This is a genomic window from Streptomyces sp. LUP30 (assembly GCF_001746365.1).
Lineage (GTDB): Bacteria > Actinomycetota > Actinomycetes > Streptomycetales > Streptomycetaceae > Streptomyces.
Map to the genome: position 1 here is coordinate 1 of NZ_MJAJ01000007.1, position 56,763 is coordinate 56,763.

Below are 56,763 nucleotides of genomic sequence, written 5' to 3' on the forward strand. Positions count from 1 at the left end.
CATCTCCAGCGCCTCGACGCCGCGCGACACCAGCACCACGGCCATCGGCCAACGCATCGCCCCGTACGACATCGTGCACGTGGAAGAGGACTTCAACTACCACTCCTACCTCTACGCCGGCGACACCGCACACCCCTACCGCACCCCCACCAGCGGCGGCGCGGGCATCGGCAGCGGCCTCAACACCCTCTCCAAACTCCCCTACGACGCCGACGACTTCGAGCGCGTGCACTGGAACTCCTGCCAGCTCGACTCCGGCGACTGCCTCACCCCCAAGGGCTTCACCTTCCTGCGCGAACGCCTCGCCGAAGGCGTCTACGTCGACTTCTACAACCTGCACACCAACGCCGGCACCAACCCCGGCGACCTCGCCTCCCGCGCCGACAACCTCAACCAGCTCACCGCGTTCATCAAGACCCACTCCGCCGGCAACGCCGTCGTCGTCATGGGCGACACCAACACCCGCTACACCCGCAGCGGCGACACCATCGCCGAGTTCGCCGCCGCCAACGACCTCACCGACGCCTGGGTCGAACTCGTCCGCGGCGGCACCCCGCCCGCCAAGGGCACCGACGCCCTCGTCTGCGACCAGAGCGGCCCCACCGTCCCCAACACCTGCGAAGTCGTCGACAAGGTCCTCTACCGCAGCAGCAGACTCGTCTCACTCGCCGCCACGGCCTACAACAACGAGCACGCCAAGTTCCTCACCGACGGCGGCCTCATGCTCTCCGACCACGACCCGATCACCGTCGGCTTCTCCTGGACCCGCAACCCGGACTACCAGCTCAGCGACCAGTTCGGCGGCCCCCACGGCGACTACTACAACGACATCGACGCCGTACCGGCGGGCGCGCGCCCTCGTCTGCGACCAGAGCGGCCCCACCGTCCCCAACACCTGCGAAGTCGTCGACAAGGTCCTCTACCGCAGCAGCAGACTCGTCTCACTCGCCGCCACGGCCTACAACAACGAGCACGCCAAGTTCCTCACCGACGGCGGCCTCATGCTCTCCGACCACGACCCGATCACCGTCGGCTTCTCCTGGACCCGCAACCCGGACTACCAGCTCAGCGACCAGTTCGGCGGCCCCCACGGCGACTACTTCACCGATGTGGACAGCGTCCCGGCCGCGGCCCGCGCCACCGTCGTCGGCCTGCGCTCCGGCTCGCGGGTCGACCAGATGAGCCTCACCCTCAGCAACGGCGTCACGCTCGCCCACGGCGGCTCCGGCGGCACCGCGTCCTCCCTCACCCTGGCTGCCGACGAACATGTGACGTCCGCTCAGCTCTGCCAGGGCGCGAAGGACGGCCGTACCCGGATCTTCTACGCCAAGTTCACCACCGACCGGGGGCGCACCCTGGCCGGCGGGACCGTCACCTCCGACTGCGTGACACGCACCGCGCCCGCGGGATGGCAGCTCGCCGGCTTCCACGGCCGCACCGGCGACGAGGTGGACAAGATCGGCTTCGTCTACACCCGGAGCTGAGCAGCCGGGGGCCCGGGGGCGGTGCGGGACCGCTCCCGCCCCGCCCCGGGCGCCACGGCCGTCAGCCGCTCGCCGAGTCCAGCGCCGACTGGAGCGACCGGCGGTAGCCGTCGCTGGTGTACGTGGCTCCGGAGACCGTGTCGATGGCGGCGCTCTGGGCGGTGAGCGCCTCTCGGGTCAACTCCGGGACGGCGTAGGAGTTGATCTGCTGGTCCCTCGGGTTCTCCTGGGGGTATTCGACCGCGGTGACGTCCGTGATCTTCCCGTCCGCCAGGGTGACGCGGACCTGGACCGGGCCGTACCGGGTCTGCACCGAGTCACCCGTGAGAGTCCGGGTCCCCGAGGTGGAGCCACTGGACCCGCCCGACCCGGTCGCTCCGCCCGACGTGCCCGCCGTGGCCGGCGCACTCGAACTGCTGAAGGGCGCGGGAGAGGGCGTCAGGCCCGCGACGGCCGGTGTGGTGTGCGGCTTCAGCGACAGCAGCAGCACCATCCCCGAGACGGTGGCGGCGCTCGCCAGCACGATGCGGCGCAGTGGCCGGTTCTTCCTCAGCGTGTGCAAGACGGCCTCACAGCTCGAACGACTCGTGGTGGATGCGGCGGTCCGCGACCCCGGCGGCGCGCAGCGCCTCGTACACGTCCCGGGCGAACCCGTGCGGGCCGCACAGGTACACGTCATGGGCGTCCAGATCGGGGACGGCGGCCCGCAGGGCGGCGGCCGTCAGGTCCGGGCGGCGCCCGTGCGGACCGTTCAGCGCGTAGAGCACCTTCGCCCCGCGCCATCGGGCGATCGCCTCCAGCTCCGCGCCCAGGGCGAGATCCTCGGCGGTCCGGGCACGGTAGAGGAGGGTGACGTCGCCGGGGAGCGTCTCGAACAGGGCCCGCAGCGGGGTGACGCCGACGCCGCCCGCGATCAGCAGGGACTTGTGCGCGGTCCGCCGGTCGGCAGTCAGCGCACCGTAGGGACCTTCCGCCCACACCCGGGTGCCGGGCCGCAGGAGGGCGACGGCGGCACTGTGGTCACCGAGGGCCTTGACGGTGATGCGCAGCAGGTCCGGGCGCGGCGGCGCGGACAGCGAGTACGGGGTCGAGGTCGCGCGCATGCCCTCGGTGAGGAACCGCCAGCGCAGGAACTGCCCCGGCCGCGCGCCCATCTCGTCCAGTCGCCGGCCCCGGACGACGACGGAGTACACGCCCGGGGCCTCCCGGTGCACGGAGTCCACCCGCAGCCGGTGGCGCAGGTTCAGCCGCACCGGGGCCAGGATGCGGAACCACACCACCAGGGCCGCGGCGCCCAGGTACAGCGTGTACCAGGCCGCCTGGGCGGGACTGCTCCCGACGAAGTCCGACCCCAGGGCGACCTGGTGGCCGAAGGAGAGGAAGACCGCCGCGTACGTGAGCAGGTGCACGTAGTACCAGAACTCGTGGCTGACCCGGCGGCGCACCGCGCCTGCCGAGATCAGCCCGACCGCGAACAGCACGATCGTGCCGGCGGTGGCCTTGAGCATCTCGGGGTAGTCCAGGACCACGGTGACCGCCTCGTGCACGAGGGAGGAGCGGTCCTGGGCCGCGTACCCGGAGAGGACGAGCAGGATGTGCGCCACCAGCAGACAGACCGTGTAGCGGCCCGCCCTCGCGTGCCAGCGCGCCACCCGGTCCGAACCGACGCGCTGCTCCAGGAGCGGGACGCGCGCCATCAGGGCGACCAGGACGGCGCAGGCGTACCCGCACAGCAGCCCCGCGATCCGCCCGGCGCCGGTCAGCCAGCCCGCCGTGCCCACGACCGACCCCGTGTCGTGCCACCACAGGGCGACGACGGCGGCGGCACCGCCCCACAGGACGCCGAGGACCGGGCCGGCGGGGGAGCGCCCCGGCGCAGGAGGCGCGGGCGCGACCCTTCGTCGCTCGTACACCGTCGTCATCCGCATGTCCCTTCGGCTGTCCGTACGTCCTCTCGGCCGTCCCGGACGCCACTGTGCCCGCGCAACCTCTGAGCCCGCTCTCAGCGCGAGGCGGTCCGGCCCGGCTGCGCCGCAGGTGGGAAGGGGTGAGCGGCCGTCCGGAGCGGCTCGGCGGCAGGGCGCACTCACAGCGAACTCAGAGGTCGCGGACGAGGTCCCCGGGGCGGCGGGACCGCATGCTGGTACCTGAGATGAACACTTCCCGCCCGCGCGGCTCCGGCCGCCCCGCCCTGACCCGGACCGACGGCACGCCGATCCGGGTCCTCGTCGTGGACGACGATCCCGACCTCGCCGAAGTCCTCTCCGGGGCCCTGCGCTACGAGGGCTGGGAGGTGCGCACGGCGGGCGACGGCGTCTCCGCCGTCGCGGAGGCGCGCGCCCTCCTGCCCGACGCCGTCGTTCTCGACGTCATGCTCCCGGACACCGACGGCTTCACCGTGCTGCGCTCGCTGCACGGCGTGCGGTCCGACGTGTGCGTGCTCTTCCTGACCGCGCGGGACGCGGTCGAGGACCGCATCGCGGGCATCACGGCGGGCGGCGACGACTACGTGACCAAGCCGTTCAGCCTGGAGGAGGTCGTGGCCCGGCTGCGCGGACTGCTGCGCCGGGCGGGCATGGCCCGGCAGACGGAGGACGGGCCGCGGCTGGCCGTCGGCGACCTGACCATGGACGAAGAGGCCCGCGAGGTCACCCGCGGCGGTGAGCTCGTCGAGCTGTCCCCCACGGAGTTCGAGCTGCTGCGCCTGCTCATGCGCAACCCGCGGCGCGTGCTCTCCAAGGCGCAGATCCTGGACCGGGTGTGGTCCTACGACTTCGGCGGCCAGGCCCATGTCGTCGAGCTGTACATCTCCTACCTGCGCAAGAAGGTGGACGCGGGCCGCCCGCCCATGATCCACACGGTGCGGGGCGCGGGATACGTGCTCAAGCCGGCGACGGCGGCCCCGTGAGGGGCCTCGTGCGCCGGGCGCGGCGCCGGCTCTCCCGCGTGTCCCTGCCGCACACGCTGCGCGCGCGCCTCACCGCCGGCCTGGTCGTGCTGCTCGCGGTCAGTTGCGCGGCCGTCGGGGTGGCGGCGGTGGTGGAGCTGGACGGCTTCCTCACCGGCCGCCTCGACCAGCAGCTGCGCGCCGCGGGCGTGCGGTTCCCGGCCAGCCTGGAGCACGGCGGCACGCTGCCGTCCGACCACGACGGCGACGAGGACGGCGACACCCGCCGACAGGCCCCCGGGACCTTCGGCGCGCGGCTCGTCGCCGGCGCCGTCACCAACGCCGCTGTGGTGGCGACCGGACACGGGGCGGGGACGGTGACCGTCTCGCTGAGCGAGCGGGACGCCAGAAGGCTCGCCGCGCTGCCGACCGACGGCGAGGGCAGGACGACCGAGCTGTCCTCGCTCGGCGACTACCGCATGATGGCGATCCGGGGCAGGGACGGCGACGTGCTGGTCACCGGGCTGCCCACGGAGTCCGTGGAGGCCGCCGTCCACCGGCTGGAACTGGTCGCCGCGATCGTCTTCGGCGCGGCGCTCGCCGTCGCCGGAGTCGCCGGGGCGCTGTGGGTGCGCTGGTCGCTGCGACCGCTCAGCCGGGTGGCCGCGACCGCCACCCGGGTCAGTGAACTGTCCCTCTCCAGCGGCGAGGTGGCGCTTCCGCCCCGGGTGCGCGAGAGCGACCCGCGCAGCGAGGTGGGCCGCGTCGCCGGCGCCTTCGACGCGATGCTCGGCCACGTCGAGGACGCCCTGACCAAGCGGCACGCGAGCGAGGAACGGCTGCGCAGTTTCGCCGCCGACGCCAGTCACGAACTGCGCACGCCCGTGGCGTCGATCCGCGGGCACGCGGAACTGGCGCTGCTGCACCCCGACCCGGTGCCGCGCAAGGTGGTGCGGGCCCTGGAGCGCATCGAGGCCGAAGCGGCCCGTATGGGCGAGGTGGTCGACGATCTGCTGCTCCTCGCCCGCCTCGACGCGGGCCGCCCCCTGGAGCGCCGTCCCGTCGACCTGACGCGTCTGGTCCTGGACGCGGTGACGGACGCGCAGGCCGCGGGCCCGGGACACCGGTGGGCGCTGGAGCTGTCCGAGGAGCCGGTGACGGTGCCGGGCGACGCGCACCGGCTCCACCAGGTGCTGGCCAACCTGTTGGCCAACGCGCGTCTGCACACCCCTGCGGGCAGCACGGTGACCATCTCGCTGAAGACCGACGCCCCGGCCGGGGACGAAGCCGGGACCGGCACGGTGGGCGGGACGGTGAGTGGGAGGGTGAGTGGGACGGTGGTGCTGGAGGTCCACGACGACGGACCCGGCGTGCCCGCCGACATCCGCCCCAAGGTCTTCGAACGCTTCACCCGAGCGGACCGCCGCCGCACCGAGGACGTGGGCGGCGGAGCCGGCGCCGGCCTCGGGCTGTCGATCGTGGCGGCGGTGGCGGAGGCCCACGGCGGCAGCGTCACCCTCGTCAGCCACCCCGGCTCGACCACGTTCACCGTCCGCCTGCCCGCCGACGGCGGATATTCCCCGGACTAGGTGATCGTCGAACCCGTCCGTCCGGAGCCTGCGCCCGATTCTGCCCCCAGGTCGATGACCTGGGGGTTTCTTCTATGCTGTGCATTTCGGCGAAAGCCGTGCAGTGCTCCGATAACATGTTCGATCTCGCGACGAACTTCCCCTGCCCGCCCTTCACGGACAAACCCCGCCCTTCGGCGGGACGAACGACCCAGCCGCCGAAACTCACAAACTGGTCAGAGAATTGATACCGATGCCACCGCGGACGTCCGCGCGAATAAAGAGCAGCAGTGCGCCTCCCGAGTGGCGTCGCCCGCGGGTGATGGTGACGGTCGCGGCGGGTGTGGTGGTCCTCGGATTCCTTCTTTCGCTGGAGCTCGTCGCACGCCACCTGGGTCTGCCGGGTCCGCTCACCTCGCAGGTGCGAGAGGTCGTGTTCCCGCCCAAGTCGGGTGGCCTGCTGTACGCCAGCATGGCGTTGATGCTGGTGGTCCTGCCCTGGCGGCAGCGGTTCGTCGCGCTCGGCGCCGCGCTCGGCATCGACCTCGTCTTCTTCGTCGCCCGATGGGCGGCCGACATCAAGGTGACCGAGGGCCATCCCTTCGGCAACGGGGCCCTGCTGGTGACTCTGGGCTGCGCGGTGGTCGCCGTCACGCGCCGCACCGGTCGTGAGCGTGTCCTGCTGCTGAAGGGCGTCGGCCTGGCCCTGCTGCTGATGGCCGGCCGCAAGACCGGGGACACCTGGCTGCTCATCACCTCGAAGACCCGGCCGATGGTGCTCGACCAGTACGTGGCGACCGCCGACCACGCCCTGGGCAACCCGTCGTGGCTGGTGGGCCGGATCGTCACGGCCACCGGCCCGATCGGCTTCAACTTCCTCGACTTCGTCTACGGTCAGCTCCCGGTCGCCGCGGTGGTCGTCGCGCTCTACCAACTGCGCAACGTGGCGGTCGAGCGCCGCTTCCCGACGCACTATCTGGTACGCACCTTCCTGGCGATCGGCGTCATCGGGCCGGTCTTCTACATGATCTTCCCGGTGGTGGGCCCGATCTTCGCCTACGGCAACGGCACCGAGCACTGGGTGGACGTCAGCCTGTGGACGCAGTCGCATCCCAGCGTGCAGTGGGCGGTGGCCGACCTGTGGCCGAAGACGCCGTCGCCGATCGGCGCCCCGCACTCCATGCCGTTCGACGGCGTCACCCCGCGCAACTGCATGCCCAGCCTGCACACGGCGTGGGCCGTCGCGATCTTCATCCACTCCCGGAAGGGCCCGAGGGTGCTGCGCTTCGCGGGGGCGTTCTGGCTGGTCGCAACCCTCGCGGCGACGCTGGGGTTCGGCTATCACTACGGCGCGGACCTGATCGCCGGCGTCGTCTTCACGCTCACGATCGAGGGCGGGCTGCGCGCCTACGACCGCGGCTGGGACCGTTCGGGCGTCCGGCTGGTCGCCCACGGCGCGACCGTCTTCACCGCGCTCCTGCTGTCGTATCGCTTCCTGCCGCTGCAGATGGCCCGGCTTCCGTGGTTGTACGGCCCTCTCCTCGTCCTGGCGATGGCCTCCGTCGTGTACGCCTACGTCCGGACCACGGCGGCCTGGGAGCCGAGCGCCGCTGTTCCCCGGCAACGGGAGCCGCTGCCCGAACCGGTCTGACCCCACCGCGCCCACGACACACTGCGCGTCACCGTTCCCGACGGTGACGCGCAGTTTTTCATGCCGTTCCAGCCATTCGTGGGCTTGGTTGCGTCACCGTCTTGACCGGTGACGCAGCTCGTGTGAAGGTCAATCACAGCACCGGTCGGTGCGCGGTGACACACGGAGGGCTTCACATGATCGACAGGCGTGTCCTCGGCAAGGCCCTGGGGCTGGGCACGGGTGCGGCCGCCGTCTCGGCGACCGGCCTGCGGGGGTTGTGGGCCGCCGGGCCGGCGTCCGCCTCCACCGGCGCCGGAAGCGGCGCCTCTTCGGCGACTTCGACCACTTCGACGACTTCGGCGACTGTGCAGACCTCGCCGACCGTGTCCGCGGGCGGCCCCGGCGCGCCCGCCGCCTTCCCGCCGCTGAAGCAGATCAGGGCCGGACTGCTGGACGTCGGTTACGCCGAACTGGGCCCCGCCCACGGTCCCGCGGTCATCTGTCTGCACGGCTGGCCGTACGACATCCACAGTTATGTCGACGTCGCCCCGCTGCTGGCCGGTGAGGGCTACCGGGTGATCGTGCCCTACCTGCGCGGACACGGCACGACGCGCTTCCTCTCCGCGAGGACGACGCGGAACGCGCAGCAGTCCGTCATCGCCCTGGACGTCATCGCCCTGATGGACGCCCTGAAGATCGAGAAGGCGGTCCTGGCCGGGTTCGACTGGGGCTCGCGCACCGCCGACATCGTGGCCGCGCTCTGGCCCGAGCGCTGCAAGGCCCTCGTGTCGGTGGGCGGGTACCTCGTCACCGACCGCGAGGCCAACCTGAAGCCGCTCCCGCCCGGGGCGGAACACGCCTGGTGGTACCAGTACTACTTCGCCACCGAGCGAGGGCGGCTGGCCATGGAGGACAAGATCCTGCGTCACGACCTGACCAGCCTCGTCTGGGACACCGTCTCGCCGACCTGGGCCTTCGACGACGCCACCTTCGAGCGCACCGCGGCAGCCTTCGACAACCCCGACCATGCGGCCGTCGTCATCCACAACTACCGCTGGCGGCTGAGCCTGGCCGACGGGGAGCGCCGCTACGACGCGCTGGAGAAGCGGCTCGCCGCACGGCCGGTCATCGGGGTGCCCGCCCTCACCCTCGACCCCGAGCGGGACCCCTTCACCGCGCCCGGCGGCGGCGCCGCGTACCGCGACCGGTTCACGGGCCCGTACGAGCACCGCACCCTGCCCGGCGTCGGCCACAACCTGCCCCAGGAAGCGCCGGTCGCCTTCGCCCGAGCGGTCGTGGACGTGGACCGGTTCTGACCGGACAGGCCATCCATCACCATTTCGTCAGGTGACGTCCGTCATGCGATGCACAAAGCATGACGCGCGACGCACAGTGCATCAACAGAACGGAGTCGGATCATGAAGAACGAGAACGTCACGGGCGGTGCGCCGGGCGGTGCGACGGACGCCGCGGCGGCGATCCGCCGGACCCGCTTCGGCAGGCTGCCCGAACGCATCCGCTACGACGAGATGGTGGAGGAACAGCCGGTCGCGCCGAACGACCCGACGCGCTACGCCTACGATCCCGAGAGGTCGTGGACGTCCTTCTCCTGCCTCGCCGCGGACCTGGGCCTGTGAGGGCTCGGGGAGGCCGGGCCGGGGAAGCGGGCCGGGGCGGGGGAGGGGTGGCGATCCTTGCCCGGCGAACTGGTCACCTGTCAGGATGGTGACGTGAATCTCGACCATGTCTTCGTCTGCGGACACCCGGCGCTCGACTTCGCCGCCACCCTCCGAGCCCGTCGCACGGTGCGCTTCGAGATGTTCGCGACGCCGGACAGGCTGGACGCATGGTACGTGGAGTCCGGGCTCGTCGACGCGGTCGCACCGGCTCAGGAGGCCGACGTCGAGCAGGCGACGACCGTGCGGGAGGCCATGTACCGCTTGATCACCGCCCGTCGGCTGGGGGAGGGCTACGACGGGGCGGCGCTGACCGTGCTCAACAACGCGGCCCGTAGGCCGCCCGCGGTGCCGCAGCTCACTCCTGCGGGCCGATGGACGCAGGCGACGCCGGAGGAGGCCCTCTCCATGGTCGCGCGCGAGGCCGTCGAGCTGCTGAGCGGTCCGGACGTGCCGCTGCTCAAGGAGTGCGGCAACCCGGAGTGCACCCGCACCTACGTCGACCGTTCGCGGGGCGTGCGCCGGCAGTGGTGCGGGATGGAGTCCTGCGGCAACAAGATCAAGGCGGCCGCGTACCGGGCCCGCAAGAAGAGCGCCCTGAGCTGAGCCCGCCCCTCACAGGGCTCGCGAGTGCGCTTTCCGGGCCTGGCGGAAGTCGAGGTACGCCAGCGCGACGACCAGCACCGGTACGAGGCTCCACAGCAGGGCGACGCGGAGCCGCCCGTCCGTCAGCCCGGCGACCAGGACCACGACGACGGCGCTGCCGACGAAGCCGAAGAACTGACGGTAGCTCCGGAACCCGCCCGTCACCGCCGGGCGGGGATCGTCCTCCTCGGCGAACGCGGCCCGCACGGGGTGCTCGTCCCCCTCGTGCCGGGCCTGCCGCCAGGCGAAGAACCAACGCGCGGCGGCGTAGACGGCGAAGGTCCCCAGGAAGATCCACCACCCGGTGGCGTCGTTCGGCAGAGCCCGTGCAAGTGTCATGAGCACCTCGTGCCCGCGCCTCGCCGGAGCAGGCGATTCCACATCCCGCCCCGGCGCGGACGCCCCCGCCCCCACGCCCCCGGGGCGGCTACCAGGAGAGCGCGTCGGCCGCGTTGTCCTGCCAGTAGGTGACGGTGGCGGCGCTGTTGAAGAAGACACCGCCGTTCGGCAGGTTCAGGGTCTTCTCCCCGGCCAGCGCGTCGCCCTTCCGGTCGGTCAGGAAGACGCCCAGGGTCTTCTCCGTGCTGCCGCCCTCACCGTCGGGCGAGTACGTCAGGATGCCTGCGTAGGCGGAGTGGCCGGGCTCGAGCGTCACCACGGCCTGCGGAGTGGTCTCGTCGGCCCACGGCATCACGGCCTGGGCGTCGGCGCCGGCCCTCAGGTAGGGGGCGCTGTAGGCGTAGCAGGGCTTGGTGCCCGTGTTGGTGGCCTTGAGCAGCAGGTGGTTGATCGGCCGGGACACCTCGGTGACGGTCAGTTTGGTGTTCGCCGTGGTGCAGGTGACGACCGAGGAGGCCTCCTTCGTCGCGGCGCCGGCGGTCTGCCCGGCGGCCTGGACGCCGACGAGCGCGAGGGCGGCGGCGACGACCATGGACGAGGCGGACACGCGGGAGACGGGACGAGTGGAGATACGCATGATGGGACTGCTTTCTGTGATGCGTGGCGCGCCGGTGGGCGCGCCGGAAGTACGGGCAGGTAGAAGGGAGTTGGACGGGGCCGATCACCGTGTCCGGCGAGGCGCCGTGCTTGGATGACCCAAGCCTGCGCCATGCGGCGTCCCGTCCGCCGTTCCACGGGGAAGTTCGGGACGCCGGGATGGGCGAACGGCTGTGACCTGGAGAAACGTGACCCTCCTGGGATGCCGAACGGAATGGAGGACCGGTGGTGGCGGCGGACGAGATCGCTGATTTCGCGGCGCTGATGCGCGAGTTGAAGCAGCGATCCGGGCTGAGTTACGAAGCCCTCGCGAAACGGGCGCACATGAGCACCTCGACGCTGCACCGGTACTGCAAGGGGGAAGGGGTGCCGGGCGACAACGCGGCCGTCTCCCGGTTCGCCCGGGTGTGCAGGGCGACTCCCGAGGAGCTGGCCGAGTTGCACCGCAGCTGGGTCCTGGCGGACGCGGCACGCGAACGAGCCCGGCGCGCCGCAGCGGACGCGCCACCGGTGGGTGCGCGCACGAACGACGCGCGACCGGAGGGCACGGCGCCCCCGGCCGCGTCCGTGACCGCTCCCTCCGTCGTGGGCGAGCGCGGTGGCCCGCCCGGGTCCGCCGGTGGACCGTCCCCGGCGGGGGCCGACCCGGCCCGCCCCACGCCCGCGCCGGTCCGGACCGCCCGCAGACGGTGGGCCCTGATCGCTGCGGGCACCGCCGTCGCCGTGACCACCGCGCTCACCCTCGGCATGAAGGGCGGGAGCACGGGCCTGGCGGGCGACGGCCGCCGGACCGACACCGTGACCTCCTCGGGGCAGCGGGCCTCCGCCTCCCCCACGACCCGTCCCTCGGCGTCCCCCTCGGCGCATCCGGGCCCCTCCTCGACGCCGTCCCCGGCCGCGTCCCCGTCCCCCGGAGCGACCGACGCCACGCCCGCGGCGCGGGGCGCCGGCACGGGCCGCGCCCACGAGGGTGCTGCGGTTCCGCTGACGGTGAGCACCCGCACGTACGCCTGGGAAGACCCGCAGTGCGAGGGGAGGTACCTGATCGACCGGCCTCCCGGCGAGGTCTCGCCGCCGGTGATGGGACAGGACGTGCCGGGCTGGGTGAAGGCGCAGGGCGCCATCGCCGCCGACGGGCAGCGGGTGGCGCTGACCGTGCAGGGCGCCGGCGAGGAAACCGTCGTCATCGAGTCCCTGCACGTCCGCGTGGTCGACTCGGTCGCACCCCCGGCCTGGAACGCGTACGAGGGGTCGTCGGGCTGCGGCGGAGGCGTGGAGACGAGGTCGTTCGCCACGGACCTCGACGCCCCCCACCCCACGATCGTGCCGAAGGCCGGGCAGCGCGGTGTCCCCTACAAGGTCAGCCGGTCCGATCCCGAGGTGCTGTACATCACCGCGCACGCCCGCGCCCACGACGTGAAGTGGTACGTGGAGCTGCAGTGGTCCAGCGGCGGCCGCCAGGGGACCGTCCGGATCGACGACCACGGAAAACCCTTCCGCACCAGCGGCAGCCGGGGCCGCCCCCTCCACGAGTACCTGCTCGGCGGCACCGAGTGGATCCGCGTGGAGAACGAGGACGGCTGAGGACGACGCCCGACCGGCCCTGCGGACGCGGCCGGCGTCTAGGGCCGTTCGGCGGTCCAGGTGATGTGCGGGGGCTCGACCCGTGCGCACAGGGGCCCGCCCTGCGCGTCGGTCAGCCCCAGGCGTCCGACCAGCAGGCCGTCGCGTGCCGCGGCGGCGAGCACGTCGGCGGGGATGACGTCGAGCATGAGCTTGGCGCGGCGGAACATCGTGAAGACGCCCGACGCGTCGACCGTGCCCCACGACAGGTAGACGAACCGTCGCCCCAGACGGTCCTGCACGTAGGGCCCCTTGATCTCGGTGCCGTTCGGCGAGGTGTGCGCGGTGCACTCCAGGGTCCAGGTGGCGGACGGCGCGTCACCGCGCTGCGGTTCGAGGAGTTCGGCCGGACGGTCGCGGCGCTGCACGGCGACGTGGAGGTCGCCCAGGGCGGGCACCTGCCCGTCGGCGGAGCCGGGGCGGGTGAGACCGGGCAGGTCGACGGCGTCGATGCGGATACGCATGACGACCATCATCCCCGCACCGACCGCGGGGAGTCCTCACTACGATGAGTGTTCCGACGGACGGGGGATTCGTGGAGGACGCGCGCCTGAGTGAGCTGGCCGCCCGGGTAAGGGAGTTCGGCGACGGCGGAGAGCCGCAACGCGTGCTCGAAGACGATGCCCTGGCGCTCGCGGGTGACCTCTTCGCCTCGGTCGGCGGCCGGCTCGACGAGGCCGACCCCGACCTCCTCCACACCCTTGCCGCGTTCTACCGGGCCCGCTCGCTGGCGCACGGCCCGGCCCCCGGGCCGCCGCGGACCTCGAGACGGCCATCGGCGTGTTCGGCCTGCTCTACCTGGTCGACCACCGGCGGGTGCCGCGTGAGTTGTGGCCCCGGCTCGCCCAGGAGACCGGACACCACCCGTGGAGCGACCCGCTGGAGCATGCGGCAGATCTGATCGCCGACGCCGGGAAGACGGGGGACGTCGCCGCTCTCGACAGGGCCGTCGCTCTGCTCGGGAACGTCGCGGACAGTGGGGACGACGCGTACCGCGACACCCTCCACGGCCTTGCGCTACGGGAGCGCGCCGCTCTTGCGGGCCGTCCTCGGACGGAACGGGGCGCCGACGCGGATGCCGCGGTGCGGTTGCTGGCCCGGGTCGCGGCTCTCCCGGAGCCGTCGGCCCTGCGGCGGGTGAGCCGCCGGACGTCCCTCGCCGACGCCCTCGTACGACGCTTCGAGACCACAGGGGACGTCGGGGATCTCGTGCAGGCCGAGAGCGTCTGGCGGGACGCTCTCGCGGACGCCGCCGGAGACGCCCCCGCGTATGCGCGTGCGGCCGCCGGGCTCGGCGCGGCTCTCGGCCGGCGCGCGGAAGCGCGGCAGGCGGCAGCGGGCGACGAGGACGACGTCGTGGCCCTGTTGCGTGAGGCGACGAAGTGGCTGCGGCAGGCGGTCGACCTGACGAGCGGCCCCCCTCGTGAGGCGCACCTGTCCGACCTGAGCAGAGCCATGAGACTTCTTCTCGAGTGGACCTCCCGCGCCCGCAGGGCCGCGGGGGCCGACAGCGCCGCTGGGACCGGCGGGGGTGCGCAGGTCGACGACCACGCTGGCGGGGGCGGGGGCGGGGGCGAGGGCGGGGGCGGAGGCGGGGAGCGGGACGGCCGGGCGTCACGGGCGGACGATCCCGAGGTCCGGCGGCAGGCGTCGGCCCTGCTCACTCTCGCCGGGCAGCTCTCGGCGCGCGTGGTGACCGAGAGCGAGGCCGTGCGCCGGGTGCGGGACCCGTCCTTCGCGCTCTCGAAAGCCGCCGTAATGTCCGTGGTGGTGGGGGCCATGCGTCTCGTGGCGGCCGGCGAGCCGCGTGAAGCGGTGCCGGCGCTGACCCTCGCGCTGGAGGCCGCGCGCCCCCGCTGGACCGCCGGACAGGGAACGCCCTGGTGGTGGGCGGCCGACGCCTACGTCGAAGCAGGGCGGCTCGCGCTGGTCGAGGAGGCCGACGGACTGCTCTTCCGCCGCGTCCGTGCCGTGGCGGACGAACAGATCGCCGTGCTGCGGCACAGCGGTCGAGCCGAGGACGTCGCCGAACTCGCGGAGACGCTGTTCGCCGCGGGGCTGCTGCGGGTGAGCCCGTACATGGGGCACATGTCGGGGCTGACCTTCGAGTCGGCCCACGATCTGTGGCGCGAACGCCAGGCTCGGCGCCGCTCGATCCACCCCGACGACTCCGTCGCCCCGGAGACAGCGGAGATGCCCGCGCCGCTGGTCGCCGCCGAGGAGGCGGTCCGGTATCTGCGGGAGGCCGCCGGCCTGTCGCACGGGCACAAGCGGGGGCGGGCCCTGAAAGCGCTGGCAGAGGCCCTGTCCATGGTGGCCGGTCTCCGGCAGGAGTCGCACGACGAGGAGATGCGCGCGGTGGCCCGCGAAGCGCTCGACGTGCTGGATCCGGTCGAGGACCCCCTCACCCATCTGTATCTGCTGAGAGTCCTGTGCCTACTGGGTGAGCTCTCCCTGCCCGGCGACGTCCGGGACGTGCTGCCCGTGCCACTGGCCGCGATCCGGGACCAGCGGGGCCTGCGGGAGGCCGCGAGCGTCTTCGCCGAGGCGCTCACCCTCGCCGAGGAGGCCCGCCGGCCCGACCTGGAGTTCCAGCTGATCGAGGCCGCCGACCGCGAACTGCCGGAACTGCCCGGCGACTCCTACCGCCGGCGCCGCTGGGCCAGCGAGGTGCACTGTCTGGCCGGCAACCGTCTGCGCTGCCCCTCGGGTCCGATCCCGGTGGAGGAGACCGCGGGACGACTGCGTACCGTCGCGGACCGGGACGGCTGGCCCGCCGAGGAGCGTGCGGCGACCTTCATCCACCTCGCGGCGCACGCCCACGGGAACGGCGAGGCGCACATCGGCCGCACCCTCACGGCGGAGGCGCGGGCGCTGGCTCCGCAGCTGTGCGGCCCGCGCCGCGCGGCACTCGACCACCTCGACGGCACGCTCTCGTACGACATGGGGCTGCACACGTCGGTGACGGGACAGGAGGCCGTCGCCGCAGGCCACTTCGCCGACGCGCTCGCCGCCTACGCCGCATGCGGCCAGACCGACATGGCGCTGAACAGCCTCGACGCCGGGCTGCGCGGTGCACTGGCGGCCGACGGCAGCGACGCCGACGCGGCCGTGGCGGCACTGATCCCCGCCGCCGTGTGGTTGCGGGGCGGCGTCGACGAGATCGTCGGCTGGAAACTCCGGGACCTGTACCAGCGGCTGATCGTCAAACTGAGCGGCCCCACCGTCCCGTACGGCCTGATGGCGGCGATCCACCAGGCCGCCAAGGGCCTCGACTTCACGGTCGTCGCCGGGCGGCCCGGCCCGTTCGCGCCCTCCCCGCGTCTCTCGCGGCTGCTCGCCCGCGTCAAGACCGACGGCGCGCGGCTGTCCGGCCCGCTGAGCGAGCCCGAACTCCCCGGCCCCGACGAGGCGATGCTCTTCTACGTGGGCACCGGCGAGTCCGAGCCCGGAGGCGACGCCGAGACGGAGCACCGCAACATGCAGCGTGCCGCGGACCGTTGGATCAACCAGGAACTCCTCGCCTCCGGCCGCATGGACCGTATGCCGATGATGTTCCCCGACGAGCTGCGGTCGCTCCTGCCCGAGGACACGGTGCTGCTCTCGCTGTACCTCGGCCACACCCGCCGGGACGGCGCCGAAGCGCCGGTGACGTCGCTGTCCGGCCTCGCGGTGACCCGTGAGGGCATGGAGCACCACACCGCGCTCCTGGCGGACTTCGAAGCCGGGCTCATCCGCCTCACGCGCGCCGGACACACGCTCTCCGCCCACCCGGTGGCCTTTCACATCGCCGCCCTGCGACAGGCCGTCGTCGCGGACCCGCTGCACCGGCCGGTCAGCCGAGACGCCCAAGCGCAGCTCAGGGACGGCAGCGTCCCCTATCTGGCGGCGTTCGCCGCTTCGCTGGACGGCTGGCGGGCCCAGGGGAAGCGGCACCTGTGCATCTGGCCCAACGGCCCCCTGCACTACCTCCCTTACCACCTCCTGGAGGTCGACGGCCGTCCGCTCGCGGAGGACTGGACCGTCACACAGGTGCCGAGTCTGGGCTTCCTCCGCTCGCAGGCGCCCGGCCTCCACCGTCCGTCAGGGCGGGGGCTCGTGGCTTTCGCGTCCGCGGCCGGGGGCGCCCGGCACGGGCTCCCCGCGCAGGACGCCCTGGAGACGCACGCCGCCCGGGTCGCCGCGGCGATGGGCGGTCACGCCGTGCTGGGAGCAGCGGCGACACCGCGGCGGCTGCTCGGCGAACTCGCGGACGCCCGGTACGTGCACGTCGCCGCGCACGGTGCGCACAACGAGTGGGCGTCGTGGTACCAGTGCCTGTTCCTGTCGCCGGACGCGGACGACGACGGCCGTGTCTTCGCCCATGACATCCTCCGGGCCGACCTGCGGGGCGTCGAACTGGTGACGATGAGTTCCTGCGAATCCGCACTGGGCCGGTTCGACGTCAACGACAATCTTCGCGGCCTGCCCGCCGCGTTCCTGTCCGCCGGAGCCTCGGCCGTCATCGGATGCCTGTGGCCGGTCCACCCACAGGTGGCCACGGAGTTCTTCGGGAGCCTCTACGAGCGCCTCGCGCGGACACCGGACCGGCGGGCCGCCTTCCGCGCCGCGCAGTCGGCCGTCCGCGCCCGGCACCCGGCCTTCCGGGACTGGGGCTCGTTCTGCTTCATCGGCGACTGGCGCCCTTCGGACCCGAACCACGGAGCTGCCTCGTGACCCGTCTGGAACTGCCCCCGACCCCGCTCCAGGAGATCGACCTGGTGGAGGTGCCCCGGCTGCAGTCACCCGCCCCGCAGCGACGCGTCGAGGGGCGGGTGTCGCTCAGCACCGCCGTCGTCCACGCCCTGACGGCCGAGGAGGCGGCCGCGGGCGAGGCGGAGTGGCTCGGCTTCCTGACCGCGGAGGCACCGCACAGCGACTATCTCCTCCTCAGCCTCACGTGCGCCTTCCGGCCACCGGCGAACGGCGACCCCTTCGCCGACGCCGCCGTCGGCGTGCTGCTGGAGTCCCCCGGCGAGCCCGCGGACCGGCAGCCGATCGCCTGGTCGGTCTCTCCCAAGAAGCGCTCTCACCCGGTCGAGCGTCCCACCACCGTCGGGCTGACCGCCAAACTCGCGATCGTCGAGACGACGCTCGAAGTCACCCCGGGCCAGGGCCGGGAGGAGATCTTCGTCATCGGGATGGGCGAAAGGGACAGCGACCCGGAATGGCGCGTCAAGGCGACCGGCCGGCACCCCCTGATCGGCGACGAGACCTTCACCCTGATCGTCAAGGCCGCCGCCGGCGCCCCCGTCCAGGCCCACCTGACGGTGGCGGCGACCATCAAGCACCGCCGCTTCGGCCTGATCCCGTACCGGGCGGACCTCCCTCCCGCGCTGCGCACCATCGACCTGCGCCGCCGCTCCGACACCCGCCCCGACCTCCGCCCCGGAAACCCGACGCCCGCGGCACGGACGGACGACGTCTGAGGCGGAGCGTGCCCGACCCCTCGACGCCCTGAGCGCGAGCTCGTTCGGCGACTTCCAGGTCGCCCGTTCCCGGCGGCCTCGGCGCGCAGCGTGAACCGGACGCGCACGCCGCACACCTCCTCGGGCGGCCCCCTGAGGCGACCCGGAAGGACGGGGCGCCGGGGCCCCGGCGGCCGGGCGCGGGTGGCGCATCGGGGACGTCCACTCTTCTTCGAGCCCGGCTCGAGCGGTCGGAGCGAGCCTGCTGGAACCTTCGGCGCGGTTCCGCCGGAGAGCGCGAGCTCCGTCACGCGAAAGGAACGAACTGAGATGTTCTGCATGGAGGGAAGCCGGGGTCGGCTGCGACGTCGGCCCACGGGGCTCCGCCCCGGCTCCACTCGCGCCCGGAGTACCCGATGACCAGGCGCGTAGTGATCACCGGTATCGGTGTCCGTGCTCCGGGCGGCTCCGGCACGAAGGAGTTCTGGGACCTGCTGTCCTCAGGGCGCACCGCCACTCGCAAGATCTCCACCTTCGACGCGGGCCCCTTCCGTTCCCGGATCGCGGGCGAAGTGGACTTCGACGCGGTGGCCGAGGGGCTGAGCCCCCGGGAGATCCGCCGGATGGACCGGGCCAGCCAGTTCGCCGTCGTCTGCACGAGGGACGCGGTGGCCGACAGCGGGCTGGAGTTCGACGTCGTCGACCCGTCCCGGATCGGCGTCAGCCTCGGCAGCGCGGTCGCCTCCGCCACCAGCCTGGAGAACGAGTACCTGGTCATGTCCGACGCGGGCCGCGAGTGGCTCGTCGACACGGACTACATGTCCCCGCACATGTTCGACTACCTCAGCCCGGGAGTGATGCCCGCCGAGGTCGCCTGGGCGGTCGGCGCCGAGGGCCCGGCGACCATGGTGTCGGACGGCTGCACCTCGGGACTCGACGCGGTGGGCTACGGCGTCCAGCTCATCCGGGAGAACTCCGCCGACATCGTTCTGGCCGGTGCGGCGGACACGCCGATCTCACCCATCGTCGTCGCCTGCTTCGACGCGATCAAGGCGACGACTTCGCGCAACGACGATCCGGCCCGGGCGTCCAGGCCCTTCGACGGCTCCCGCAACGGCTTCGTCCTGGCCGAGGGCGCCGCGATGTTCGTGCTCGAGGAGTACGAGCGGGCGGTGCGCCGCGGCGCCCACATCTACGCGGAGGTCGGCGGCTACGCGACCCGCTGCAACGCCTACCACATGACGGGTCTGAAGACGGACGGCCGTGAGATGGCCGAGGCGATCCGGGTCGCGCTCGACGAGTCCCGGACCGACCCCACCGGCATCGACTACGTCAACGCCCACGGATCGGGGACCAAGCAGAACGACCGGCACGAGACCGCCGCGTTCAAGCGCAGCCTCGGCCCGCACGCCTACGACGTCCCGGTGAGCTCCATCAAGTCGATGGTCGGACACTCGCTCGGCGCGATCGGATCGATCGAGATCGCCGCGTGCGCGCTGGCCATGAAGCACAACGTGGTGCCACCGACCGCCAACCTGCACATTCCCGACCCCGAGTGCGACCTGGACTATGTGCCGCTGACCGCGCGCGAGCAGCGGGTGGACACCGTCCTGACCGTCGGCAGCGGCTTCGGCGGGTTCCAGAGCGCCATGGTCCTGCACCGTCCCGAGGGAGCATCGGCATGAGCGCCACGGTGATCACCGGAATAGCGGTCGCCGCACCGACCGGGCTCGGCAGCGACCAGCACTGGAAGTCCGTGCTGGCCGGCGAGAGCGGGATCGGCGAGCTCACCCGTTTCGACACGTCGGGTCACTCCTCCCGGCTGGCCGGCCAGATCACGGACTTCGACGCCAAGGAACACCTGCCGAGCAGGCTGCTGCCGCAGACCGACGTGTCGACCCGGTACGCGCTCGCCGCCGCCGACTGGGCGCTGGCGGACGCGGCCGTGGGGCCGGACACCCTCGCGGACTACAGCATGGGCGTGGTCACGTCGAGCGCCCAGGGCGGATTCGACTTCACGCACCGCGAGTTCCGCAAACTGTGGAGCAAGGGACCGGAGTTCGTCAGCGTCTACGAGTCCTTCGCCTGGTTCTACGCGGTCAACACCGGCCAGATCTCCATCCGCAACGGCATGCGGGGGCCGAGTGCCGCCCTCGTCGCCGAACAGGCAGGGGGCCTCGACGCGCTCGGACACGCCCGCCGTACCGTCCGCGGCGGCACCGAGCTGGTGCTCGCCGGCGGGGTCGACTCCGCCTTCGACCCGTGGGGGTGGGCCTCGCAGCTGGCCGGTGGCCTGGTCAGCACCGTGGACGACCCGGCGGCGGCCTACCTGCCGTTCGACCGCCGGGCGAGCGGATACGTGCCCGGTGAGGGCGGCGGCATCCTCATCGTCGAGGACGCCGACTCGGCCGCACGGCGCGGCGCCCCGCAGATCTACGGCGAGATCGCCGGCTACGCGTCCACGTTCGACCCCCGGCCGGGCTCCGACCGGCCCCCGACGCTGCGCCGGGCCGCCGAACTCGCCATCGCCGACGCCGGGTTGCGGCCCGACGACATCGACGTGGTGTTCGCCGACGCCGCCGGCCTGCCGGGACCGGACCGCGCCGAGGCCTTGGCCCTCACCGAGATCTTCGGGCCGAAGGGGGTCCCGGTGACCGCGCCGAAGGCCCTCACGGGCCGGATGTACGCGGGCGGCGGCCCGGTCGACGTCGTCACCGCCCTGCTGAGCATCCGCGACCAGGTCGTGCCGGCGACCGCGCACACCACCGACGTGCCCGAGGAGTACGGGCTCGACGTGGTCCGCCACGAGGCTCGGAGCATGCCCGTGAAGGCAGCCCTGATCCTCGCCCGCGGCCGCTGGGGGTTCAACTCGGCCCTCGTCGTGACCGCACCCACCCGCTGAACAGGCGACAACGCAGGAGGAATCACCACCCATGGCAACGATGGACATCGAAGACGTGCGCCGCATCCTCGTGGCGTGCGCGGGCGAGGACGACGCGGCCGACCTCAGCGGCGACATCCTCGACGTGACGTTCCAGGACCTCGGTTACGACTCGCTGGCGATGATGGAGACGGCGGCCCGTATCACCCAGGAGTACGGAGTGGACCTCTCGGACGACGAGATCACCGAGGTCGCCACCCCGCGGGCCCTGCTCGATCTGGTCAACCGGTCCGTCGCCGCGACCGCCTGACGCCCTTCGCCCCTGCCCCCTTTCTCCCCTGTCCGCTCCGATCCACCGATCCGCTTCGATCCCATCCGGCCCCTTCCGGCCCCCTCCGACGGCGTCCGTACCCGCAGGCCGCGGGTGCGGACGCCGTCGTTCCGCGTCCGCCAGGCAGACGAAGGAGTTCACCGCCCATGACGAACCGGCACCGCACCGAGCACACCCTGACCGTGTCCGCGCCGCCCCGCACGCTCTACGACCTGGCCGCGGACGTGACGCTGTGGCCCGCGGCGTTCGGGCCGACCGTGTACGTACGGCACTTCGAGCACACGGCGCGACAGGAGCGCTTCCAGCTGTGGGCCGTGGTCAACGGCCAGGTCACCAGCTGGGTCTCCCGGCGCACCCTGCACCCCGAGGAACTGCGGATCGTCTTCCACCAGGAGCACAGCCGGCCGCCGTTCGCCGCGATGAGCGGCGAGTGGATCTTCCGGGAGCTGCCCGACGGGCGCTGCCGGATCGTGCTGGTGCACGACTTCACCCCGGTCGACGACAGCCCGCGGACGCTGGCCTCGATCACTGCGGCGCTGGACCGCAACAGCCCCGAGGAACTGGCCGCGCTCGCCCGGCTGGCGGGCCTCGGCCACCCCCTGCGGGACGTGATCTTCTCGTTCACCGACGTCCTGCCGCTGCGTTCGGCGGTGGCCGACGCCTACGACTTCGTCCATCGCGCCGACCTGTGGGCGGAGCGGCTGCCGCACGTCGGCAGCGTCCGGCTGAGCGAGCCGTCCCCGGGCGTGCAGGAGCTGGAGATGGAGACCGTGACGGCGGACGGCTCCGCACACACGACCCGCTCGTTCCGGGTGTGCCAGGACGGGGAGTGGATCGCGTACAAGCAGCTGAGGATGCCGAAGCTGCTGCTCGGGCACAGCGGTCTGTGGACCTTCTCCGACGGCGACGAGGGGCCGGTGGCGACCGCCCGGCACACGGTGGCCCTGAACCCGGCCGCGGTGACCGAGGTGCTGGGGGAGGGCAGCACGCTCGGGGACGCCCGGGCCTACGTCCGCGAGGCGCTCGGCAACAACAGCCGGACGACCCTGTCCTACGCGGCCGCGGCCGTCGAGGGCAGCCGCTGACCGAACGACGAAGGGGCGGTCCGCCGGTGCGGACCGCCCCTTCGCGTCGTCGTGGCCGGATCAGCGGCCGCTGCCGGCCGCGGCCACCGGGACGCTGGAGACGACGTACCGGCTCATGTCCAGTCCGGCGCCCTGGCCGAACAACCGGTTCCCCGGCGCGCTGGCGTCGTCGTAGAACCTCTGCGGCGACGGAGCGCCGGTCCGGGGGGCGTAGTAGTGGTCGGGGGCGTTGGTCAGCCGGATCAGGGCCGAGTCGTCGGCGGCGCCGGGCCGGCCACCGTCCATGATCGTGAACAGGCCCATGCCGCAGCTGAGCTGGCGCGGGGCCGCGGTCATGTCCGTGCCGCCGTTGTCGAGCATCATGTACTGCCGGGACGGCAGGCGGTGCCCGATGCGGTCCACCGTGAAGACGACGCGCCCGTCGAGCACCCAGCGCACCGTACCGGCGGCCCGGTCGTAGGAGATCTTGAAGTGGTGCTGCCGGCCGGGCGCGGTGGACGCCACGGGCACCGCGTAGGTGAAGGCGGCGTAGTCGCCCAGCTTCGCGCGGTTGTCCGGGACCCGCTCGTAGAAGGCGTACACCTGCTTGTTCGTCGCGAAGAAGTCGAAGATCATCGACGTCTCCGGGTCGAGCACCGGCATGCCCACCGAAGCCAGCCGCAGGTCGTCGTCCGGGTCGGCCACCCGGCTCCCGAACGGATGCGCCCGGGTGCCGTAGGTCCGGCCCGACATCCAGGTCTCGCAGGAGAGCACCCGGCCGGGCGTCGCGTCGAAGCCCTGGTAGCCCGCCGACGAGGTGTGGTTGGTGAACGCCAGCCACTTGACGTGGTCCAGATTGCCCGGCAGCCCCGAGCCGTCGCTGTTCTCCTGGCCCACGGTGTGGGTGAAGGCCGGCTTCCCCGTGACCGGGTTGACGCCGCCGGAGACGAGGTGGAGACCGCGCCCGGAGGTCGTGGTCCTCCCGTCGTCGGTCACGAAGGGGCCGATCGTGGGGAAGGCCCAGCGGGCGTCGGGTCCCGAGGCGGAGAAACCGTCCCGGAAGTCGTCCCATGTGATGCGGTACGAGGTCGGGTCCGTGCCCTTGTCGGCCGCGGCGGCCGGAACGGTACCGGTCACCGCCGCGCAGCACAGGGCCGCGGCTGTCAGCAGCCGCCTCAGACTCCTCTTGCGTGCCATGGAAATGCGCTCACCTTCTCCTGCGGGGGACGGCCCCGGCAGTGGTCGTGTCGTGGTGGGCCGACGACGGCCCGTCAGGCGCCCAGGCCCTGACGCAGGGCGTGGACCTGGTCGGCGATCATCCGGCGGGAGATCTCCGCGTCGATCGCCACGGAACCGTGGAAGGTTCCCGGGTAGTGCCTCAGTTCGGTACGCACGCCGGCCTGGATCAGCCGATGGGCGTACCCGATGCCCTCGTCCCGCAGCGGGTCGAACTCGCAGACCATGACGAAGGCGGGGGGAAGACCGCGCAGATCGTCGGCGCGGGCGGGGGCGGCGAGCGGCGGGACCGCGCCGGTTCCCGGTTCGGCGGTCCCCGTCAGATAGCGCTGCCAGCTCAGCTCCGCACCGGCGCGGTTCCATTTGGGGGTGTCCGTGAACCGGCGGGCGGAGAGGGTGTCCAGCCGGTCGTCGAGCTCCGGATGGAAGAGGCACTGGAACCTCAGCCGTGGCCCGCGGCGATCGCGCGCCATCAGGGTCAGCGCCGCCGCGAGACCGCCGCCGGCGCTCTCCCCGCCCACCCCGATGCGGTCGGGGTCGACGCCGAGTTCCGCGGCGCTGCGGACCGTCCACTCCAGAGCGGCGTAGCAGTCGAACAGGGCGGCCGGATAAGGGTCTTCGGGGGCGTTGCGATAGCCGACCGACACCACGACGGCGCCGACCCGGTCGGCGAGCCGCAGCGCCGTGGAGTGGATGGAGTCCAGGTCGCCGAAGACGAATCCGCCCCACCGCAGATAGAGCAGCGCGGGCAGCGGCCCGGTCCGCCCGGCGGGCCGGTAGACGCGCACCGCGACCGCCGGGGCGCCGGGCGGACCGGGGACGGCCCGGTCCGTCACCTCCACCGGCTGCTCGGGTTCGTAGGCGGGGGCGTTGCCCGTCGCCGCGCGCAGCAGCGCCCGCGCCGTGTCGAGATCGCGGTAGTCGACGGCCGGGAGCTTGGCCGCCCAGGGAGCCAGCTCCGGGTCGAAGTCGTAGTCCACGGCAAACCTTCCAGGGGGCGGACCGCGGTGCCCGGCCGTGGTGGCCGGGCACCGTCCTTCAGGGAAACGTCCGAGGGCGCCGCATCCGGCGTCAGACGGTGATGACGACCTTGCCGACCGGGTGCTTGCCGCCGGTGAAGTCGGCGTAGGCCTGCGCGGCGTCCGCGAGCGGGTACGTGCCGCTGACGTGGACGGTCAGCTCGCCCGACGCGACCTTGCCGACGAGTTCCTCGAGCCGGCCGATGCCGTTCTCCACTCCCACGTGCACCGGCGTCACGTCCCGGTCGAGGGAGTCGGGAACGCCGATCGAGGACACCAGCCGTCCGCCCGGGCGGACCGCGGCCGCCGTGCTCTCCACCGCGGGACCGCCGTTGACGAGGTCGATGACCACGTCGACGCCGTCCGGGTACAGGCGCCGGGCCTCGGCGACAGGATCGACGGAGGTGTAGTCGACGGCGTGCGCGGCGCCGAGCTTGCGCACATGGTCGAGGGCGGACGGCTGCGCGGTGGCGATCACCTCGGCGCCGGCGCCGGACGCCAGCTGCACCAGATAGGAGCCGATACCGCCGGTCGCGCCGACGATCAGCACGCTCCGGCCGGCCGTGAGACCGGACGCCTCCAGCAGGGCGGCCGCGGTCATCCCGGAGACCGGCAGCGCCGCCCCGGTGACCGCGTCCACGGACTCGGGCCGGTGGACGAGCCCCGGCCCGTCGGCGACGATCGTCAGCTCGGCCAGGGTGCCCGTGGTGTCGTGGGTGAACGCCACGACCTTGTCGCCGGGAGCGAACCGGGTCACCCCGGCGCCGACGGCCTCCACGACGCCGGCCGCGTCCATGCCGGGCACGAAGGGGTGTTCCACGGGCATCACCTGGCGCAGCCGGCCGGTGATCAGAATGGCGTCGATCGGGTTGAGCCCTGCCGCCTCCACCCGCACCAGGACCTGGCCGGGCCCGGGCGTGGGGGGTGCCGCGTCGGTGACCACGAGCTGGTCGACGGGGACATAGGACTGGGCGATGACTGCTTTCAAGGACTGTGCTCCTTAGGGCGAGTTTCTGCGACGGACATGCCTGCCGGACGCTGTGCCGAAACGGGGGCGGGCACCCGCTGCCAGGTCAGCACGCGGCGCTGCGGGCGGCCGTCGATGACGGCGACGCCGTGCAACACGAGCCGGTCGCCGTCGAGTTCGGCCTCCCGCGTCAGCTCGGTGCCGACCTGGAAGGGATGGGCGCTCACGCTGACGTGGTGCTTGACCGCGCCCTCGACGGGCCGCCATGTGCCGGCATAGCCCATGAAGACCGTGGCCGATTCGGGGGCCGTCGCGTGGTCGCCCCGCATCATCGACACCGACATGTGCCCGTGGTCGCCGTAGATCAGCAGGCCCTGCGGGTCGGGACCCAGCGGGCCCTCACGGCTGCCCCCCGCCTCGTCGAGGTCGACGTAACTGATCAGGCGCCACACGCCGATCAGGTCCTCCACAGCCCACCGCACCCTGTCTCCCTGCGTCCGGGTACCCGGGTGTCCGCGCACGAGCGCGGCCACCGCACCGACAACGGTATGCACGCAACACGGCTCCAGGTATAGGGAATTCCGGTCGAGCGCCACTCGAGCGAGGCTCGCGCGAGCGGCGGCCGCGGTGGGTTCCAGCGGCATTCGAGCCACCTTCCACCGCGGCTCGCCAGGGTCGGCCCACCAGCGAGACCAAGGAGTGAGCAGGGATGCCCGAGCGAACCCTTCCGAACACCGGTCTGCTGTCCGCCGCGAAGGACGTCGCGCAGGCAGCCGAGCGAAGCGCGGCCGTGGCGGAGGCCAACCGCCGGCTGGACGCCGAGGTGGTGAAAGAGGTGGTCGCGGCCGGTTTCGCCCGGCACTTCGTCCCGGTCGACGCGGGCGGGAACGCGGGCACCTTCACGGAGCTGAGCCGGGCCGTCGTCACCGTCGGCGCCTCCTGCGCCGCCACCGCCTGGTGCGCCTCGCTCTTCGCGAACCTGGCCCGGATGGCCGCGTTCCTGCCCGCCGAGGGCTACCGGGAGATCTGGGCCGACGGTCCCGACGCGGTGGTGGTCGGCTCCCTCACCCCGGCCGGAAAGGCGACCGAGACGGCCGGCGGCTGGCGGCTGTCCGGCGCGTGGCCCTACATCAGCGCGGTCGACTTCTCCGACTGGGCCCTGGTCGCCGGGATGGCCGAGACCGAAGGCGGCCCGCAGGCGCTGATGTTCGCCGTCCCGCGCTCCGCGTACGCCGTCGTGGACTCGTGGTCCAGCGTCGGCATGCGGGCGACGGGCAGCAACACCCTGGTCCTGGACGAGGTGATCGTGCCCGCGGGGCGCACCTTCCGCCGCGAGGACCTGTTCGCCGGGCGGGCCGTGGACTCCACTGCCCCCTGCCACAGCGTGCCGTTGCAGGCGGCCAACGGCCTGTCGTTCGCCACGCCGACGCTCGGCGCGGCCCAGGGCGCGCTGCGCTCGTGGTCGCAGTACGTCGGTGAGAAGCTGCGGACGGCCTCGGTTCCGGGCCGGCCGCCGGTCAACCGGGCCGCGCACGAACAGACGCTCAGCCGGTCGTCGGGCGAGATCGACGCCGCCGAGCTGTTGCTGGAGCGGGCGTCGGCCGTGGCCGACCTGGGCTCGGCCGTCAGCCCGCTGCAGACGGCGCGCAACCTGCGCGACTGCTCGCTGGCGGTACAGCAACTGGTCACCGCGGTGGACCGGCTCTTCCGCGCCGGCGGCACCAGCGGGCAGTCGGAGCACAGTCCGATGCAGCGCTTCTGGCGGGACGTCAACTCGGCTGCCACCCATGTGGCGTTGCAGTTCGAGGCGGCCGCCGGCGTGTACGGGGGAGAGGTGTTCCCTTCCTGAAATCCCGGCAAGGGGAAACCGGCCCGCTGTCGCGGGCCGGTGGACGGGGGGTCCCCAGGGGAGCACCGAGTACATAGAGAGACGCACCATGAACAGCAGACGAGAGATGCTCAAGCTGATGGCGGCGACCGGCGGCGCCCTGGTGGTGACCGGTGGCCTGGCCGCGCGGACACTGCGCCCGGACAGCCGGCCGGTCGCCGCCGCCGCGCCCGCCCTGGCGGGCCCGATCCCGCCCTTCCAGGTGGCGATGCCGATACCGAGGACGCTGCGGCCCACCAGCCGCTCGAGCACGACCGACTACTACACGCTGGACGTGCAGCAGGCGGTCACGGAGATCCTGCCCGGCAAGCGCACGACGGTCCTCACCTACGGGGGCTCGCTGCCCGGCCCGGTCATCCGGGCCCGGTCCGGCCGCACGGTGGTGGTCCGGCAGACCAACCGCATCGCCGACGGCACCTCGATGCACCTGCACGGCGCCGTGGTGGACCCGGCCAACGACGGTGGTCCGATGGACCTGATCGCCCCCGGCGCCACCCGGACCTACACGTTCCCGAACCGCCAGGTCGCGGCGTCGCTCTGGTACCACGACCATGCGCACATGGCCGACGCCGAGCACGTCTACCGCGGCATGTCCGGCTTCTATCTCGTCGGCGACGCGAACGAGGACTCGCTGGGCCTGCCCCAGGGCGCGTACGACGTGCCGGTCATGATCCGTGACGTCGGCCTCGACGACGACGGCTCCCTCTACTTCGACCACCTGTTCACCTCGCGCCCGCAGATCCTGGTGAACGGCAAGCCCCAGCCCTACTTCCGGGTCCGGGCCCGCAAGTACCGGCTGCGGCTGGTCAACGGTTCCAATCTGCGCCCGTTCGAGTTCAAGCTCGACGACGGCGCCTCGTTCCAGCAGATCAGCACCGACCGAGGGCTGCTGCCGGCGCCCGTCACGCTGTCCAGCCTGCCGTTGTCGCCCGGGGAGCGGGCGGACATCGTGGTGGACTTCTCCCGGTACGCCGCCGGCACCCGGATCGTGCTGCAGAACACCTTCTTCGCGACGGACACCACCGCCCAGATCATGCGGTTCGACGTCGGCGACCCCGCGCCGGACACCAGCCGGGTGCCCGCCGAGCTGGCCACGCTGCCCGCCCTCGGCACGCCCACCCTCACCCGCAGCTTCGCGCTCACGCTCGACCCGGCCACCGGCGGCGGACTCATCAACGGGCGCCAGTTCGACGAGAACCGGGTGGACTTCACCGTCCGGCAGGGCGCCACGGAGATCTGGGAGATCAGCAACGTCGACCAGATCCCCCACAACTTCCACATCCACCTGGTCGACTTCCGCGTCCTCGACGTCGACGGCACGCCGCCCGCGCCGGGGGAAGCCGGGCTCAAGGACATCGTGAGCGTCATGCCGGGCCAGAAGGCGCGCATCCAGGTGCGCTTCGCCTACCCCTACCTGGGCCGTTACTACTACCACTGCCACCTCATCGACCACGGAGCCATGGGCATGATGGGCCAGTTCGACATCGTCCGCTCCTGACGAGGCCCACGCACCCGCGTACCCGACCTGGAAAGGAGCGGCCATGGGCGTCACTTCCGAGTTCTTGCCGATCACCGCCGCGGACGACGTCATCCGGGCCCACCTGGAAAGCGCCGAGATACCGGCGCTGCTGATGACCGTGGCCCATCTGACGGGGGACGTGTCCTTCCTCGAGGACTACTGCGGACCGAGCGGATGGCTCACCCTTCCGCAGGGCGGCCTCACCCCGGAACAACTGGCCTCCGCACGGGAGCTGGCGCTGCGCGCCCTGATCCGTCACCGGGACGGCGGGAGTTCGGTGCCGCCCCCGCCCGGGCCGGAGCTGCTGCACGCCATCACCTCCTGGGCGATGGGCGAGGACGCCGGGGAGCTGCTGCCGCTGATCGCCGAGGAGGTCACGGCGCCCGGCGTCGATCCCAAGGCCCCGGACTGGAATTTGCGGGACCTGGCGCCGGACAGCGACCTCCGGGTGGGCATCATCGGAGCCGGCATGAGCGGTCTGCTGGCCGCTCACCGGCTCGCCCAGGCCGGTGTGCCGTTCGAGATCTACGAGAAGAACAGCGACGTCGGCGGAACCTGGTTCGACAACCGGTATCCAGGATGCCGCGTCGACGTGCCCAGCCACCTCTACAGCTACTCGTTCGCCACGAGGACCGACTGGCCCGACCACTTCTGCACCCAGGACGTCCTGCTGGACTACTTCCGCGACGTGGCCAAGCGCTTCGGCCTGTACGACCACATCCGCTTCGGGACCGAGGTGCGGGAGGCGGCCTGGGACGAGGAGAGCGGCCGGTGGTCGCTGACGCTGGACACCGCGGACGGGCCGGAGCGGGTCGAGTGCACCGTGCTGGTGAGCGCCGTCGGACAGCTGTCCCGGCCGAACCTGCCGGCGATCCCCGGGCGGGACACGTTCGGCGGCCCGGCCTTCCACTCCGCGCGCTGGGACCACTCGGTCGACCTGACGGGCCGGCGGGTGGGGGTGATCGGCACGGGCGCCAGCGCCTTCCAGTTCATCCCGGAGATCGCCGAGCGGACCGCCGAACTGCGGGTGTTCCAGCGCACGCCGCCCTGGCTCCGGCCCACCCCGCACTACCACGAGCCGGTCCCGCAGGGCGCCCGGTGGCTCTTCGAGCATGTCCCGTACTACGCGGACTGGCACCGGTTCTGGCTCTTCGCACCGGGACTGCGCGGCGTGCTGGAGGCATGGATCGTGGACCGGTCCTACCCACCGACGGAACGCGCCGTGTCCGCCCGCAACGAGACGATGCGCGGCCTGCTCACCCGGGCCCTGGAGAGCCAGCTCACCGACGCCCCCGAACTGCTGCCCCGGCTCCTGCCCCGCTACCCGGTGGGGGCCAAGCGGGTGCTGCGGGACAACGGGAGCTGGATCCGCACCCTCAAGCGGGACGACGTGACACTGGTCTCCGATGCCGTCGAGGAGATCACGCCGACCGGTGTGACCACGGCCGACGGGCGCCATCACGAGCTGGACGTGCTGGTGTACGGCACCGGCTTCGAGGCCTCGCGGTTCCTGATGCCCATGAAGGTGACCGGCCGGGACGGCGTGGACCTGCACACGATGTGGGACGGCAGCGCCCGCGCCTACCTGGGGCTGACCGTCCCCGGCTTCCCGAACCTGTTCTGCCTGTACGGCCCGAACACCAATCTCTCCGGCCAGGGCGGCAGCATCTTCTACTTCTCCGAGTGCGGGGTCGCCTACCTGCTGGACGCCCTGCGCCTGCTGGCGGCCGGCGGCCACCGCTCGCTCGAGCCGCGCCGGGAGGTCTACGAGGAGTACAACGCGAGGGTCGACGAGGCCAACGCGGAGCGGGCGTGGGGGTTCTCCTCGGTGAGCAACTGGACCTTCGACCGGGCGGCCGGCCGGTCGGCGCAGAACTGGCCGTTCACCACACTGGAGTACTGGAGCAGCACCCGCCGTGTCCGACCGCAGGAGTACCACCTGCGCTGACCCGGGCCGGGCACGACGAGGGGCCCTCCCACCGGATCGTCCGGTGGGAGGGCCCCTCGTGCGGGTGCCGCGGTCAGTCCGTGACGTGCACGCCGAAGTCCCGGAGCGACAGGCGCACGCCCTGGCCCCAGAGGGACGGCCGTGCCGCGCTGCCGCCGCGGGGCTCCAGCACGGGTCCGCCGTCCGGTCCGCCGGCGTCGAGCAGGGTGAAGCACGCGTACCCGGTGAGCAGCTGCCGGGGAGCGATCGCCTCCTCCCGGGCGTGCACGCCGGTGAGCAGCCTGCCCCGGTCCACGGGACCGTGGCCGCCGAGACGGTCGACGGCGAGTACCTCCGCGCCGTCCACCCACCAGCGGGCGGTGCCCGCCGTGCGGTCGTAGGACAGGGCGAGGCGGTGCGCCTGGCCGGGAGTGCGGTCGGCGACGGGAACGGCCCGGCAGAAGGCCGTCGGGTCGTCCGGTCCCTGGGCGAACCGCTCGTACAGGGCGTAGACCCTGCGGTTGGTCAGCGACAGATTCAGGACGAGGCGGGTCTCCACGTCCGCCGCGATCAGCGCGCCGGCCGCGAGCCGCAGATCGGTGTCCGGATCGGCGACGGCGTCGCCGAACGGATGCCGTGCCACGCCGAAGGCTTCGGCCGCCATCTCGCTGTGCACGGTGAGTGTGCCGGTCACGTCGAAGCCCGGGAATCCGGACGACGCCGTGGCGCGGGGAACGGCCCGCCACCGCATGTGGTCCTCGCCGGTCCCTGGCCCGGCCCCGAACGCCCAGCTCGGCTCGCCGGTCTCGGGATGCCGGGCGGTGGGGTCCACGAGCAGGCCGTCGGGGGTGACCGTCACCGTGCCGTCTCCGTCGGGCAGGGCGCCTGAGGCCCGCAGTTCCCAGCGGGCGCCGTCGCCGTGCGCGGCCAGGCCGCCCGCGAAGTCGTCGAGGAACACCGGGCGGCGGTCCGCACCTGCCACGCCGCCCGGGACCGTGTGGTCGATGGAGGTCATGCGGCCTTGTCCTTCGCCAGCGCCACCACGATGTCGACCACCTCCGACGGGTTCGGGAGCTGCGCGATCTCCTGGGCGATGGCCTGCGACCGCTTGAGGTAGGAGGGCTCCTTCAGGAGCTCCTGGCACGCCCCGGCGATGGCCTCGGCGGTGTCCTCCCCGTCGAGCAGCATCTTCGCGGCGCCGTACTCGACCAGGTTCTCGGTCATGCCGACCTGCTTGGGCATGGCGGGAATGACCAGCTGCGGAATGCCCGCGGTCATGGCGGACAGCATGGTGTTGCCGCCGCCGCGGTGCACCAGCAGATCGCTGGAGCGCATCAGCACGTCGACGGGCAGCCAGCCGGCCCGCACCCCGGCGGGCAGCGGCTCCAGCAGGCTCGCGACCTCGTCGGGCACCGCGATGACCATCTCGAGGCCGAGCCGTGCGACCTTCTCCACCAGGGCGCGCAGCTCGGGAAGCTCGTAGTCGGGGGTGACACGGCTGCCCGCCGAGACGAGGACGCGCGGCACCTCGGGCCGGGTGTACATCCACGGGTCGAGCTTCTTGTGCGTGTTGTACGGCACGTACCGCATCGACTGCGCGGGGATGGCGTCCTCGGGACGCACGCTCGGCGGGCAGATGTCGATGAAGAGGTCCTCGCCGGGGATGTCCGCCAGGCCGAACTTCTCCAGTTCCGGGGCGAGTTCCGCGGTGGCGCCGAGGTCGATGTTGGCCGGCTCGCCCATGTTCAGCGCGTGCCGCACGAAGGGGATCTTGAAGTGGGCGGCGATGATGGGCGCCGCGTAGGACAGGGACCCGCCGACGATGACGTCCGGCCGCCACCGCTCGATCAGCGGGACCAGGCCCTCCAGGCTGGCTGCCGCGAGCCGGCCCATGCCGTGACCGTTGAACAGGTTCCACTCGTCCGGGTCGTCCGGCTCGACGGCCGGATTCCCCTCGCGGTCCTGGTACATGAACTGCGGCATCGTGCCGGAGGTGAGCGAGACGCCGGGCAGACCGGCGCTCGCCACCGCGGGCAGGGTGTTCTCGGTGACGCCGACGAAAACCTCGTGACCGGCGTTGCGGGCTGCGGTGGCGAGCGGGACCAGCGGGAAGACCGCGCCCCGGCTGCCACCCGAGATGAAGAGGATTCGCATGCGGGCGACGCTAGGCCGCAGGGGTCGAACCCTCCTTGAGCCGGACTGGACCGCCGGGTGGGACGTCCGGTGGTCTCAGAACAGGCCGAGAGTCAGGCAGGCGACGAGCGTACGGGCCTGCACGTTGAGGTAGTTGCTGTGCCGCAGCAGGGCCTGCGCCTGGTGCAGCGTCACCCAGCAGTGACCCTCCGGCTCGGCGAGCGGGAAGTCGTCGTCGGTCTCGACGATCAGGTTCCGGGTCACCGCGTGGTGGAACCGGCCGCCCTCCTCGGACAGCGCGGTGTCGTAGCGGATCCGCTCGGGCGGCGCCGACAGCAGACGGTCGAGGAGTGCGGGACGCCCCACGGCCCCGAGGTGGGAGGGGGAGCACTGCACGCTCGGCGCGTACTCGCACACATTCAGGGCGCCCGCTTCCACGCGTGCCTCCAGCAGCAGGTGAAGCACCCCGTCGATCCGCTTGACGAACAGCCCCGACAGCCCGCCCACGGGCGCGACCAGCGGCTGCGACCAGCGGCCCACCTCGCGTCGCTCCGCGCGCACGTCGACCCCGATGACCTCGAAGTGCCGCCCGTCCGGTCGGGCGATCCCGGTCTCCGTCAGCCGCCACGGCCCCTCGTCGAGGACGTCGCGCAGGGGCACGCGGCGCTGCACCAGCTCGTGGCGGGCGCGGGCGTCGGTGAGCCGGCGCAGCACCTCGTGCAGACCGTGCACGGACCCGTACCGCGGCGACAGGGAGCGCAGCGCGGCCCGCCGGTAGGGGTCGGCGACCGAGTCGACCAGCTCCGCCGCGGGCTCTCCGCAGGGCAGGGTGGACAGGACGGTGCGCGAGTCCATGTTGACCAGGTTGTCGCTCGTCAGCAGTTCGCCGAGCTGCGGCAGCGTCAGCCACTGGAAGCCGTCCAGCAACGGCACCTCGTCCCGCGTCTCGACCACCATGTTGCGGTTCCGCTTGTGCAGGAACCACCAGCCCTGCTCGGACTGGAGGGAGTCGGCGAGCACGGTGCCCCGGCGCGGCCCCATGAAGTACTCCACGTAGGGCACGCGCCGGCCGCGGTGGACGCCGGTGTAGTTGCTGCGCGTGGCCTGCACCGTGGGCGACAGCTGCAGGGTGTTGACGTTGCCGGGTTCCATCTTCGACTGCATCAGCAGGTGCGGTACGCCGTCGAACCGTTTGACGAGGATGCCGAGCAGACCGATCTCGGGCTGCACGATCACCGGCTGTGTCCACTCGCGGGGGCGCCGGAAGTCGGTGCGCACGCGCAGGCCCGAGATGGCGAAGAACCCGCCGGACTCGTGCACCAGGTCCCCGCTGCCGGCCTCGAACCGCCACCCGGACAGGGCGGAGAAGGGGACGCGGTCGACCGCGTACCGGTGGATCCGGGCCTGCCGCGTGAACCATCGCCGGAACTCGGCGAGACCGGCGACCGGGCCGCCGGCCGGCCGCGCGAAGTCCCAGAAGCCGTCCGCCGGACCGTCGCCCCGGAGTTCGCCCACCGCCTGCGGCGGCGTCCCCGTACCATTCGCCAGTGTCATATCGGGCAGGGTCGCGGGGGCGGCTCGAGCCGCGGTCGAACGCCGACCGAGCGACGTGGCCTGCGCGCCACCCCGCGCTCGCTGGGCCGCGACGCGAGCCAGCGTCGACCGGGGCTTGAGCGGCGGTCCGCAGGCTTCACGGCATGAAGGCGCTTGTATTGTCCGGAGGAACAGGCACGCGACTGCGGCCTTTCACCTATTCGACGGCCAAGCAACTGCTCCCGGTGGCCAACAAGCCCGTACTCCGGCACTGTCTGGAGAAGATCCGGGAGGCGGGGGTGACCGAGGTCGGGGTCATCGTCGGGGATCACGGCGAGCAGATCAGGGCGGCCATCGGAGACGGGGCGAACCTCGGCCTGGAGATCACGTACATCAGACAGCACGCTCCGCTCGGCCTGGCCCACTGCATCGTCATCGCCGCGGACTTCCTCGGAGACGACGACTTCGTCATGTACCTGGGAGACAACATCCTCGCCGACGGCATCGTGCCGGCCGCCGAGAGCTTCCGGGCGTCCGCGTGCGATGCGACGGTCCTCGTGGCTCCCGTGCCGGATCCGCGGGCGTACGGTGTCGCGGAACTGGAGGCCGACGGCCGTATCCGCCGTCTGGTGGAGAAGCCGCCGGAGCCGAAGAGCGACCTGGCGGTCATCGGCGTGTACTTCTTCACCGCCGGGATCCACCGCGCCGTCGCCGCCATCCGCCCGAGCGGCCGCGGCGAGCTGGAGATCACCGACGCGATCCAGCACCTGCTGGACAGCGGCGGCACGGTGCTCGCGGAGAAGTACCAGGGGTACTGGAAGGACACCGGGCGCCCCGAGGACCTCCTGGAGTGCAACCGCGAGCTCCTGGCCCGGCTGGGGCCGCGGATCGAGGGCGAGATCGACGACGAGACATCCGTCGAGGGGGCCGTCGTCGTCGAGGCGGGCGCCAAGGTCATACGGTCCCGGCTGGTCGGTCCGCTGGTCGTCGGCGCCGGGAGCGTGATCTCGGACAGCACCGTCGGCCCCGGCGTCGCGGTCGGCCGCGAGTGCGTCGTCAGCAGCGTGAGCGTGACGGACTCGATCCTGCTCGAGGGCGCCGCGGTGGACAGTGTGCCCGCCCTGTGTCATTCGATCATCGGCCGGTGGGCCAAGCTCAGCGCCGCGGACGGCAGGCGGCCGTCGCGGCTCATCGTCGGCGATCACACCCAAGCGGAGGTGGCGACATGAAGGTACTGGTGACCGGCGGCGCCGGTTTCATCGGATCCCACTACGTGCGGTCCATGCTGGCCGGCGAGTACCCGGGCTACGAGGACGCCGAGATCACCGTGCTCGACAAGGTGACCTACGCCGGCAGCCTGGACAACCTGCCCACCGACGACCCAAGGCTCTTCTTCGTCCGCGGGGACGTCTGCGACCAGGACCTGCTGCGGCTGCTGCTGCCGGGCCACGACATGGTGGTCCACTTCGCGGCGGAGAGTCACGTCGACCGCTCGGTGCAGGCCGCGGCGGCGTTCGTCCGCACCAACGTCGGCGGGACCCAGTGTCTGCTGGAGACCTGCGTGGAGGTCGGCGTCCGCACGGTCGTGCACGTGTCGACCGACGAGGTCTACGGCTCCATCGCGACCGGCTCCTGGGACGAGAACGAGCCGCTGCTGCCCAACTCCCCCTATGCCGCCTCGAAGGCGGGCAGCGACCTGATCGCCCGCGCCTACTGGCGCACCCACGGTCTGGACGTGCGCATCACCCGTTGCTCCAACAACTACGGCCCGCGTCAGCACCCCGAGAAGTTCCTGCCGCGCTTCATCACCAACCTGCTCACCGGCCGGCCCGTGCCGCTCTACGGCGACGGGGGCAACTCCCGGGAGTGGCTGCACGTCGACGACCACTGCCAAGCCATACAGCTGGTCCTCACCGAGGGCGCGGCCGGCGAGATCTACAACGTGGGCGGCGGCACGGAGCTCACCAACCGCGAGGTCACCGCCCGCCTGCTGGAGCTGTGCGGAGCGGGTTGGGACCTGGTCCGGCACGTCGAGGACCGCAAGGGCCACGACCTGCGCTACTCCATAGACGACGGCAAGATCCGCGAGCGGCTCGGGTATGCGCCCCGCTGGTCGTTCGACGTCGGGCTCGCCGACCTCGTCTCCTGGTACAGGGACAACCCCGGCTTCTGGGAGCCGCTGCGCGCGCTGGAGGGCTCGGCATGACAACCGGCTCCGGGCCGGTGGTGCGACTGGGCCTGCTGGGCTGCGCGGACATCGCGCTGCGCCGGGTGCTGCCCGCCGTGGCGCGGCTGCCCCAGCTCTCGCTCAGCGCAGTCGCCAGCCGCGACCCGGGGCGTGCCGAACGGGTGACGGCCCGGTTCGGCGGACGGCCGTCGGCGGACTACGAGCGGTTGCTCGCCCGGGAGGACGTCGACGCCGTCTACGTCCCGCTGCCCACCGGACTGCACGCCGAATGGGTGGAGCGGGCCCTGGCGGCGGGGAAGCACGTTCTCGCGGAGAAACCGCTGACCACGGACCCGGCGGTCACCGAGGCGCTCGTGGCACGGGCGCAGGCGTCGGGGCTGGTGCTGCGGGAGAACTTCATGTTCGTCCATCACGGCCGCCAGCGCCGCGTCCGCGAGCTCCTGGACGACGGCGCGGTGGGTGAGCTGCGCGCTTTCTCCGCGGCCTTCGCCATACCGCCGCGCGACCGTTCGGACATCCGGTACCAGGCGGCGCTGGGCGGCGGCGCCCGGCTCGACGTGGGCGCCTACCCCGTGCGGGCCGCGCTGTACTTCCTCGGCCCCACCGCACGGATCACGGGATCAGTCCTGCGGTACGAGGAGGCCTCGGGCGTGGACGTCGCCGGGGGAGCGTTGGCGCACCGGCCCGACGGGGTCGTCGGCCAACTCGTCTTCGGTCTGGACCACGCCTACACCTCGCGCTACGAACTGCTGGGCTCCGAGGGCCGTATCACGGTGGACCGCGCGTTCACCCCGCCCGCCGACCACGCCCCGGTGATCCGGCTCGAGAGGTCCTCGGGAACCGAGGAGCTGGTCCTCGAGCCGGACGACCAGTGCGCCAACACCCTGGCCGCCTTCGCGGACGCCGTGCTGCACGGGCACAACGCGGCCGACCCCTCGCTCGTCCAGCAGGCCCGGCTCCTCGACGACGTGCGCCGGCTGGCGGCGGTCACGGCCGCACCCGGCGCGGGGCCCTCGTGACGAGAGGCACCGCACCGGCCGGCGGCCGTGGCCCGTTCAGTAGTTGCCGAGACCGCCGCAGACGTTGAGCGCCTGCGCCGTCACCGCGGCGGCGTCGTCGCTGACCAGGTACTCGACCATCGCGGCGACCTCGCGCGTCTCCACGTAACGGCCCAGCGGCACACGCGTGGTGATGCGGTCGTGCGTCTCCTGCTCGCTGACCCCCCAGATGGCTCCGTAGTGCTCGCGCACCCGCTCCGCCATCGGCGTCTCGACGAAGCCCGGGCACACCGCGTTCACCGTGATGCCGGTCCGGGCCAGTTCGAGCCCGAGCGCCTTGGAGAAGCCCACCACGCCGTGCTTGGAGGCGGAGTACGGGGCGGCGTGCACCACGCCCTGCTTTCCGCCCGTGGAGGCGATGTTGATGATCCGGCCGCGGTCCTTGTCGAGCATGCCGCCCGCGGTGAGGACCTCCTTGGTCACCAGGAAGACGCTGTTGAGATTGGTGTTGATCACGTCGAGCCACAGCTCGTCGGGGATCTCCGCGGTGGCCCCGCCACCGCTGCGGCCGGCGTTGTTGACCAGGATGTCGATCGGCCCGAAGCGCTCCACCGCGGCCCTGACGACGGCCCGGATCTGCTCGGGCCGGGCAACGTCGCACGTGGTGCCGTCCACGTCGAGTCCCTGGTCCTGCAGCTCCTTGACCGTGGCGGCCAGCTGCTGCTCCTGCCGGGCGCAGATGTAGACGCGCGCGCCGAGTCCGGCCAGCCGTTTGGTGATCTCCAGCCCGATGCCGCTGGTGGCCCCGGTCACGAGCGCGACCGGCTTGACTGCCTCCGCCATGCTTCCTCCCTCACCTGCGTTCACTCCAACGGGCCGAGCCTGCGCCGGGGTCCTTGAGCGGCGGTCGAAGAGTTCTCGACACCGCCGCCGTCCGCCCGGGTCAGCGGCGCTCAAGCGGCCTTCGAGTCGGGCGGTCCACGGTGGGACCCTCGCTGATCTGGCACCGGAGGAAGCCCATGACCACCACGCCCGTGCCGCCCCATGAGTACGCGCGGATCCAGCAGTTCTACGCCCGCCAGATGCAGGCGCTGGACGAGGGCCGGTTCGAGGAGTACGCCGCGACGTTCACGGAGGACGGCTCGTTCCAGCACACCCCCGGCACCGAGCCCGCCCGCACACGGCAGGGCATCCTCGCCGAACTCGTCCGCTTCCATGAGCGGTTCCGGGACGAACCGGTCCAGCGGCGGCACTGGTTCAACCAGATCGTGCTCGACCCCCAGCCCGACGGCAGCCTGCGTTCCACGGTGTACGCCCTGGTGGCGCGCACCCGTCCGGGCGGCAAGCCGGAACCGGAGATCTGGCCCAGCTGCATCGTGCGAGACGTGCTGGAGGTCTCCGACGACGGTGTGCTGATGCGCTCCCGCGTCGTCGACTACGACCACATGGGCTGAACCGCCCGACCTGCAGCCGCACTTGCGTCAGTACCTGCTCTTGCACCCGCTCCCTCACCCGCTCCCTCACCCGCGCCCTCACCCGCGCCCGCAGCCGCCGGGCGCGGGACCGGCGACCGTCCCGGCCGGGCCACCGCGCCCCGCGGCGGCCGGTCGGGGGCGGCGACCGGTCAGGCGGCGGCGACGGACAGGGGCGCGTCCATCGTGAACTCCGGGACGTCGAGGGCCGGGTCCCCGACGAGGATCGCCTGATGCAGTTGCCGCAGCCGCGGGGAGGGCACGATGCCCAGCTCGTCGTCCAGCGTCCTGCGCAGCTGCTGGAAGACCTCCAGCGCCCGCCAGACGGCCCCGGACCGGTAGAAGGCCAGCATGAGGTTGCCGGCGAACGCCTCGTGCAGCGGGTGCTGGGTGGTCAGGACCCGTAGCTCGGCGAGCAGATCGGCGTGCCGGCCCAACCGCAGATCGGCCTTGATCCGTTGTTCCAGGACCCGCATGCGCGCCTCGTGGATGCCGAGCGTCTCCATCTCCAGCACCCGGCCCAGCGGCACGTCCAGGAGCGCGGTGCCCCGCCACAGGGACAGCGCCTGTCCGAGCCGGGCGGAGGCGGTCCGAGCGTCGCCGACGTCCAGGGCCGTCATGCCCTGCGCGGAGAGCCGCTGGAACTCCTGCAGGTCACAGACGTCCGGCCGTACGCCGATGCTGTAGCCGCCGAACCGGGTGCTCAGCACGTCCTTGGCGGTCTCGCCGTGCCCGGCCGGCAGGGTCGAGGCGATCCTGCGCCGCAGCTGCAGGATGTACGTCTGCAGCGTGGTGATCGCGCTGCGCGGCGGATCGTCGCCCCACACCTCCTCCATCAGCGTCGTCACCGGGACGATCTGGCCTGCCCGGATCGCGAGCAGCGCCAGGACCTGCCGCGGCTTGCCCGCGCTCGGAACGATCGACACCCCGTTCATTCGGATTTCAACTGGACCCAGTATCTCGATTTCCATGGTGGAAGCCTCTCTTCGGGGCGGGGCCTGGTCATGGGCGACGCCCCTGGTGACTGAGTGCTTCTCGAGCATTGCACGAGGGGCTCCGCCGAAGTAGTGACCCGTTCACGGACACCTTGTGACGAACTCATGCAACCGGAAGGCGTGTTTGAATCTGACACGCGGCGCGTGACGGCAAGGCCTTTCTTTTTCGGTCGCGTGACCAGGCCATGAGCAACTCGTCGCGCGCCGCACGGGAAAATCGCGCGATACCGAAGAGAATTGATTGACAATTGAAGGAATCTCATCCGTGGACGGAAGACGCCCCCGGTCCCTGTGGTCGCTGCGCGACGACGCCGTGCTGGAGGACTCGGAGGGCGGGCGCGTGCTCGTCGTCCGCAGCGCCGTGGGCCGGGTCAGGTTGCCGTCGCCCCACCCGCTCGTCCGCAGGGCGCTCGACCGGATGATGCTCGGACCGATCTCCCTGGAGAACGCGGTGGACGCGGGACGCGGGGCCTTCGAGGGGCCGCCCGGGACCGATCTGCTCTCGGCCCTTCCCGTCGCACTCGCAGCGGCGCTGCGGCCGTTGCAGCACCTGGTGGTGCGTTCGATCGGGCTGGACGACGTGCACGGGCCGGTGCTGTCGGTCGTCCCGGTCTGCCGTCAGGCCCGGTTCCGGCCGGTCCTGCCCCCGTTGCAGGGGGCGGTGAAGCTGTCCTGCCGCAGCACGCTGACCGTTCGGGGCGGCACCGGCGAACTCTTCTCCTCGGCGGCGTGCCACCGGGTGCTGCTGCACCGGCGGGAGGCGTTGCTCACCACGCGGATGCTCCAGCGGGACGTCACGCCGGCCCAGGTCTCGGCCGGGGCGGTGGCGCCGTTGCTGGCCCAGGCGATCATCGCCCATGTGGCCGGGACGGGAATGATCAACGCCTCGCCGGAGGGGCTCGCACTTTCACCGCTGTGTGATCCGAAAACATTCGATCAATTCTTGCCACAGTGGCCGGATTGATTACCGTGTCGACGTCTCACGACGCCATGGGTAATCGGATTCCCGGCGTCCGATTCAGGCCTGAGATGCCGTTTTCATCGCGGTGTGGGGTCTTCGCCGAGTGACGCATCACACTTCCTTCGTCCGGGCGGCCCGTCTACGTATGCTTCTCGTCGAATGGCTTGTCCGCGTGGTCGGTTGAGGAGAGTCCATGAGCGGTATAGCACGGGGGAACGCAATAACAGAGGCTGCATTCGACGTGACAACGGTGAGGAACCGCCACCTGTCGCCGTGGTTTCCGGTGATTGTCGTCGCACTCGCCCAGGCCGGTTTCGGCCTGACCGGCATGCTCCGACTACTGGCGACCCATCCTGGGACCGTGACCATCGTGGTCTGTCTGGTCTCCTTCTTCATGGTCCTTGTTCTGCAATTCGTGCACTGCGCGGAGCCGGGCCGCCGCATTCGCACCCGATACGGCGCATGGACGCTTCTGCTCCAGGCGTTCTTCACCTTCGCCCCGGTCGTGCTCTTCAGCGCCGCCTGGGGCGGCATGGGCGGATTCGTGGCCGGCAGCACCCTGCTGATCGTCGACGCCCCGCTCTCGTGGATCCTGTTCGCCCTCTGTCCGCTGGCAGCAGGCGCCCTGGCGGTCGCCATGGGCTTCGCGATGCTCGACATCGCCTGCCTGACCGTGGGCACCGCGATGACCGGGCTGATGATCTACGGCCTGCTGTGCCTGGCCGAACTGCTCAGCGAGACCCATCGCCACCAGGGCGAGCGCGCACACCTGGCCGTCAGCCGGGAGCGCCTGCGCTTCTCCCGCGACCTGCACGATCTGCTCGGGTACAGCCTCGCCAGCATCACCCTCAAGAGCGAGCTCGCGTACCGGCTGGTCAAGGACAACGACCGGGCCCGTGAGGAACTCGGCGAAGTGCTGGACATCTCGCGCCAGGCCCTGTCGGACGTGCGGACGGTGGCCTACTCGTACCGGGAGCTCTCCCTGTCCGAGGAAGTCGCCGCCGTACGGCGGGTGCTGGCCACCGCCGGCATCGACGCCGACCTCCAGGTCGAGGAGGGCCGCTGGGGCTGCGAGATCGAGACCGCGCTCGCCACGGTGCTCCGTGAGGGCGTCACCAACCTGCTGAGGCATGCCGAGCCGAGCCGGTGCAGCATCAGACTGCGCGAGGAGGACCGCCATGTGCGGCTGACCCTGTCCAACGACGGCGTACGGGAGAGCGGACCGCGGGTGCTCGTCGGCGGCAGGGGCCTGGACAACCTCGCCGACCGGATGCGCCGACTGGGCGGTGCGCTCACCGCCGAAGTCGACGCGCAGGGCAGGTTCCACGTCATCGCCAGCTGCCCGGTCGGCACCGCCCAGCGGTCGGTCACAGCCAGCCCGCCTCCGACGCGATCCGCACTGCATCAAGCCGATTACGTGCGTTGAGCTTGGTCACAGCCGCGGTGAGGTAGTTGCGCACGGTCCCCACCGACAGGTGGACCTGGGCGGCGATCTCGGGCGCCTCCGCCCCGGACGACGCCCAGCGCAGCACCTCCGTCTCACGGCTGGTGAGCGGGTTGTCCTCCTGGCTCCATGCCGTGTGCATCAACTGGCTGCCCACCGCCATCTCGTGCGCGGCGACCTTGCGCACCGCCTCCGCGAGCTCCTCGGACGGGGCGTCCTTGCGCAGATAGCCCAGGGCCCCCGCGTCCAGCGCGCGCCGCAGGGTGCCCGGGCGGTCGAGACTGGTCAGGATCAGCACCCCGCACTCCGGGACCCGGTCCCTCAACTGGGCCGCCGCGGTGAGCCCGTCGACACCGGGCAGATCGATGTCGACGACGACCACATCGGGCCGCTTTTGCAGCGCCACCGCCAGGATGGCGTCACCGCTTTCCACTTCGGCGACCACTTCGAAATCCGGTTCAAGTTTCAATAGCGCCACCAAGGCCCCACGCACCATGTGCATATCCTCGGCCAGCATGATCCGTATCACATTTCCCCCCGGCTGATCGGCAAAGTCGATACTAGCCCGGCGTATCGCAATGAATTGAAGAAGATCTCACTGGTGCCGGGGGAGTTCGCTGCTCGGGCCGTCCGGCAGAGCGGACTCGACCGGCCCTCCAGAGGCAGGCGCGACACTCCGTGCACGACCAGCCCCCAGGACGTCCACGGGAGAGATCCATGAGCGCAGCACGGCACGACCCCTCGGCAGCCACCCTGGAGGAGGTGGCCGACGGCGTCTTCGCCTACCTACAGCCCGACGGCGGATGGTGCCTCAACAACGCCGGTCTGATCGTCGCCGACGGAGAGGCCGCGCTGATCGACACCGCCGCGACGCAGGAGCGCGCGCGGCGGCTGCGCACGGCCGTGTCGTCGGTCGCCCCGGCCGCGCCCCGGCTCGTCGTCAACACCCACTTCCACGGCGACCACGCTTTCGGCAATTTCGTCTTCCCCGAGGCCCTGGTCGTGGCGCAGCACCGGACGCGCACCGAGATGGCCGCAGCCGGGCTGCACCTGACCACGCTGTGGCCCGAGGTCGACTGGGGAGACGTGCGTCTCGTGCTGCCCACCGTGACCTACGAGGACCGGCTGACCCTGCACATAGGCGGTGTACGGGCCGAGTTGGTGCATCCGGGACCGGCGCACACCACCGACGACACCGTCGTCTGGCTGCCGGAACAACGGGTGCTGTTCACCGGTGACCTCGTCATGGCCGGGGTGACGCCGTTCTGCTCGATGGGTTCGGTGTCCGGGTCGCTGGCCGCCCTCGACCGCCTGCGGGCCCTCGACGCGCAGGTCCTCGTCACCGGGCACGGCCCGGTCGCCGGGCCGGAGGTCCTCGATGTGACCGAGGGATACCTGCGCCGGGTACAGCAGTTGGCCAAGGAGGGGGTGGCGGCCGGCCTCGACCCCCTCGACGTGGCCCGCGAGGCCGACCTCGGCGAGTACGCCGAACTGCTGGACCCCGAGCGGCTGGTGCCGAACCTGTACCGCGCCTACGCGGAGGAGCGGGGAGCGGCCCCCGGTCACCCGCTGGACATCGGAGAGCTCTTCGGGAAGATGATCGAGTACCACGGCGGTCTGCCGGTCTGCCACGCCTGAGACGAGGGGCGGACGGCGCCGACGGGGCGGCGCCGTCCGCCCCTCGCGGATCACCCCTGGACCGGGGCGAGTTCGCCGGACCAGACCCCGAACACGCCACGTTGGTGGAGCACCGGCGACCGGGCGAAGACCTCGGCCGCCTCCACCCTGCCGATGACGATCCAGTGGTCGCCGGCCTTCACGGACCGCATCACCGTGCACTCGGCGTAGCCGACCGACAGCTCCGTCAGGACGGGCGCGCCCCCGGCAGCCGCCGACGGCTGCCACCGCACGCCGGAGAACTTCCGTTCCGACCTGCTCGCGAAGACCCGCGCCACGTCCTGGGCGCCGTCGGCCAGCACATTGACCACGAAGGCTCCCGCCGACAGCAGCGGCGGAAGGGAGCGTGCCGCCCGGTCCAGGCAGACCAGCAACAGCGGGGGATCCACCGAGACCGAGGTGACGGCACTGCAGGTGAATCCGCGGGGAGTGCCGTCCGTGTCCACCGTCGTCACGATCGACACGGGCGTGGGGAACGAGCCGAAGAAGGCCCGGAATTCGTCTGGAGTCACCGACATCTCACACCGCCGCCTGGTCCGATTCAACGCGTCCGGGCATCACTCTCCGCGACCGCTCTGGAGCACCGGTGGATCCGTGTTGGAGCCGCGAACCGGCCACGGTGCGGTCCAGTTGGCTTCTAGCGGTGCTGTAGGGCTGCGGCGGACGCTCGCCGACATGCCAGCGTCACCGCATCGGGCTCGCCCGTGCGGCGCGTTACTCATCGGAAGGGCAGGCATGACCATCGTTGATGACGGGCGGCCGGCGGACTCGATGCGGATCCGCGTCACCGCACTCGCCCAGATGCGGGACGAGGCCCGCAGCGGTCCCGGCCCGCAGGCGACCGCGGCGCAGAAGGCCAAAGGCAAACTGACCGTCCGGGAACGCATCGGGCTGCTCTTCGACGAAGGGTCGTTCACGGAGATCGAGACCCTGCGCCGCCACCGGGCGGCAGGCTTCGGCATGGAGGCCAAGAAGCCCTACACGGACGGTGTGGTCACCGGCTGGGGCACCGTGGACGGCCGCACCGTGTTCGTCTACGCCCATGACTTCCGCATCTTCGGCGGCGCCCTGGGCGAGGCGCACGCCGCGAAGATCCACAAGGTGATGGACCTGGCCGAGGCGGCCGGCGCTCCCATCGTGGGCCTGTGCGACGGGGCCGGCGCCCGGATCCAGGAGGGCGTGACGGCACTCGCCGGATACGGCGGCATCTTCCAGCGCAACGTCCGCAACTCCGGCGTCATCCCGCAGATCAGCGTGATCCTCGGCCCGTGCGCGGGCGGCGCCGCCTACTCCCCGGCGCTGACCGACTTCGTGTTCATGGTGCGTGGGATCGCCCAGATGTTCATCACCGGGCCCGACGTGGTGAAGGCGGTGACCGGCGAGACGATCAGCCATGACGCGCTGGGCGGCGCCGACGCGCACGCCGCCGTGTCCGGGGTGGCGAGCGTGGCCTACGACGACGAGGAGGAGTGCCTCGCGGACCTGCGGCACCTGTTGTCGCTGCTGCCGTCGAACAACCGGGAACTGCCGCCGCGCGTCCCCTCGACCGACCCGCCGGACCGGCTCACCGAGAAGCTGAACGACCTGGTGCCCGCGGACCCCAGCCGCTCGTACGACATGCACGCCGTCATCGAGGAGGTCGTCGACGACGGCGACTTCTTCGAGATCCAGCCGACGTGGGCGACCAACGTCATCTGCGCCCTGGCCCGGATGGACGGACATGTGGTGGGGATCGTCGCCAACCAGCCGGCGGCGCTCGCGGGGGTGCTGGACATCCACGCCAGCGAGAAGGCAGCCCGCTTCGTCGCCATGTGCGACGCGTTCAACATCCCGCTGGTCACCCTGGTCGACGTACCGGGATTCCTGCCCGGCGTGGACCAGGAGCACGGCGGCATCATCCGGCACGGCGCCAAGCTGCTGTACGCGTACTGCAACGCGACCGTGCCCCGCGTGCAGCTCATCCTGCGCAAGGCGTACGGCGGTGCGTACATCGTGATGGACTCCCGCTCGATCGGCGCCGACGTCTCGTTCGCCTGGCCGATCAACGAGATCGCCGTCATGGGCGCGGAAGGGGCGGCCAACGTGATCTTCCGCCGTGAGATCGCGGCCGCGGAAGACCCCGAGGCGGTGCGCATCCAGAAGGTCAAGGAGTACCGGAGCGAACTCATGCACCCCTACTACGCCGCTGAACGCGGCCTCGTCGACGACGTCATCGACCCGGCCGAGACACGGCACAGGATCGTCTCGGCGCTTGCCATGCTGCGGGCCAAGCACGTTCCCCTGCCCAGCCGCAAACACGGGAACCAGCCCCAGTGACCGGCGAGGATCCGCTGCTCAGGGTGGTCCGCGGCGCACCCCGGGAACACGAACTGGCCGCGCTGATCGCGGTGGTCTACGGCCTGGCCCATCGGGAGGACGGTCCACCGGGCGCCGGGGAGCCACGCGCGGCGCCGTGGGACCGTGCCACGGCGCCGGCCGCTCCGGCGGGCGCATGGATCACCGCCCGGGAGCCTTCCTGGCGACCGAACCTGCGGTGAGCGGGCCGGCCTCCGCGTGCCGGTAACCCACCGCGCGGAGGACCTGACCGCACCGGCTCCCGCCGAGGCGATCGGCAGGAGCCGGTGCGGGACGAAGCGTGTTCCCTCAGCCGTCGCCGGGCCGCGCACCGTGCGGCCCGCGACCCCTGTTCCGGCGTCGGATCAGGTCAGGACGGGTCGCCGTATTGCAGACCGCGTCCGTTGGTGCCGATGTAGACGCGCCCGAAGGTGTCGGGGTCGCCGGTGATGACGCCGACGCTTCCGATGGCGCCCCACTGGTGGGCGTCGTCGTTGATGCGGAACCAGGTGGCGCCCTTGTCGGTGGAGCGGAAGACTCCGGTGACGTCCTTGACGGTCCCGAGCAGGTACAGAGCCTGGTAATCGGCGCCCGGTGCGGCCTTGCCGAAGCCGAGGGCGGAGGCGGACTTCACCGTGGTGAGTGTGGTGAAGGTGCGGCCGCCGTCGGTGGAGTGCAGCAGCCCCTTGCCGCCGCCGGCGATCCACAGGTCCCCGGCGATCCCGGGGACGGCCGTGAGCCGGCCGGAGGGCAGGTTGCCGGCCCGGGCGGTGAAGCTCGCGCCGCCGTCGGTGCCGGCGTAGAGGGTGCCGCCGGAGAGGGAGTAGAAGGTGTTGCCCGAGGAGCGGTCGGCGACGACCTCGGCGTCGGTGCCCAGGCCGCTGACCCTCGACCAGCTCGAACCCTTGTCGGTCGAGCGGTACGGGACCTGACCGTCCTCGGTCCAGACGATGGTGGAGCCGTCCGCCGCAAGCGCGACATGGCCCATCTGGGAGCTGCTGACCGGCTCCGCCTTGAAGCCGTTCCAACTGCTGCCGCCGTCGGTGGAGTAGGCGCCGTCCTGTTCGCCGCCACGGCCGACGCGGACCATCATCGAGGGGTTGGACTGGGCGAAATCGATGTCGGTACTGCTGCTCATCAGCGGGTTCTTCAGCCGTCCGGCGGGTACCTCGGTCAGGGAGCCGCCGTACCGGAAACCGCCTTGGTCGCCCATGGAGGTGATGAGGGTGGCGCCGCCGGGCGGGGCGATCGCGTCCGCCAGCGCGGTCTCCTCCAGCCCGCGGGCCCCGGAGACCCAGTGACTGGTGCCACCGCTGTCGGAGGCATTGGCGTCCTTGCTGCTCCAGATGCCGTTGCCGGTGCCGTACAGCGCGTGCCCGGAGTCGAAGGGGTCGATGGCCAGCGCGGTCATCCAGTGCCCGGTGTGGTCGCCGACGTACGGCGCGCCGGAGGCGTCCCGCGCCGACTTGTCCGCCAGCGCCTTCCAGGTCGTACCGCCGTCGGTGGTGCGGTAGATCTCGTCCTCGGGCCACCAGCGGTCGAGGGTGGTGACCATCACCGTGGACGGCTTCTGCGGGTCGACGGCCAGACCGGAGAACCCGTAGGAGCCCTGCGGGGGAGAGACGTTCTTCCACGCGCCGCCGGCCGGGGTGTACTTCCACACCGAGCCCGTCGTCGCGTCCATGGGGCCGATGCTGTTGCTGTAGGACAGGTACAGCGAGCCGTCAGCGGTGACCACACCGTGCTGCGGCATCTGGCCGGTGGGCTGTCCGGCAACAGCCTGCCAGCTGCTGCCGCCGTCGGTGGAGCGGTACAGGGGCCTGGACGTGTCGTTGACGCCGACGTAGACCGTTCTGCTGCCGGCCGGGCCGTACGTCACGAAGGAGATGCCCGCGCCGCTGCCCGCGCCGTCCTTGACGGGGAACGACGAGACCTGACTCCATGTCACGCCGTAGTCGGTGCTGCGCCACAGACCGTTCTTGCGGGTGCCCAGCAGCAGGGTGGAGTGGTCGGCGGGGTCGATCGCGAGCCGCTCGCCCGCCCCCCGGCCGGGTTCGTTGCCGCCCAGCTTGAACGGCAGGTCGGTCCGCTGGAAGGTACGGCCCCGGTCGGTGGAGCGCAGGATCGCGCCGTTGCCCGCCCAGTCGTTGGTGTAGGTGCCCGTCGCGAGGTAGAGCCGGTCCGGGTCGACGGGGTCGGTGGCCAGCGAGTCGATGCCCAGCAGGTTCCAGTCCTTCTCGCCGAGCCAGTCGGTCAGCGGGATCCACTGCTCGGCCCCGGTGTCCCAGCGGTAGGCGCCGCCCATGTCGGTACGCGCGTACAGCAGACCCTTCTCCTTCTGGTTGAACACCAGGCCGGTGACGTAACCGCCGCCCACCACCTGGGCGTTCTTCCACACATACGGTCCGGCCGCGGCCGTGGTCTGCGCGCTGCCGGTCCCGGACGCCTGGCTCTCGGCCATCTTCACCAGCTTCCACTGCTGGTTGGTGCCGCCGTGGCCCGGATACTGGATGATCGGCGCGCCCCCGGCCGTGGAGCCTCCGGAGACGTCCAGGACCTGGCCGCTCCTGCGTGAGGTGAACGTGACGGCGCCGGATCCGCTCACCTCGTCGATCCGCCACTCCTGGGAGGCGGAGGAGCTGTCGGTCTGCTGCACGGCGGCAGCCGCCCGGGCGGTCGAACCGCCCGCTATGCCGAGCACTTTGCCGCTGTTGCGGTTCACCAGCTCGTAGTAGCCGTTCCCGGCGGGCCTGAGCTTCCACTGCTGGTTGGCGGTGTTCTGGTCGGTCCACTGCTGGATACGGGTGCCGTCGGCGGTGGAGAAGCCGTCGACGTCCAGCACCTTGCCGCTGCGCACGGAGGCCAGCCGGTAGTAGGCGCTGCCGTCGACGGTCGCGGCCTGCGAGTCCTCCTGCGCGAACAGGAGATACGGCACGACGGCGAGAGGAGCGCCGAGCAGCACGGCGGTGGCGGTCCAGCGACGACGGTGACGCCCGCGGCGCCCGCCGTTCGTGGGGTTGTTCATGGGGAGGCGTTCTCCTTGCGACCTGTTCACGAGCGAAAGGCGGACCCGGCGACCGGAACCGGCCGGATCCGCTGCCTAGTGGTCACAGCACCCGCAAAGGGTTGCCACAAGCCGAAAACTTTCGCAGGCCACCCCGCCTCCCGCCCGCGAGCGCTTCGACCCGCCGACCCGCCGACCCGCCGACCCGCCGACCCGCCGACCCGCCGACCCGCCGACCCGCCGACGCGTCGGCGGGTCGGCGGCCGGCGAAGATCCACCGATGAGTTCCGCCGGCGGCGCCGGTCTACAGGACGTACGCCATCAAGACGCCGACTGTCGAGACGCCGACTGGAGACCCACCATGACGAACCCCGCACACCCCGGCCGCATGCTGTTCCTGAACATTCCCGTGACGGACCTCGAACGCAGCAAGGCGTTCTTCGCCGGTCTCGGGTTCGGTTTCAACCCGCACTTCACCGACGAGAGCGCCGCCTGCATGCTGGTCGGCGAGCACGCCTTCGTCATGCTGCTCAGCCGTGAGAAGTTCGCGCAGTTCGCCAAACTGCCCATGGCCGATCCCACCACGCACACGCTGGCGCTGTACTGCTTCAGCGTGTCGTCCCGTGACGAGGTCGACAGCGTCAGCGCCGCCGCACTCGCGGCGGGCGGCACCGAGGCGGACGGCGCCGAGGACCACGGCTTCATGTACTCACGCAGCTTCTTCGACCTCGACGGTCACGGCTGGCAGGTCATGTGGATGGACCCGGCTGCGGCGGAGCAGGGCCCCGAGGCGTTCACGGCCTCCGCGCAGGACGCCGGCGCCCCTGCCTGACCCGCGGACCGGCAATCCCCTCGTCGTCACCGGCCCGCTCCTCCGGCCACCGCCGGTCGCGTCACGGATGGAACCGCCACCGGCCTTCGGAAACGACATCGACCTCGCCGTCCCTGACACGAACGGCCGTCTCGTCGTCGATGAAGTAGATCGGGAAGTCCGCCCGCGCAGCGATGCGATCGGCCCAGGCGTCGTCCCGCTCGGGGAAGTCCGGCGAGTACAGGTGGGGCTTGAGGTACCAGTCGAAGAGGCCGAACGGCGGCTCCACGGTCGTCGCGCCGAGCACGTGGAGGTCCGCGCCGTCCCCGATGACGTCGGCGGAATGTCCGGTGAGATGGCGGCTGAAGATCATCGATCCGGCGCTGACCCCCACGTAGACCCGGTTCTCCAGCGCCTCCAGGAAGCCGTCGGCCAGGCCGTTGCCGGTGATGCTGCGCGCGAGGTGGTAGTGGCTGCCGCCTTCGACGTAGACGACGTCGGCGTGGAGCAGCCGGTCGAGCACCATCTGCCGGGGCAGGCCGTTCAGCTCCAGGACGTCGAACTCCCGCCAGCCCAGGCCGTGCAGCAGGTTCATGTGCGCGACGAACCACCCGTGGTCCCCGGGCTCGGCGACCGATGCCGTGGGCACGTACACGACGTTCGCCGATCCGAACGGCTTTCCCAGCATGTCCCGCAGCGCATCCCGCAGTGTCTCGTTGCGCAGGCCGCTCGCCGTCAACAGGAAGTTCATCGGGCGAGCCAAGCACGCCCGACGGACGCGTGCAAAGCACGGGAAACGAGTGGGACGGCGGAACGGGACGGCCCGCGACGGGGCGGCGAAAATAAGATCGAAAAGAATGACCGCCTGACGTAGGGTCACCACGGCTCGCCGGACTGCCCGAGCGGGTACACACAGGGGGTACATGATGCGCCACAAGATTGCGGCCCTGGCCGCGACGGTCCTTCTCGCCGGCGGGGCACTCGCCAACGCGACCTCGGCGTCGGCGACTGTCGATCCGCCCAGCGGTGGCTGGGACCACACGTGGACCACCTCGGACTCCAACCCGGGTGGCACGGTCTACGTCGCCGAGTACGGCGACGTCATCTCGGTCTGCGACACGGACGCCGACGGAGTCGCCCCCCGCGCCCAGGTCGCCGTCCAGTACCCGAGCGGCGCGTATCACATCCGTTACACCCTCACCGCCTCGGGCGGAGAGGGCGCATGCGCCACGGCCCGTGCTTCGCAGGGAGGCATCTACGACCTCCCCGAGAACACGTCGATCAGCGTCGCGGTCTGGCTGGGCCCGGACTACGGCAACGTGACCACGCACTACTACCAGAACGACCACTAGCCGGTCCGCAGGGGCGGAAACGTCCCTGTGCGTCCGGCGCCGCTCCCCGCCCCGTCGTCGAACCTCCGAGGCCGACCGGGACGGGAACCGAGACGGCGGGACGAAGAGGGCGGCACCCCCGGGTGCCGCCCTCTTCGTCCCGTCCGGCGGGGCCGGTCGGAGGCCGTGACGGGGATCGGGCGACGCGCCTGTCCTGGTGTCCGTCGCGTTCAGCGCCGTACGGGTCCGGTCACGGCCAGATGGACCTCAGCTGCCACGCCTGTATGCCGACGGTGGCGGTGCCGCCTTCGGCGAAGGCGTCGACGCCGGTGCTGGAGGGGTCGGGGAAGATCTGGTCCGTGAGGGTGACCTGTTCGCCGCTCGCGTTCTGGGCGTAGACCTCGACGGACGAGGCGTCGACGAGGACGTGCAGGCTCAGCCGGCCGCCGCCGAGTTCGAGCGGAGCGCGCTGGACGCCGGCGAAGGCGGGGTCGAAGCCGGTCGCGCCGGAAGCGGTGCGATCGAGGTAGACCTCGCCGGTGGCGGCGTCGTAGCCGATGCGGGTGTGCTGCCCGCCACCGCTGCGGACGTCCAGACCGGAGCGGCCGGCGGTGCCCGGGGTGAGGTCGGCCTGGAGTTCCAGGCTGCCGCCCTGCACCTGGAGCGGAGTGGTGGTGTTCGAGACGCGGGTGCCGGGCACCCGGGTGCGGGCGCCGCGCAGGGCGGTGAGTTCAGCGACCGGCTCCTGGATCAGCCGGACCCTGCCGTCCACGGTCTTCAGGGAGAGCCGGCGGGGGAACGTGTCGGCGCTGCGCCACGGGGAGGTCGGTATGGCCTGCCCGTAGTTCCAGTTGTTCATCCAGGCGGTCATGACGCGGCGGCCGCCGGGGGCGTCGGTCCACGTGTTGGCGGCGTAGAAGTCGGCGCCGTAGTCGAGCCAGTGGGCGCGCTGAGTGGTGTTCAGGGCGGGCTTGTCGGCAGTGGTGAACTGATCGGCGAGGACGTGTCCCCAGCCGCCGGGGTTGGCGTCCACGATCTGGATCCGGACCTTCTTGCCCTTGTAGGCCATGGTGTTGAAGGAGGCCCAGTCGAGGTTCTCGGAGTCGGCGCCGGTGGCGCTCTGGACGACCTCGCCGTCGACCAGCAGGTTGACGCCGGTCTCGACGGAGAGAGGCTTCGCCTGCGTGTCGGAGAGGACCACCTGGTCGAGGTTCAGGTGGCCCCAGCCGCCGGAGGCGGCGTCCACGGCCTTGATCTGGGCCTGCTTGCCCTGCAGGTCGGACAGGTCCCACGAGGCCCAGTTCAGTGCTTCGCCGTTGGATCCGGTGGCGGAGCGCACCACCTTGCCGTCCACGACGAGCTCCACCGCGGTGGGAGTGTCGGAACCTGTGGGGTGGTCGCCGCCGCCGATGAGGAAGTCCAGGTACCTCTTGTCGATGGTGAAGGCCGGGGAGGTCAGCGTGCCGGTGCCGGCATCACCGTCGAGGAAAGTGTTGACGAGTCCCTTGCCGAGGTAGCCGGTGACCTGCTGCTGGCCGGGGAGCGTGCCCTGAGCCGGTCCGGCGCCGAAGGCGTCGCCGGTGGTGGTCCAGTCGCCGATGGGGCCGGCGTAGGTGCTGCCCTCGAAGTCGGCGAGGGTCTCACCGGTGGGTGCCGGCTGCCCGCCCAGGGCGGAGCCGGGCTGGTGGGGATGGTTGCCGCCGCCGACCTTGAAGTTGATGTAGTTGCCGGTCACCGTGAACTCGGGCGAGGTCAGGGTGCCGGTGGAGGCGTCGCCGCCGTGGAAGCTGTCGGCGAATGCCGTGCCCTCGAAGCCGGTGACCTCCGACTGCCCGTCCACCGCCCCGGTCACCGGTCCGCCTCCGAAGGCGTCGCCGGTGGCCTTCCAGTCGCCGAACGAGCCGGACTCGAAGTCCTGGGTGAGGGTGCCGCTCGGCGGGGTGTACGTGGCGCCGGAGTCGTCGGAGGTGAACTTCTCGCCGTCGAAGTCGCCGACGAAGTACTGGGCGCCGGAGCCGCCCGCGATGCCGCCGGGATTGAGGTTGACGGCCAGCACCCACTTGGTCTTCTTCGTGTCGCCGTCGACGGGGAGCGGGAACAGGTCCGGGCACTCCCACACCCCGCCGGTGGCGCCGGCCGGGCCGAAGTCGCTCTGGTGGGTCCAGTGCTTGAGGTCGGACGAGCTGTAGAAGGAGATCTTGTGCTGGTCGGCGAGGGCGACGGCCATCAGCCAGCTCTGCGTGGGGGCGTACCAGAAGACCTTGGGGTCGCGGAAGTCGTCCGAGCCGATGTCGAGCACCGGGTTGCCGTCGTACTTGGTCCAGGTGGTGCCGCCGTCGGTGCTGTAGGCGAGGGCCTGCTGCTGCTTGCCGGAGGCTTTCTGCGCGCTGGTGTAGACGGCGACGAGCGGAGGGTTCTTCGCGGTCCCGAAGCCGGTGGTGTTGTTCCTGTCCAGCACCACGCTGCCCGAGAAGACCATCTCGCTGTCGTCCTGGGGGATGGCTAGCGGGAGTTGCTTCCAGTGGACGAGGTCGGTGCTGACGGCGTGGCCCCAGGACATGTTGCCCCAGGTGTTGCCGGACGGGTTGTACTGGAAGAACAGGTGGTACTTGCCCTTGTAGTAGATGAGGCCGTTGGGGTCGTTCATCCAGTTCTGGGCCGGGGTGAAGTGGAACTGGGGGCGGTACGGCTCGTGGTAGAGCGTGTCGGCCACGGCGGGAGACGCCGCGACCAGGCCGAGCCCGGACAGGGCGGCCAGTGCGGCCAGGAGTCCGCGGCGCAGACGAAGTGTTCTGGACATGGCGCTCCTTGCAGGCGTGCGGGCTTCGTCTCGGCCTTGGGGGACTGACGCGTGACGCTCGACGCGTGCCGGGTGCGGGGCGGCTACGCGTGTCGGGGGTACGGGCGGCGGCTGCGCCGTGGCCTCGTCCAAGGCCACAGGCGAGCCCGGCTGTGAGGGGCGGCACGACACCGGCAGGGTGCTTCAGCCCATGTCTGGAAACGTTTCGCAGAACGTACGGGCAACGTGCCGCCGAAGTCCAGACCCTGTGCGGGAAACTCCTGAATGCGAGGATGGGCGCGCCTGCGCGGTGCCATTGATCCCGGGAGAAATCGTTGTCCAGCGAGCAGAATGACACAGGTCGGCGGCAGGCCACCATGCGCGATGTCGCGACCATGGCCGGGGTCGGGATCGCCACCGTCTCGCGGGTCGTCAACGGCAAACCCGTCACGCCCGACCTGGCGGAACGGGTGGAGCGCGCAGCCGAGTCGCTCGGCTACCGCCAGGATCTGACGGCCAGCAGCCTGCGCCGGGCCGACCGCCGCACCAGCACCCTCGGCCTGGTCCTGGAGGACGCGGCCAACCCCTTCTCGGCCGCGCTGCACCGCGCGGTGGAGGACGCCGCCGCCGAGCGCGGCCTGCTGCTTCTGGCCGGTTCCACCGACGAGGACCCGGTCCGGGAGCGCGGCCTGCTGAGGACTTTCGCCGCCCGCCGGGTCGACGGCCTCATCGTGGTGCCCACGGGTCGGAACGACACCGACCTCGACGCGGCCCGCCGCGCCGGGACACCCGTCGTGTGCGTGGACCGCCGCACCGCGGCGCCGCAGGTGGACACCGTGACCGTGGACAACCGCGCGGGAGTGCGGGCGGCGGTGAAAAGGCTGAACGAGGCCGGTCACCGGCGCATCGCCTTCCTCGGGGACCTCCGCTCGATCTGGACTGCCGAAGAGCGCCATGCCGGGTTCGTGGAGGGGCTGGCCGAGGCGGGCTGCGTCCTGCACCCTTCGCTCGTGAGGCGCGGCCTGCACGGTGCGGAGGCCGCCCAGGAGGCCACCCGTGGACTCCTGGCCCTGCCCCACGCGCCGACGGCATTCGTCTCGGGCCAGAATCTCCTGACCGTCGGGGCCCGTATGGCCCTGCAGGCGCTTGGGCTGCAGCGTCGCGTGGCGCTGATCGGCTTCGACGACCTGCCCCTGGCCGACCTGCTGGAGCCGGGCATCTCGGTGATCGCCCAGGATCACCGGGCCATCGGCCGGGAGGCTGCGGGCCTGCTGTTCGACCGGCTCGGGGGCGAGGCCGGCCCCGCCCGTCACCGCGTGCTGGCCACGCGCTACGTCGCCCGCGGCTCCGGCGAACTCCCCGCTCCCGAGGACGGCTGACGACTGCCTCGCACTTCCCCGTGCACGAGTGGTTTCCGGTGCGTTGACGGCCCCTCCTCTCGGTGCTTCACTGCCGGAACCGGTACCGGAACCGGTTCCGGAACTGGTACCGGTACCGGTTCCGGAACCGGTTCCGGTACCGGTGTCGCCTCCGGTTCCGGTTCCACCGATCTCCGCACCTCGGCACTTCGGTGCGGGAGAACGTCATCCGCCTGTGTGTGGAGTGAGAGGAGGTGGCATGGGAGTCACCATCGCCGACGTGGCCGCACGGGCCGGCGTCAGCAAGACGACGGTCTCGCGAGTGCTGAACGGCAAAGGCGAGATCAACGAGAACACCGTCCTGAAGGTCCGCAAGGCGATAGCGGAGCTGGGCTATGTGCCGAGCGCCGGAGCGGTCGGGCTCGCACGCGGCACCACACAGATGATCGGCATGCTGGTCCCGGACAGGGCCAGGGCCTGGCCCGGCGTCGTGCGGGCGGTCGTCGAAACGCTGGAGACCGAGGGCTTCGGACTGCGCATGCTGACCTGGAACCGTGATGAGGAGTCACTGCGCAGGCTCGGTCTGCAGGTCGCTGCCAAGTCGTTCGACGGTCTGCTGGTGACAGAGCCCGAGGACGCCATGGGATACATCGCGGAGCTGCACGAAGCGGGGCTGCCGGTCGTGCTGATCGACGATCGCTTCCAGCGGCCGGGATTCCCCTACGTGGCCACCACCGACCGGGAGGGGGGCGCGCAGGCCGCCCGGCACCTGCTGGAGCTCGGGCGCCGTCGTCCCCTGGTGGTGACGGGCCCCGAGAGGTTCGGCAGTACGCGGGAGCGGCTGGGCGGCTTCGTCGATGTCTACGCCGAAGCCGGGATCGAGATCGGCCGACGCAGCATCGTCCCCGGCGACTCCGACTCCGACACCGACTCCGACACCGACACCGACACCGA

The 56,763-nt window shown here is 71.7% G+C and carries 49 protein-coding genes and 2 pseudogenes (1 of these 51 only partly in view); 31 read left to right on the plus strand and 20 right to left on the minus strand.

The window, feature by feature from the left end:
- A pseudogene (locus BG482_RS45025) lies at window positions 1-850 on the plus strand (endonuclease); the annotation flags it as partial.
- A gap of 4 nt (window positions 851-854) precedes the next feature.
- Window positions 855-1,484, plus strand: a pseudogene (locus BG482_RS42415) (jacalin-like lectin); the annotation flags it as partial.
- Window positions 1,485-1,545: 61 nt separating this feature from the next.
- Here BG482_RS42415 and BG482_RS08230 read toward each other — a convergent pair.
- Together BG482_RS08230 and BG482_RS08235 are read right to left on the minus strand one after the other, a co-directional pair.
- Complete coding sequence (locus tag BG482_RS08230; RefSeq protein ID WP_069768246.1) at window positions 1,546-2,046, minus strand: FMN-binding protein; 501 nt, start codon at window positions 2,044-2,046, stop codon at window positions 1,546-1,548.
- A 7-nt stretch (window positions 2,047-2,053) separates the two neighbouring features.
- The gene (locus tag BG482_RS08235) at window positions 2,054-3,406 is read right to left on the minus strand and encodes a ferric reductase-like transmembrane domain-containing protein (RefSeq protein WP_069768469.1); all 1,353 of its coding nucleotides are present in this window, start codon (window positions 3,404-3,406) and stop codon (window positions 2,054-2,056) included.
- 230 nt (window positions 3,407-3,636) lie between these two features.
- Here BG482_RS08235 and BG482_RS08240 point away from each other — a divergent pair, with 230 nt between their 5' ends.
- The 6 genes from BG482_RS08240 (at window position 3,637) to BG482_RS08265 (ending at window position 9,854) form a co-directional block, all read left to right on the plus strand.
- Window positions 3,637-4,392 (plus strand): response regulator transcription factor, encoded by a 756-nt coding sequence (locus tag BG482_RS08240; protein WP_069768470.1) that lies wholly within the window; start codon window positions 3,637-3,639, stop codon window positions 4,390-4,392.
- Between the two features lie 38 nt (window positions 4,393-4,430).
- Window positions 4,431-5,960 carry a sensor histidine kinase gene (locus BG482_RS08245; RefSeq protein ID WP_370745761.1) on the plus strand — a complete coding sequence of 510 codons (1,530 nt, stop codon included), beginning with the start codon at window positions 4,431-4,433 and terminating at the stop codon, window positions 5,958-5,960.
- Between the two features lie 301 nt (window positions 5,961-6,261).
- Complete coding sequence (locus BG482_RS08250; RefSeq protein ID WP_069768248.1) at window positions 6,262-7,590, plus strand: phosphatase PAP2 family protein; 1,329 nt, start codon at window positions 6,262-6,264, stop codon at window positions 7,588-7,590.
- Between the two features lie 176 nt (window positions 7,591-7,766).
- A complete protein-coding gene (locus BG482_RS08255; RefSeq protein ID WP_069768249.1) occupies window positions 7,767-8,888 on the plus strand; it encodes an alpha/beta fold hydrolase in 1,122 nt (373 codons plus the stop codon).
- Between the two features lie 102 nt (window positions 8,889-8,990).
- A complete protein-coding gene (locus BG482_RS08260; protein WP_069768250.1) occupies window positions 8,991-9,209 on the plus strand; it encodes a hypothetical protein in 219 nt (72 codons plus the stop codon).
- A 93-nt stretch (window positions 9,210-9,302) separates the two neighbouring features.
- Window positions 9,303-9,854, plus strand: coding sequence for an ABATE domain-containing protein (locus BG482_RS08265; RefSeq protein ID WP_069768251.1), 552 nt, complete (start codon window positions 9,303-9,305; stop codon window positions 9,852-9,854).
- A gap of 9 nt (window positions 9,855-9,863) precedes the next feature.
- Here BG482_RS08265 and BG482_RS08270 read toward each other — a convergent pair whose 3' ends face one another.
- Entirely contained in the window at window positions 9,864-10,232 is a 369-nt protein-coding gene (locus BG482_RS08270; RefSeq protein WP_069768252.1) for a hypothetical protein, read from the minus strand.
- Between the two features lie 88 nt (window positions 10,233-10,320).
- The gene (locus tag BG482_RS08275) at window positions 10,321-10,869 is read right to left on the minus strand and encodes a DUF4232 domain-containing protein (protein WP_069768253.1); all 549 of its coding nucleotides are present in this window, start codon (window positions 10,867-10,869) and stop codon (window positions 10,321-10,323) included.
- A 245-nt stretch (window positions 10,870-11,114) separates the two neighbouring features.
- On the opposite strand from BG482_RS08275, the gene BG482_RS08280 reads away from it, so the two are divergent.
- Window positions 11,115-12,473 (plus strand): transcriptional regulator, encoded by a 1,359-nt coding sequence (locus BG482_RS08280; RefSeq protein ID WP_256096300.1) that lies wholly within the window; start codon window positions 11,115-11,117, stop codon window positions 12,471-12,473.
- Window positions 12,474-12,511: 38 nt separating this feature from the next.
- On the opposite strand, the gene BG482_RS08285 is transcribed toward BG482_RS08280, so the two are convergent.
- Window positions 12,512-12,976, minus strand: a complete 465-nt coding sequence (locus tag BG482_RS08285) for a DUF5990 family protein (RefSeq protein WP_256096301.1) — start codon at window positions 12,974-12,976, stop codon at window positions 12,512-12,514.
- Window positions 12,977-12,984: 8 nt separating this feature from the next.
- Entirely contained in the window at window positions 12,985-13,248 is a 264-nt protein-coding gene (locus BG482_RS43835; RefSeq protein ID WP_176741327.1) for a hypothetical protein, read from the minus strand.
- A gap of 44 nt (window positions 13,249-13,292) precedes the next feature.
- Here BG482_RS43835 and BG482_RS08295 point away from each other — a divergent pair, with 44 nt between their 5' ends.
- The 6 genes from BG482_RS08295 to BG482_RS08320 all read left to right on the plus strand — a co-directional run bounded on the left by BG482_RS08295 (window position 13,293) and on the right by BG482_RS08320 (window position 22,256).
- Complete coding sequence (locus BG482_RS08295; protein WP_069768256.1) at window positions 13,293-17,228, plus strand: CHAT domain-containing protein; 3,936 nt, start codon at window positions 13,293-13,295, stop codon at window positions 17,226-17,228.
- On the plus strand, window positions 17,225-17,980 hold the full coding sequence (locus BG482_RS08300; protein ID WP_069768257.1) for a hypothetical protein: 756 nt from the start codon (window positions 17,225-17,227) through the stop codon (window positions 17,978-17,980). Before BG482_RS08295 ends, BG482_RS08300 begins: the two co-directional genes overlap by 4 nt.
- Window positions 17,981-18,375: 395 nt before the next feature.
- Window positions 18,376-19,644: a beta-ketoacyl synthase gene (locus BG482_RS08305; RefSeq protein ID WP_079141676.1), complete on the plus strand. Its 1,269-nt coding sequence runs from the start codon at window positions 18,376-18,378 to the stop codon at window positions 19,642-19,644.
- Window positions 19,641-20,861, plus strand: a complete 1,221-nt coding sequence (locus tag BG482_RS08310; RefSeq protein WP_069768259.1) for a ketosynthase chain-length factor — start codon at window positions 19,641-19,643, stop codon at window positions 20,859-20,861. The genes BG482_RS08305 and BG482_RS08310 overlap by 4 nt, the downstream gene beginning before the upstream one ends.
- A gap of 31 nt (window positions 20,862-20,892) precedes the next feature.
- Window positions 20,893-21,150: an acyl carrier protein gene (locus BG482_RS08315; RefSeq protein WP_069768260.1), complete on the plus strand. Its 258-nt coding sequence runs from the start codon at window positions 20,893-20,895 to the stop codon at window positions 21,148-21,150.
- Between the two features lie 167 nt (window positions 21,151-21,317).
- The gene (locus BG482_RS08320; protein ID WP_069768261.1) at window positions 21,318-22,256 is read left to right on the plus strand and encodes an aromatase/cyclase; all 939 of its coding nucleotides are present in this window, start codon (window positions 21,318-21,320) and stop codon (window positions 22,254-22,256) included.
- A 60-nt stretch (window positions 22,257-22,316) separates the two neighbouring features.
- Here BG482_RS08320 and BG482_RS08325 read toward each other — a convergent pair whose 3' ends face one another.
- The 4 genes from BG482_RS08325 to BG482_RS08340 all read right to left on the minus strand — a co-directional run bounded on the left by BG482_RS08325 (window position 22,317) and on the right by BG482_RS08340 (window position 25,939).
- On the minus strand, window positions 22,317-23,432 hold the full coding sequence (locus tag BG482_RS08325) for a DUF6081 family protein (protein WP_079141677.1): 1,116 nt from the start codon (window positions 23,430-23,432) through the stop codon (window positions 22,317-22,319).
- Window positions 23,433-23,506: 74 nt separating this feature from the next.
- On the minus strand, window positions 23,507-24,451 hold the full coding sequence (locus BG482_RS08330; RefSeq protein ID WP_069768262.1) for an alpha/beta hydrolase: 945 nt from the start codon (window positions 24,449-24,451) through the stop codon (window positions 23,507-23,509).
- A gap of 91 nt (window positions 24,452-24,542) precedes the next feature.
- Window positions 24,543-25,478 (minus strand): NADP-dependent oxidoreductase, encoded by a 936-nt coding sequence (locus BG482_RS08335; RefSeq protein WP_079141678.1) that lies wholly within the window; start codon window positions 25,476-25,478, stop codon window positions 24,543-24,545.
- A complete protein-coding gene (locus tag BG482_RS08340) occupies window positions 25,475-25,939 on the minus strand; it encodes a lipocalin-like domain-containing protein (RefSeq protein WP_256096302.1) in 465 nt (154 codons plus the stop codon). Before BG482_RS08340 ends, BG482_RS08335 begins: the two co-directional genes overlap by 4 nt.
- Window positions 25,940-26,166: 227 nt before the next feature.
- On the opposite strand from BG482_RS08340, the gene BG482_RS08345 reads away from it, so the two are divergent.
- The 3 genes from BG482_RS08345 to BG482_RS08355 all read left to right on the plus strand — a co-directional run bounded on the left by BG482_RS08345 (window position 26,167) and on the right by BG482_RS08355 (window position 30,812).
- Complete coding sequence (locus BG482_RS08345) at window positions 26,167-27,306, plus strand: hydrolase (RefSeq protein ID WP_069768264.1); 1,140 nt, start codon at window positions 26,167-26,169, stop codon at window positions 27,304-27,306.
- Between the two features lie 88 nt (window positions 27,307-27,394).
- Window positions 27,395-28,843 (plus strand): multicopper oxidase family protein, encoded by a 1,449-nt coding sequence (locus BG482_RS08350; RefSeq protein WP_069768265.1) that lies wholly within the window; start codon window positions 27,395-27,397, stop codon window positions 28,841-28,843.
- A 43-nt stretch (window positions 28,844-28,886) separates the two neighbouring features.
- Entirely contained in the window at window positions 28,887-30,812 is a 1,926-nt protein-coding gene (locus BG482_RS08355; protein ID WP_069768266.1) for an NAD(P)/FAD-dependent oxidoreductase, read from the plus strand.
- 73 nt (window positions 30,813-30,885) lie between these two features.
- Here the strand turns inward: BG482_RS08355 and BG482_RS08360 are convergent, their stop codons facing one another.
- The 3 genes from BG482_RS08360 to BG482_RS08370 form a co-directional block, all read right to left on the minus strand.
- On the minus strand, window positions 30,886-31,806 hold the full coding sequence (locus tag BG482_RS08360; protein WP_069768267.1) for a DUF6081 family protein: 921 nt from the start codon (window positions 31,804-31,806) through the stop codon (window positions 30,886-30,888).
- The gene (locus BG482_RS08365; protein WP_069768268.1) at window positions 31,803-32,945 is read right to left on the minus strand and encodes a glycosyltransferase; all 1,143 of its coding nucleotides are present in this window, start codon (window positions 32,943-32,945) and stop codon (window positions 31,803-31,805) included. The genes BG482_RS08360 and BG482_RS08365 overlap by 4 nt, the downstream gene beginning before the upstream one ends.
- A 75-nt stretch (window positions 32,946-33,020) precedes the next feature.
- Entirely contained in the window at window positions 33,021-34,478 is a 1,458-nt protein-coding gene (locus tag BG482_RS08370; protein WP_079141680.1) for an NDP-hexose 2,3-dehydratase family protein, read from the minus strand.
- A gap of 143 nt (window positions 34,479-34,621) precedes the next feature.
- Between BG482_RS08370 and BG482_RS08375 the strand changes: the two genes are divergently transcribed.
- From BG482_RS08375 to BG482_RS08385, 3 genes are read left to right on the plus strand one after another with little or no spacing between them, the layout of a single operon-like run.
- A complete protein-coding gene (locus BG482_RS08375; protein ID WP_069768270.1) occupies window positions 34,622-35,686 on the plus strand; it encodes a glucose-1-phosphate thymidylyltransferase in 1,065 nt (354 codons plus the stop codon).
- A complete protein-coding gene (rfbB, locus tag BG482_RS08380; RefSeq protein ID WP_069768271.1) occupies window positions 35,683-36,663 on the plus strand; it encodes a dTDP-glucose 4,6-dehydratase in 981 nt (326 codons plus the stop codon). The genes BG482_RS08375 and rfbB overlap by 4 nt, the downstream gene beginning before the upstream one ends.
- Window positions 36,660-37,664 (plus strand): Gfo/Idh/MocA family protein, encoded by a 1,005-nt coding sequence (locus BG482_RS08385; protein ID WP_069768272.1) that lies wholly within the window; start codon window positions 36,660-36,662, stop codon window positions 37,662-37,664. The genes rfbB and BG482_RS08385 overlap by 4 nt, the downstream gene beginning before the upstream one ends.
- Window positions 37,665-37,700: 36 nt before the next feature.
- On the opposite strand, the gene BG482_RS08390 is transcribed toward BG482_RS08385, so the two are convergent.
- Window positions 37,701-38,486: a 3-oxoacyl-ACP reductase gene (locus tag BG482_RS08390; protein WP_069768273.1), complete on the minus strand. Its 786-nt coding sequence runs from the start codon at window positions 38,484-38,486 to the stop codon at window positions 37,701-37,703.
- Between the two features lie 176 nt (window positions 38,487-38,662).
- On the opposite strand from BG482_RS08390, the gene BG482_RS43840 reads away from it, so the two are divergent.
- Window positions 38,663-39,097 carry a nuclear transport factor 2 family protein gene (locus tag BG482_RS43840; RefSeq protein ID WP_069768274.1) on the plus strand — a complete coding sequence of 145 codons (435 nt, stop codon included), beginning with the start codon at window positions 38,663-38,665 and terminating at the stop codon, window positions 39,095-39,097.
- A 170-nt stretch (window positions 39,098-39,267) separates the two neighbouring features.
- On the opposite strand, the gene BG482_RS08400 is transcribed toward BG482_RS43840, so the two are convergent.
- Window positions 39,268-40,050, minus strand: coding sequence for a BTAD domain-containing putative transcriptional regulator (locus BG482_RS08400; RefSeq protein WP_370745766.1), 783 nt, complete (start codon window positions 40,048-40,050; stop codon window positions 39,268-39,270).
- Window positions 40,051-40,375: 325 nt separating this feature from the next.
- On the opposite strand from BG482_RS08400, the gene BG482_RS08405 reads away from it, so the two are divergent.
- Entirely contained in the window at window positions 40,376-41,074 is a 699-nt protein-coding gene (locus BG482_RS08405) for a hypothetical protein (RefSeq protein WP_069768276.1), read from the plus strand.
- A 358-nt stretch (window positions 41,075-41,432) separates the two neighbouring features.
- Window positions 41,433-42,497 (plus strand): sensor histidine kinase, encoded by a 1,065-nt coding sequence (locus BG482_RS08410; RefSeq protein ID WP_176741328.1) that lies wholly within the window; start codon window positions 41,433-41,435, stop codon window positions 42,495-42,497.
- Here BG482_RS08410 and BG482_RS08415 read toward each other — a convergent pair.
- Window positions 42,439-43,032: a DNA-binding response regulator gene (locus BG482_RS08415; RefSeq protein WP_176741329.1), complete on the minus strand. Its 594-nt coding sequence runs from the start codon at window positions 43,030-43,032 to the stop codon at window positions 42,439-42,441. The genes BG482_RS08410 and BG482_RS08415 overlap by 59 nt on opposite strands.
- Window positions 43,033-43,232: 200 nt before the next feature.
- Between BG482_RS08415 and BG482_RS08420 the strand changes: the two genes are divergently transcribed.
- Window positions 43,233-44,153 (plus strand): MBL fold metallo-hydrolase, encoded by a 921-nt coding sequence (locus BG482_RS08420; protein WP_069768279.1) that lies wholly within the window; start codon window positions 43,233-43,235, stop codon window positions 44,151-44,153.
- A gap of 50 nt (window positions 44,154-44,203) precedes the next feature.
- On the opposite strand, the gene BG482_RS08425 is transcribed toward BG482_RS08420, so the two are convergent.
- Window positions 44,204-44,704 (minus strand): flavin reductase family protein, encoded by a 501-nt coding sequence (locus BG482_RS08425; protein WP_370745762.1) that lies wholly within the window; start codon window positions 44,702-44,704, stop codon window positions 44,204-44,206.
- 223 nt (window positions 44,705-44,927) lie between these two features.
- Here BG482_RS08425 and BG482_RS08430 point away from each other — a divergent pair, with 223 nt between their 5' ends.
- Complete coding sequence (locus BG482_RS08430) at window positions 44,928-46,508, plus strand: acyl-CoA carboxylase subunit beta (RefSeq protein WP_069768281.1); 1,581 nt, start codon at window positions 44,928-44,930, stop codon at window positions 46,506-46,508.
- Entirely contained in the window at window positions 46,505-46,729 is a 225-nt protein-coding gene (locus BG482_RS08435) for an acyl-CoA carboxylase subunit epsilon (RefSeq protein ID WP_069768282.1), read from the plus strand. Before BG482_RS08430 ends, BG482_RS08435 begins: the two co-directional genes overlap by 4 nt.
- A gap of 167 nt (window positions 46,730-46,896) precedes the next feature.
- On the opposite strand, the gene BG482_RS08440 is transcribed toward BG482_RS08435, so the two are convergent.
- On the minus strand, window positions 46,897-49,551 hold the full coding sequence (locus BG482_RS08440; protein WP_069768283.1) for an RICIN domain-containing protein: 2,655 nt from the start codon (window positions 49,549-49,551) through the stop codon (window positions 46,897-46,899).
- A gap of 340 nt (window positions 49,552-49,891) precedes the next feature.
- Between BG482_RS08440 and BG482_RS08445 the strand changes: the two genes are divergently transcribed.
- Window positions 49,892-50,362 (plus strand): VOC family protein, encoded by a 471-nt coding sequence (locus tag BG482_RS08445; protein ID WP_176741330.1) that lies wholly within the window; start codon window positions 49,892-49,894, stop codon window positions 50,360-50,362.
- 61 nt (window positions 50,363-50,423) lie between these two features.
- Here the strand turns inward: BG482_RS08445 and BG482_RS08450 are convergent, their stop codons facing one another.
- Window positions 50,424-51,092, minus strand: a complete 669-nt coding sequence (locus BG482_RS08450) for a Type 1 glutamine amidotransferase-like domain-containing protein (protein ID WP_069768284.1) — start codon at window positions 51,090-51,092, stop codon at window positions 50,424-50,426.
- A 172-nt stretch (window positions 51,093-51,264) separates the two neighbouring features.
- Between BG482_RS08450 and BG482_RS08455 the strand changes: the two genes are divergently transcribed.
- Window positions 51,265-51,693 carry a hypothetical protein gene (locus BG482_RS08455; RefSeq protein WP_256096303.1) on the plus strand — a complete coding sequence of 143 codons (429 nt, stop codon included), beginning with the start codon at window positions 51,265-51,267 and terminating at the stop codon, window positions 51,691-51,693.
- 229 nt (window positions 51,694-51,922) lie between these two features.
- Here BG482_RS08455 and BG482_RS08460 read toward each other — a convergent pair whose 3' ends face one another.
- Window positions 51,923-54,472, minus strand: a complete 2,550-nt coding sequence (locus tag BG482_RS08460; protein WP_069768285.1) for a glycoside hydrolase family 32 protein — start codon at window positions 54,470-54,472, stop codon at window positions 51,923-51,925.
- A gap of 356 nt (window positions 54,473-54,828) precedes the next feature.
- Here BG482_RS08460 and BG482_RS08465 point away from each other — a divergent pair, with 356 nt between their 5' ends.
- The gene (locus BG482_RS08465) at window positions 54,829-55,830 is read left to right on the plus strand and encodes a LacI family DNA-binding transcriptional regulator (protein ID WP_069768286.1); all 1,002 of its coding nucleotides are present in this window, start codon (window positions 54,829-54,831) and stop codon (window positions 55,828-55,830) included.
- A 238-nt stretch (window positions 55,831-56,068) separates the two neighbouring features.
- Window positions 56,069-56,763: the 5' portion of a LacI family DNA-binding transcriptional regulator gene (locus tag BG482_RS08470; RefSeq protein WP_069768287.1), read on the plus strand. It continues 355 nt past the right edge of the window; only the first 695 of its 1,050 coding nucleotides appear in the window; it begins with the start codon at window positions 56,069-56,071; the stop codon falls past the right edge of the window.

Excerpts from the sequence above, each read along its gene's own strand:
- BG482_RS08465 (WP_069768286.1), top strand. The coding sequence starts at position 54,829 with ATGCGCGATGTCGCGACCATGGCCGGGGTCGGGATCGCCACCGTCTCG.
- BG482_RS08375 (WP_069768270.1), top strand. The coding sequence starts at position 34,622 with ATGAAGGCGCTTGTATTGTCCGGAGGAACAGGCACGCGACTGCGGCCT.
- rfbB (WP_069768271.1), top strand. The coding sequence starts at position 35,683 with ATGAAGGTACTGGTGACCGGCGGCGCCGGTTTCATCGGATCCCACTAC.
- BG482_RS08240 (WP_069768470.1), top strand. The coding sequence starts at position 3,637 with ATGAACACTTCCCGCCCGCGCGGCTCCGGCCGCCCCGCCCTGACCCGG.
- BG482_RS08320 (WP_069768261.1), top strand. The coding sequence starts at position 21,318 with ATGACGAACCGGCACCGCACCGAGCACACCCTGACCGTGTCCGCGCCG.
- BG482_RS08285 (WP_256096301.1), bottom strand. The coding sequence starts at position 12,976 with ATGCGTATCCGCATCGACGCCGTCGACCTGCCCGGTCTCACCCGCCCC.
- BG482_RS08345 (WP_069768264.1), top strand. The coding sequence starts at position 26,167 with ATGCCCGAGCGAACCCTTCCGAACACCGGTCTGCTGTCCGCCGCGAAG.
- BG482_RS08355 (WP_069768266.1), top strand. The coding sequence starts at position 28,887 with ATGGGCGTCACTTCCGAGTTCTTGCCGATCACCGCCGCGGACGACGTC.
- BG482_RS08370 (WP_079141680.1), bottom strand. The coding sequence starts at position 34,478 with ATGACACTGGCGAATGGTACGGGGACGCCGCCGCAGGCGGTGGGCGAA.
- BG482_RS08390 (WP_069768273.1), bottom strand. The coding sequence starts at position 38,486 with ATGGCGGAGGCAGTCAAGCCGGTCGCGCTCGTGACCGGGGCCACCAGC.
- BG482_RS08235 (WP_069768469.1), bottom strand. The coding sequence starts at position 3,406 with ATGACGACGGTGTACGAGCGACGAAGGGTCGCGCCCGCGCCTCCTGCG.
- BG482_RS08350 (WP_069768265.1), top strand. The coding sequence starts at position 27,395 with ATGAACAGCAGACGAGAGATGCTCAAGCTGATGGCGGCGACCGGCGGC.
- BG482_RS08255 (WP_069768249.1), top strand. The coding sequence starts at position 7,767 with ATGATCGACAGGCGTGTCCTCGGCAAGGCCCTGGGGCTGGGCACGGGT.
- BG482_RS08420 (WP_069768279.1), top strand. The coding sequence starts at position 43,233 with ATGAGCGCAGCACGGCACGACCCCTCGGCAGCCACCCTGGAGGAGGTG.
- BG482_RS08250 (WP_069768248.1), top strand. The coding sequence starts at position 6,262 with ATGGTGACGGTCGCGGCGGGTGTGGTGGTCCTCGGATTCCTTCTTTCG.
- BG482_RS08450 (WP_069768284.1), bottom strand. The coding sequence starts at position 51,092 with ATGAACTTCCTGTTGACGGCGAGCGGCCTGCGCAACGAGACACTGCGG.
- BG482_RS08270 (WP_069768252.1), bottom strand. The coding sequence starts at position 10,232 with ATGACACTTGCACGGGCTCTGCCGAACGACGCCACCGGGTGGTGGATC.
- BG482_RS08260 (WP_069768250.1), top strand. The coding sequence starts at position 8,991 with ATGAAGAACGAGAACGTCACGGGCGGTGCGCCGGGCGGTGCGACGGAC.
- BG482_RS08455 (WP_256096303.1), top strand. The coding sequence starts at position 51,265 with ATGATGCGCCACAAGATTGCGGCCCTGGCCGCGACGGTCCTTCTCGCC.
- BG482_RS08310 (WP_069768259.1), top strand. The coding sequence starts at position 19,641 with ATGAGCGCCACGGTGATCACCGGAATAGCGGTCGCCGCACCGACCGGG.
- BG482_RS08415 (WP_176741329.1), bottom strand. The coding sequence starts at position 43,032 with ATGCTGGCCGAGGATATGCACATGGTGCGTGGGGCCTTGGTGGCGCTA.
- BG482_RS08440 (WP_069768283.1), bottom strand. The coding sequence starts at position 49,551 with ATGAACAACCCCACGAACGGCGGGCGCCGCGGGCGTCACCGTCGTCGC.
- BG482_RS08360 (WP_069768267.1), bottom strand. The coding sequence starts at position 31,806 with ATGACCTCCATCGACCACACGGTCCCGGGCGGCGTGGCAGGTGCGGAC.
- BG482_RS08275 (WP_069768253.1), bottom strand. The coding sequence starts at position 10,869 with ATGCGTATCTCCACTCGTCCCGTCTCCCGCGTGTCCGCCTCGTCCATG.
- BG482_RS08305 (WP_079141676.1), top strand. The coding sequence starts at position 18,376 with ATGACCAGGCGCGTAGTGATCACCGGTATCGGTGTCCGTGCTCCGGGC.
- BG482_RS08385 (WP_069768272.1), top strand. The coding sequence starts at position 36,660 with ATGACAACCGGCTCCGGGCCGGTGGTGCGACTGGGCCTGCTGGGCTGC.
- BG482_RS08430 (WP_069768281.1), top strand. The coding sequence starts at position 44,928 with ATGACCATCGTTGATGACGGGCGGCCGGCGGACTCGATGCGGATCCGC.
- BG482_RS08365 (WP_069768268.1), bottom strand. The coding sequence starts at position 32,945 with ATGCGAATCCTCTTCATCTCGGGTGGCAGCCGGGGCGCGGTCTTCCCG.
- BG482_RS08325 (WP_079141677.1), bottom strand. The coding sequence starts at position 23,432 with ATGGCACGCAAGAGGAGTCTGAGGCGGCTGCTGACAGCCGCGGCCCTG.
- BG482_RS43840 (WP_069768274.1), top strand. The coding sequence starts at position 38,663 with ATGACCACCACGCCCGTGCCGCCCCATGAGTACGCGCGGATCCAGCAG.
- BG482_RS08315 (WP_069768260.1), top strand. The coding sequence starts at position 20,893 with ATGGCAACGATGGACATCGAAGACGTGCGCCGCATCCTCGTGGCGTGC.
- BG482_RS08445 (WP_176741330.1), top strand. The coding sequence starts at position 49,892 with ATGACGAACCCCGCACACCCCGGCCGCATGCTGTTCCTGAACATTCCC.
- BG482_RS08460 (WP_069768285.1), bottom strand. The coding sequence starts at position 54,472 with ATGTCCAGAACACTTCGTCTGCGCCGCGGACTCCTGGCCGCACTGGCC.
- BG482_RS08400 (WP_370745766.1), bottom strand. The coding sequence starts at position 40,050 with ATGAACGGGGTGTCGATCGTTCCGAGCGCGGGCAAGCCGCGGCAGGTC.